This is a genomic window from Sulfurivermis sp. (assembly GCF_059410345.1).
Genome location: NZ_JBLJDO010000003.1, coordinates 163,482 through 220,398, shown reverse-complemented (window position 1 = coordinate 220,398; position 56,917 = coordinate 163,482). Strand labels below are relative to the sequence as shown.

The window sequence follows — 56,917 nt, the reverse complement described above, 5'->3', positions numbered from 1 at the left end:
CCTGCCGCTTCCGGCGCCCGGCCCAGGCACATGGACATCACCGCCATGCGCACGGCGATGCCGTTGCTCACCTGCTCCAGGATCACCGACTGTTCGCCGTCTGCCACTGCCGAATCGATCTCGATGCCGCGGTTGATGGGGCCGGGGTGCATGACGATGGCATCGGGTTTGGCGTGGGCCAGCATGTCGGCGTCGAGGCCGTAGAGCTGGAAGAACTCGCTGCCGCTCGGGATCAGCGCGCCCTGCATGCGTTCGCGCTGCAGGCGCAGCATGATCACCACGTCCACGTCCTTGAGGCCGCGCGCCATGTCGTGAAAGACATGCACGCCGAGCGCGCCGGCCTCGGGCGGCACCAGGGTCTTGGGGGCGATGACGCGCAGTTCGCCGACGCCGAGGATGTTGAGGGCGTGGATCTGTGAGCGCGCCACGCGCGAGTGCATGATGTCGCCGACGATGGCCACGCGCAGCTTGCCGAAATCCGCCCCCTTGTGGCGGCGGATGGTGAACATGTCCAGCATGCCTTGGGTGGGGTGGGCGTGGCGGCCGTCGCCGGCGTTGACCACCGACACGTGCGGCGCCACATGGCGCGCAATGAAGTGGGCGGCACCGGAGTCGGCGTGGCGCACCACGAACATGTCGCAGTGCATCGCCTCCAGGTTGTGCAGCATGTCGAGCAGGCTCTCGCCCTTGGTGGTGGCCGAGGTCTGGATATTTATGTTGAGCACGTCGGCGGACAGGCGTTTGGCCGCCAGTTCGAAGGTGGTGCGGGTGCGCGTGCTCGACTCGAAGAACAGGTTGGCGATGGTCTTGCCGCGCAGCAGCGGCACCTTCTTCACGCTCTGTGCGTCCACCGTGGCGAAGGATTCGGCCAGGTCGAGGATATCGGTCAGCGTCTGGCGCTTCAGTCCTTCGACGGTGAGGAAGTGGCGCAGGTTGCCGTTGGCGTCGAGCTGAATGTTATTCGGCATGGCTTTGTATCGTCAGGGCGAGGTGGTCCGGTCCGCTCAGCTTTACCTGCTGGTCGGCTTCCAAATCCATTTGCAGACCGGTCACGTCGGCCTGGATCGGCAGTTCGCGGCCACCGCGTTCCACCAGCACGGCCAGCATCACCGAGGCGGGGCGGCCGTAGTCGAAGATTTCGTTCAGCGCGGCGCGGATGGTGCGGCCGGTGTAGAGCACGTCGTCCACCAGGATGATATGGCGGCCTTCAATGTCGAAGGGCAGATTGGACGGCTTCACCTGCGGATGCACGCCGATACGCGAGAAGTCGTCGCGGTAGAAGCTGATGTCCAGGGTGCCGAGCGGTTCGCCGAGACCGAGCAGCGTGTGCAGTCGTTTGGCCACCCAGACACCGCCGGTGTGAATGCCGACCATGCAGGGATCGCCGATGCCGCGGGTGGCCAGGGTGTCGCGCAGGCGCGCGGCCATCGCCTGCAGGGTTTGTTCGATATCGGGTTGCGTAATCATGTGCGACTCTCTTCGGCCTGGGCGTCCAGCCAGCTTTGCAGGATCAGTTGTGCGGCGACGGCGTCCAGTGCCTCGCCGCCCTTGCCCTGCGCGCGCAGCTCCAGTTCCGCCGCGTAGGAAGTGAGGCGTTCGTCGACGCGATGGACGGGGAGATTGTACCTGCCCGCCAGCTGATTCCCAAAGCGTCGCGCACGGGCAGTGCGCTCATGCTCGGTGCCGTCCATGTGTACCGGCAGGCCCACCACCAGCGCCGTCGGCTGCCACTCGGCAATCAGCCGGCTGATTGCCTCCCAGTCGGGCTTGCCGTCGCGGGCGCGGACGATGGTGAGGGGGCGGGCGGCGCCGGTGAGAGTTTGACCGACGGCGACGCCGATGCGCCTGGTGCCGTAGTCGAAACCGAGCAGGACCGTGTCAGTCATGGGGTGACCGGCGGGAAAAGAAACAGTCGGCAACTGAGCGCGAATAAACGCGAATGTCCTGGTTGATTACATCCATGTCCGCAGACCGTGGGCGCATGAATAAGACTTTTGCATTATTTGCGTCTATTTGCGTTCATTCGCGGATTGCTGCGTTGTTTTTCAAGCATGCCCGGCCTCGCTGGACAGTAGGGTGAGGTCGACGCCGATCAGCGCGGCGGCGGCGCCCCAGCGCTCCTCCACCGGCAGGTCGAACAGGATCGCCGGGTCGGCTGGGCCGGACAGCCAGGCGTTTTGCGCGATCTCCTGTTCCAGTTGGCCGGCGCCCCAGCCGGCGTAGCCCAGGGCGAGCAGGTAATCCTGCGGGCCTTCGCCATGACCGATGGCGGTCATGATGTCGCGCGAGGTGGTGAGGGCGATGTCGTCGGTCACCGGCAGGCTGGAGGTCCAGGCGCCCACCGGACGGTGCAGCACGAAGCCGCGCTCCGGCTGTACCGGGCCGCCGCTGTAGATAAAGGCATCGGTATCGACATGCTCGCCGGGTTGGATCTGCATGTGCTCCAGCACGTTGCCCAGGGTGATCTCCATCGGCCGGTTGATGACGATGCCCAGCGCCCCTTCCGCGTTGTGCTCGCAGATATAGGTCACCGTATGGCTGAAGTTGGGATCGGCCAGTTGCGGCATGGCGATGAGGAAGTGGTTGCGCAGGGAGGTGGTGTCGGTCATGGCGCTAGTATCGGGAAGGCGCGCCCCACCCGCAAGGGTGGATCAGCGCATCTCCAGCCGGCTGTCGCCCTGGAATTGCCAGGTGCGGATGATGTGCAGCACGTCGATGTCCTTGCGCAGCGCCTCGGGCAGCGGGGCGTAGGGTGCGGCCATTTGCACGATGCGCACGGCACCTTCGTCCAGCACACGGTGGCCAGAGGAGCGCACTACCTTGACGCTGTGCAGGCTGCCGTCGTGATTGATGGCCACATCCAGCAGCAGGTCACCGGACAGGTTGGCGCGGCGCGCCTCGTCGGGATAGTTGAGATTGCCGATGCGCTCCACCTTCATGCGCCAGGCGCTTTCATAGGCGGCGGGCAGGTATTCGCGCGTGCTGGCGGTGATGTACTTGTGGCGCGGTTCGGCGGCGTAGGTCTGCACCCGCTGGTTGATCTCGGCCGCCAGGCGGGCGATCTCCTGGCTGGGCGGGATCAGTTCGGCGGCGGTGAGCGCGTCGGGTACATCGGGGCGTTTTTCCCCGGGCGTGACCTGGGTCTTGAGGCGGGCGCGGTCGGCGGTCATCACGTTGCGCGGGTCCGGCGTCAGTTGCGGCGGCGGGGCCGTCATCGGACTGGTCTGCGGCGCGTTGCCCTGCTCGCTGCGCGCGGCGGTGTTGGTGAACGGGCTGCTCGGGCGCACCTTCTCCTTCACGTTGCCGCCGCCCTGCTGCGTCACCTGGGCCAGGTAATCGGCCTGGTCCGGCTTTTCGTCGCTCTTGCTGTGCACCAGGATCACTTCCAGGCTGCGCGGCAGCTCGCTGGATTTTTTGTCGTTGGGCACGAAGCTGATGCCGAGGATGACGATGGCGTGAAAGGCGACGGCGAGAAACAGCGTCAGGCCAAGGCGGTCGGCGGAGCCGATGCGCGGGATGGGCGGAGTGGACGCGAGGGTGCTCATGCGCGGGCGATTATAACGGATCGACGATGGCCTGCAGCGGGCCGTCGTTCATGGCGACGCGCGGTGCCAGCGCCGGGGTGACGCGCACCCCATCTTCCGCATCCACCAGCAGGGCCCGTGAGATACCGAGGCTGCGGGCGGTGGCGGTCCAGCGCGCCGGTCCGGCGACAAACAGGGCATGGGCGGCGGCCGCCGCCTCGGCCAGGTTGCTGTGAAACACGGTGACGGCAAAGGTCGCGCGTGCCGGCTCGCCGGTGGCCGGATCGAGCAGCGGGTGATACAGGCGGCCGTCGTGGAGGTAGCTGTGCCGCAGCGGCGTGACGGTATAGGCCACCTCGTCGGCCTGCAGGGCAACGCGGGCCAGGGGCGTGCGGCCGTCGCTGCCGGTGAGCACCAGCACCAGCTCGGTGCCGGCGCCGATACGCGCCGCGGCGCCCGGCGTGGTCAGGCTGCCGGCCTGCGCGCCGGCCTCGCGCAGGCGCGCCAGCGCCGTATCCAGGGCATAGCCGCGGCCGAAGTCGCCCAGATCGAGGCGCACGGCGGGATTGCCGCTGCGCATGCTGATGCCGTCGATGATGATGTCGCTCATGGCCGGTTGCTGCGCCAGCAGGGCGGTGACGGCCTCGGTTGCGGGCGGCGGCCCCTTCGGGTCGTTATAGAAGCCCCACAACTCGAGCAGCCCGCCCAGGGCTGGATTGAACAGCCCGCCGCTGCGCGCCGACAGCGCCTGCGCCTGCCGGATCTGCGGCAACAGCGAAGGCACGGCGGAGAACGCTGCCGTCGTCGCCAGCAGTTGATTGGTGCGCGCCATCGGCCCCGGCACCGCCGGGTCGTTGCCCTCCTCCACATACAGCAGATCGGTGGCCGCCTCGTCTAGGGCGCGCTGGGCCGCCTCGGCGGCCATGCCCTGGACGCTGAGCGTCACCGGGCTGCCATAGGCGGTGAAGGTCTTGCGCTGCATGGGCGGTTCGCCCTGACAGGCCATGAGGAGCACAACGAGTGGCAGCAAAAAGACGAATCTAGGCTTGAACATGGTTTGAAGGCGCTTACTCCCGTACGACCAGTTTGACCGCAATGGCGTCCATCAGTTGCCCGGCGATATCCAGGCCGAACTGGGCGTCCAGCTCGCGGATGCAGGTGGGACTGGTGACGTTGATCTCGGTGAGGTAATCGCCGATGACATCGAGGCCGACGAACAGCAGACCCTTCTCGCGCAGCCGCGGCGCTACCTGGGCGCAGATCCAGCGGTCGCGCTCCGACAGCGGCACGCCTACGCCGCTGCCGCCGGCGGCCAGGTTGCCGCGCAGCTCGCCCGCGGCCGGGATGCGCGCCAGGGCGTAGGGTACCGGCTCGCCGTCGATGAGCAGGATGCGTTTGTCGCCCTGGGCGATCTCGGGCAGGTAGCGCTGCGCCATGGTGTAGCGCTGACCGTGATCGGTGAGGGTCTCGATGATCACCGAGGCATTGGGATCGCCCTGGCGGGTGACGAAGATCGACGCGCCGCCCATGCCGCCCAGCGGCTTCAGCACCACCTCGCCCTGCTCGGCCAGAAAGGCGCGCAGCCGTGCCATGTCGCGCGTCACCAGGGTCGGCGGCGTGCACTGCGGGAACCAGGCGGCGAACAGCTTCTCATTGGCGTCGCGCAGGCTCTGCGCCTTGTTCACCACCAGCGCCCCCGCCGTCTCCGCCAGTTCCAGCAGATAGGTGGCGTAGATGTACTCCATGTCGAAGGGCGGATCCTTGCGCATCAGGATCACATCCAGCTCGCCTAGCGGAATGTCGGCGGCATCGCCCAGCTCGAACCAGCCTTGCGGATCGGCCAACACCCGCAGCGGCCGGCTGCGGCCGTAGGCGGTGCCGTCGCGCAGGAACAGATCCGCCGGCTCGAAGTAGCGCAGCTGCCAGCCACGCGCCTGCGCCGCCAGCAGCATCGCCAGGGTGGAGTCCTTCTTGTACTGGATGGACCCGATGGGGTCCATTACCACGCCGAGTGTGGTCATGCGCCGCGCGTATTGAGATGGGTATGCGGGGGATTATACGTAAATTGGCTGCGGCGCAGCTTTTCTAGGGAAGGTCTGAATAAGTCCATCCTGGACTTCTCAGTCCGCGCGCATCGAACAGTGTGATTTTCGATTCGCTTCATTTTCCAACGAGTTATGGACGTTGGAAGATGGCGGCACAGCGCTCCCTAACGACCGAAGATCACGCCGATGCCGAACTGAAATTGCGGTGAACTGGGTGCTGCGCTGTCGCGCGGCCAGAGGTACACGTCCTTGGCCTGAAGCAGCGGGAAGGTATAGGCGGCGTCGCCCACCTTGCCGGGGAGGGTGGTTTCCACTGCGCCGTTGATGGTGACGCTGCGGCCGGGCGCGTAGTCGACGCCTTCGAGGTAGCCGGCGTAGCGGGCGAGAAAACGGCCCTGTTCGGCGCGACGGGGATCCGGGCGCTGCGCACCGTCGAGCGGATAGGAGAGGATTTCCAGCTCCGTGTAGTCGGGCTGGTTGCGGGTGGCGACGATGACGCCGCCCCACACCACCGGGACGCCGGTATGTGTGCCGGGCACCGCCGCGACCTTGGCGGCGGTAAGGCTGGTATCGACGGCGCGGGTGTCGTAACGCGGGCCACTGGCGCAAGCGTTGAGGAGCGCAAGAGCGGCTAGGAGCGGGGCAAGGCGGAGCAGGGGCATGTTCTAGGGCCAGTAGGGATAGGGGCCGTAGGGGTACCACGGCCGATGATAGGGATAGGGCGGATAGTAGAACGGCTCGGGTGCCGGCGGCGGGCGCAGCGCCCACAGATGATGGCTGCTGGCGTGGAGCACGGGGTAACTGTAGGGATAGGCGCCGATATTGCGTTGCTCTACCCCGGTGATGTGGCCGACGGCGGTGAGTTCGCGTCCGTTGGCATACACCACAGGATCGACGAAGCCGTCGATACGCAGCAGAAAACGCCCCGCCGAGGCATCGGTTTCCAGGGGGCGGCCGGATCTCGACAGCGGCCGGGCCACGATCTGAATCACGCTCTCGGTCGGGCCGTTGTCCACGGCGGCGATGATGCCGCCCCAGCGCACGGTGGCGCCGATATGGCGCCCCGGCGCCGCACGCACCTGCGCCGGGTCTGGTTCCTGCTGCGCGGTGCCGCGCAGCACCTCCGGCGTGGTGCTGCAGCCGGCCAGCAGGAGCAGTCCTGTCAGCAGCAGGAGGGGGCACAGGCGGAAAAGGTAGTGGAAGGAAATCATGGCGACACGTTCCAGCGCTGCCTCGGGCATAGAAGGAAGTGTAGATGAGGTTGGCGGCGGGGCAGTGTGCCCCGCCGTCGAGGACAAGTCAGTGCAGCTTGGCCAGTTGCTTGGCGATGATGTCGTGGTTGAGCCACAGTACCGGGCCATGCGGGGCGGAGGCCTCGTGGAACATGAGCGGGCCGGTGCCTTCCAGCACCAGGGCGCTGAGATGATCGCTGATCAGTGCCTTGCGGTCCTTGTGCAGCTCGACGATTTCTTCCGAGGTGCCCACCATCACTTCGGCGAGGTCGGCGCTGTTGTCCATCGGCCAGGCCGCGAAGTTGCGGAAGCGGGCAATGGCGGGGTCGTTGTTGTAGCGTTCGATCTTGTCGAGGATTTGTTGCAGCTGCACGCCGTCCTGCAACAGGGCCTGGCATGCGGACCACTGCTGTTCCGCCCAAGCACCGCAACCTTCCTTCTTCAGCGCGTTGAGCAACGGGAACAGGGACAGCTCCACGCCGACGAAGATATCGCTGGAGTTGGTACGGATCTCCGGGCAGTTGAATACCGTGGCCTTGACGCCCTGCGCCCAGGCTGCCTCGGCGTGGCGCTCCAGGCGCATCTTGGCGTAGCCCTGGGTGTAGTTGGTGTAGGTCTGCCACTGGTACTGGCCGTTGATGAGGATTTCGGTGCCGTGGTAGCCGTAGGCCGTGTAGCGCGCCTCGCCGCCGCTCTTGGCGAGACGGGCGCGAATAGCGCTGCTGCCCTCGATGAGGTACTGGAAGGTGTTGGCGGTGACCTCGTCGAAGTTCATCAGGATCATCTTGCCGAGATCGGAATCGAGCAGCGCACGCGAGGACATGAAACGCTCGCCACGGCCCTTGTAGATGCGGTTGGCGATGGCCAGGAACACCTTGGTCTTGGGGATGCCGCCAGCCATGGTGTGGGCGAAGAACACGTTGGCGCCGTCGGGGATGGCGCGGTCCAGTTCGGCCATCACCTGGGCCAGCGAGGATTTGAAGCGGGTCACGCCCACCTCGCGGCAGCGCTCGATTTGCGCCCAGTCCAGTTTGGACTCCTGCCAGTTGGTGAGTTTCAGATCGGCCACCAGGGCGGTGGGCGTGGGCGTGCCTTCCGGCGCGTCCATGTCGAAACCGGCCATCAGCGGGATGTTGATGATGCGGCCGCCCAGACGGCCCTCGGCCTCCTGCAATTCCTCGGCGTTAAGCGGGCGCAGGCGGTCGTTTTCGTCGCGGCGGCCGACGGTGATGCCGAGGATGGTCATGCCCGCGCGGCGGGCCTCGTCGATGAGGCCGTTGGCGTAGCCGCGGCCGAACAATTCGCCGAACAGGACGAAGACGTCGCCGCGGCGGAAGATGTTCGCGCTGGGCAGGTCACGTAGTGGCGTAAGTGCAGACATTGGAACCCCCGATTTATTGTTGGGCGCGATTATATCAACAAGGCGGGGCTTTGACGCCGGAGAATCCGGCGACCACCGCGTAAAGCGGCGGTTTTGTGAACCGGTGGGGTGTTTCAGCCCGGCAGGGCCAGGCGGAAGCGGCCGCCGCCCAGGCTGCCGTCGTTGGACAGTTCGATGTAACCATGCTCCGCGCCATTGCCGTGCATCTGGGCGATGAGGGCGCAGAAATAGAGGCCGAGGCCGGTGCGGCCGGCGTTGGGGTCCAGCGGCGCATCCTCGTCGATGGTGCGGCGGCCGAGCATGGCGGCGGGAAACCCCGGGCCGTTGTCCTCGATGTCCAGCAGCAGCCAGCCGCCGGTGTTCTGCGCCGTCATGCGCAGGCGATTGCGGGTGTAGCGCACGGTGTTGGTGATGACGTTTTCCAGCACCGCCGCCACCATGGCCTGATCCAGCGTCCAGGCCAGGTCTTCCGCGCAGTCGATGTCACAGCTGACGCCGTGGTGGTCCATCATCGGCTTGTTGGACAGGTAGTAGTCCTCCAGCAGCTCATATACCAGGCAAGCGCTAAAGCGCGGCTGGTACAGACCCTTGTCGGTGCGGTAGAGGGTGAGCAGCTGCACCAGGTTGTCGTTGACCCGGCGCGCCTCGTATTGCAGGCGGGCCACCTGGCCGGCGTCGCAGCGGCATTCGCCGGTGTCCGGGTCGAGCAGGCCGTCCAGCGAGTTGAGCACCATGCCGAGGGCATTTTTGGTGTCGTGGATGCTGATGGCGATGATGGTGCTGAAATCGATGTTGCTCAAGCGGCTCTCCGTGCGTCGAGTATCAGGCGAATCTGGCCGCGCGCTGTTCTTCGCCCAGGGCGTGCAGGGCGGCGGCGAGAGGTGCTGTGGCGGCCGCGGGCGCCGGCCCACCCTGCAGCAGAGTGTCCAGTTCCTGCATGGCGGTGCTGCGCTCGGCGGCGGGGGCGAGCAGATGCAGCTTGGCCAGCAGTGTCCACCACGCCACCTCCGGATGGAGACGGAATTCCTGCGTCAGCTTTTTCAACGCCGCCTGGGCGTCGCGCGTCTCGCTCTTGGCCACCAGGGTGGCGATGAGGGCGGCATGATAGGACGGATGGTCCCGCTCCATCTGCCGCGCCAGGGCGATGGCACGGCGCCAGGCGCGTTCCGCGATGTCGTGGCGCTTGAGCACCTGGGCCAGACGGGCCAGATGCAGCTGGCGCGGCAGCGACTTGGCCGAGCGCTCCACCGCCGCCACCAGCACGTCGAGGGCCGCCTGGGTGTCGCCGCCGGACTCCAGTACGGCGGCCAGGCCGTCGTGGGCTGCCATATAGGCGGGAGTGAGGGCGATGGCCGCGCGGAACTGCTGCTCCGCCTCGGCCAGCCGGCCCTGCCGGGCGGCGATGTGGCCGAGCAGGGTATGGGTCCAGGCCAGCGGCTTGGTGGCAAGCGTCTGCTGGCACAGTGCCGCCGCGCCGGCGTCGTCGCCGGCCTTGAGCAGCAACTCGGCCTTGAGGCGCAGCAGTTCGGTGGCATGGGCCGGTCTATCGGCCAGCAGCGCGTCGAGCACGGCGATGGCCTTGGCCGTGTCGCCCTTGCGCAGGGCCTCGTCCACCGCTTGCAGCGGGGTCTTGCGCGGCAGCACACGGGCCAGGCGGGCGCGCAGCAGGTCCTTGGTAAAGGGCTTGGTCAGGTAGGCGTCGGGCAGGGTTTCCAGGGCGCCCATCACCATCTCGCTGGAGTTTTCCGCGGTGACCATGATGAAGGTGGTGCCGTGGCCGACCAGGCCCTCGGCACGCGCCACCTCCAGCAACTGTTGGCCGTCCATGCCGGCGCCCAGGTTGTAGTCGCACAGCACGATGTCATAGCGCTTGGCGCGCATGCGCTCCAGCGCCTCCTCGGCCTTGAGCGCCGAGTCCACCTCCTGCACGCCGATGGTGATCAGCATCTGGCGCAGGGTGGCGCGCATGTTCTGGAAGTCGTCGATGACGAGGACGGTCTTTTTCGCCAGGTCGAGGGTCATGAAAGAGGGCTATGGGGTGCGCGCATAAAGCGTGATGTTACAGGTGATCCGCACTCCATGGCACCTCCCTGTGCCGCGCTTGGGCCTCAATCCAGCGCCTGGATCTCCCGCGCCGCCGCCAGCAGGGCGAGGCGGGCGATGACGCCGTAGGCGTAGAAGCGGTTGACGCCGGCATCGGGAAACTCGGCGCAATCGGGCATGTTGCAGGGTTCGGCGAAGGCCAGCGGTTCGAAGTGCATGCCGGGGGCGTTGAGGTTTTCATTGGGGCCGCGGCCGGTGTGGACGCGGTAGAAACCGCCCACCACGAAGTGGTCGATCATGTACACCACCGGCTCGGCCACGGCATTGACCTCGCCCCAGGTCTCGAAGGTGTAGACCCCTTCCTGGATGATCACCTTGCTCACTGCCTGCCCTTCCTTGGTCTTGGACATGTGGGTGCGCTGCTTGCGATTCAGCTCGCGCACCTCGTCCACGCTGTGGGCGGTCATCACCGCCATGCCATAGGTGCCGGACTCGGACTTGATCACCACGAAGGGCGGCTTGTCGATGCCGTACTGGGCGTATTTCTGGCGGATGGCAGACAGCACGGCGTCCACGTTGCGCGCCAGGCAGTCCTCGCCCTCGCGCTTCATGAAGTCGATTTCGCCGCAGTTGCGGAACAGCGGGTCGATGAGCCAGGGGTCGATCTCGGCCATGGCGGCGAATTCCTCGGCCACCTTGCGGTAGTGGCCGAAGTGGCCGGACTTGATGCGGGACGACCAGCCGATGCCCAACGGCGGCACCACCGCCTGGTCGAGGTCCTCGAGGATTTCCGGGCGGCCGCCGGAGAGGTCATTGTTCAGCACCACCACACAGGGGTAGAAATCGTCGCTCAGCCCCACCTTGTCGCCAAGGCGGCGTACCGGCTCCAATGTTACCTTGCGCCCCGAGGGCAGCTCGATGACGCGCGGCCCGTCCAGGTCCGGCAGCAGGGAGCCGATGCGGGTCTCGTAGCCGGCGCGGGCGATGAGTTCGCGCAGGGTGGCCAGGCTTTCCAGGTAGAACAGGTTGCGGGTGTGGCTTTCCGGCACCAGCAGGACACGGCGGGCGGTAGGATAGAGCCGCTCCAGGGCCGACTGGATGGCCTGGATGCAGAGGGCCTCGAAGGCCGGGTTGAGGTTGTTGAAGCCGGCGGGGAACAGATTGGTATCCACCGGCGCCAGCTTGAAGCCGGCGTTGCGCAGGTCCACCGAGGTGTAGAAGGGGGCCGGGGTCAGCCGCCACTGGTCACGGAACCAGGCCTCGATCTCGGCCTGGTGATCGAGCAGGTGGGATTCCAGCTGCAGCAGGGGGCCGGTAAGCGCGGTGGTGAGATGGGGGACGGCGTGCAGGGAAGTAGTCATAATGGCCAACTGTTGAGGGATCAGCTAGGAGAAGTGTACCAGTCGGGATGCAACAGGAAACGTTCGGGTTAATAAGGGCTTGTGGATTGCTTTTAAAGAATATGATAAAAATCTCGCGAGCCTGTCAGGGACTATAGAGAAACATAACTCAAGGCAGATGGGGGCGCAGTGGCCAGCGACGCAGCAGAAGAAGGCTTCCAGGGACTCAAGGTCCTGGTGATCGACGATAGCAAGACCATCCGGCGTACCGCAGAGACCCTGCTCAAGAAAGAGGGCTGCGACGTTATTACCGCCAATGACGGTTTTGAAGCCCTTTCCAAGATCGCCGATTACAATCCCGACATCATCTTCGTCGACATCATGATGCCGCGTCTGGACGGCTACCAGACCTGCGCGCTCATCAAGCACAACCAGAAATTCCGCAACACCCCGGTGATCATGCTGTCCAGCAAGGACGGGTTGTTCGACCGTGCCCGCGGGCGTATCGTGGGCTCCGAAGAATATTTGACCAAGCCGTTCACCCGGGAAGAACTGCTCGGTGCCATCAAGCGCCATGTGCTTGATACGGCAAAATAAATCCAATGCCTAGGCGCGACGGCGGGAAGCACGGCGCGCAGGTGAAATGCATAGTTAGTCGAGGGGAACAAACATGGCGCGCATTCTGATAGTCGATGACTCTCCCACCGAGATTCACGTCCTCAGCGGCATCCTGCAAAAGAACGGCCACGAGGTCACCACCGCTGCGGACGGCGAGAAAGGTGTGGCGGCCGCCCGTGCTGGCAAGCCGGATCTGGTGTTGATGGACGTGGTGATGCCCGGCATGAACGGTTTCCAGGCCACGCGCCAGCTCACCAAGGATCCGGAAACGGCACATATCCCGGTGATCATCGTTACCACCAAGGATCAGGAAACGGACCGTGTGTGGGGCCTGCGCCAGGGCGCCAAGGACTATGTCACCAAGCCGGTGGCGGAGGCCGACCTGCTGGCCAAGATCAAGGCGGTGCTGGGCGCCTGAGCCGGATCATGACCGCCCCTTCCCAACATCCCCTGTTGTTGCTGCGGGAGATAGAGCAGCGCAGCAAGGCCCATGCCTTCGAGCTTCCCCAGCAGCTGGACGTGCGGACCACATGGGACGGTCTGGGATTCCGCCTGGGCAACATGCAGGTGGTGGCCGCAGTGGATGAAGTGAAGGAAATCCTGCCCTTGCCGCGCATCACCGCGGTGTTCGGCGCGCAGCGCTGGGTGAAGGGCGTGGCGAATATCCGCGGCACCTTGCTGCCGGTGATGGATTTGCAGGACTTTGCGCGCGGGGTGGCCGCCGTGCCCGGTCGGCGCACCCGCATCCTGGTGGTGCGCTACAAGGGCATCTCCGCCGGCTTGATGGTGGATGAGGTGTTGGGTCTGAAGCATTTCTATGAGGAAGAGTTCGGCACAGAGCTGGGCGAGGTGGACCCTGCCTATGTTCGCTATCTGCGTGGTGCCTATCGTCAGGAAGGTGAAACCTGGCCGGTGTTCAGCATGGCTGCACTGGTCGACAGTCCGGAATTCATGCAGGTGGCGGCGGCATAGCCATCTGTCGCGTGGGTTGCAGTAACTTCGATTTTCCGCAAGCGTTCGTGGTGTAGGAGCGAGAACAATGAAAGCACGATCCAAAGGGGCTGCCGGTGCAGCAGGGGGCGATAAGTCCGTCTTCATACTTATCTTCTTTCTGCTGTTCTTCGTGCTCGCCATGGCGGCAATCTATATCTATGTTGCCGTACAGGACGGCTACGACAAGCAATACATCACCCTGCTGGGTGAGCAGCGCGTATTGTCGCAGCAGATAACCAAGTATGCCGGCCAGACTTCGCAGGGTACCAGTGCGGTATTCAGCCAGCTGAAGAAGAGCCACGAATCCTTCCGCCATTCGTTCAGCCTGCTGAAGGAAGGTGATCCGGAAACCGGCATGCCGCCGACACCGGTTGAGGTGCTGGAGGCATTGCAGGCGGTGGAAACCGAGTGGCGCCGCTTCGATCGCAATGTCACCACCATCCTCGGCCGTGAACAGGCCGTACGCGCCATGCGCGAAACGGTGCAGGCCATCAACGAGCGCGCCTCCCAGCTGCTTGCCCTGTCCGACGAAGTGGCTACCCTGATGGCGCAGCGCGGTTCCGAATCCGGCCAGGTTTATATCGCCAGCCGTCAGCTCATGTTGTCGCAGCGTATCGTCAACAACGTCAACCGCGTGTTGGAAGGCGGTGAGGGCGCGGTAACCGCCGCCGACCGTTTCGGTCGTGACGCCGCCCTGTTCGGCCGTGTCATCAAGGGCATGCTGGACGGCAACCGTGGTCTCGGCATCGAGCGCGTGACCAACAACGAGATCCGTGCCAAGCTCACCGAAGTGAATGCCCTGTTCGAGGAGATCGGCACCCAGGTCAGCGCCATCCTGGAGCGCAGCCCGGAAATGTTCGAGGTGTCCGAGGCGGTGCAGGAAGTACTGACGCACTCCGATCGTCTGCTGAACGCCATTTCACGTCTGGAAACCAGTTACCAGGCCTACGCTGCGGGCCGCAAGGTCAACACCGTGATGGGCAGCCTGTTTGGTGTGGTCGCCCTGTTGCTGCTGCTGTACCTCGGTTATTCCCTGCGTAAGGAAGGTGTGGTGCGTCTGGAAGAGGCCGATGCACAGCGCGCGGAAAGTGAGGAGCAGAACCGTCGTAACCAGCAGGCCATCATGCGTCTGCTCGACGAAATGGGCGACCTCGCCGACGGTGACCTCACGGTGAACGCCACCGTGACCGAGGACATCACCGGCGCCATCGCCGACTCCATGAACTACGCCATCGACGCCCTGCGTACCCTGGTTACCGCCATCAACGAAACGGCCAGTCAGGTATCCGCGGCGGCCCAGCAGACGCAGGCCACCGCCATGCATCTGGCCGAGGCCTCGGAGCATCAGGCGCAGCAGATCGCGTCGGCCTCCAGCGCCGTTAATGAAATGGCCATCTCCATCGAAGGTGTGTCGCGCAATGCCGACCAGCTGGCGGAGGAAGCGCAGCGCTCCGTGGATATCGCCTCCAAGGGTACGGCGGCGGTACAGAAGACCATCGAAGGCATGGACAGCATTCGTGAACAGATTCAGGAGACCTCCAAGCGTATCAAGCGTCTGGGCGAATCCTCGCAGGAAATCGGTGACATCGTGGAGCTGATCAACGACATCGCCGAGCAGACCAACATTCTGGCCTTGAATGCCGCCATCCAGGCCGCCATGGCCGGTGAAGCGGGCCGTGGCTTCGCCGTGGTTGCCGACGAAGTGCAGCGCCTCGCAGAACGTTCCGCCGACGCCACCAAGCAGATCGAGGCCCTGGTGAAGACCATTCAGGCCGATACCAACGAGGCGGTCATCTCCATGGAACAAAGTACGGCGGGCGTGGTGAATGGTGCCCGTCTGGCCGAGGATGCGGGCACCGCACTGGGTGAGATCGAAAACGTATCCATGCACCTCGCTGAACTGGTACAGAGCATTTCCGGCGCTACCCGCCAGCAGGCGGCGGCGGCGGCCAATGTATCCGACACCATGAACGTCATTCAGGAGATCACCACCCAGACCTCGGCCGGTACCACCCATACCGCGGCGGCCATCGGTAATCTGGCCGAGCTGGCGGACGATCTGAAGAAATCCGTATCCGGCTTCAAGCTGCCCGGCTAAGAGCCTTGCCGGCCTTGATACGTAGCGCGCTATGGGTGCCATGCCGATGACCGCGAAGTTCGACGTCAGCACCCTCAACTGGGTCAAGGGGGAGATCGACGCCTCCCTCAACCAGGCCAGGTTGGCGCTGGAGGCGTTCGTTGCCACGCCGGACGATGAAACCCAGATGGGTTTCTGTGTCATGCACCTGCATCAGGTGCGTGGCACGCTGCAAATGGTCGAGCTGTACGGCGCGGCCCGTGCCGCCGACGAAATGGAGCTGCTGGCCGTCGCCCTGCAGGAGAAGCGCATCACTGAGGTGGAGCGCGCCTGTGAGGTGTTGATGCGTGCCGTGCTGCAGCTGCCGGATTATCTGGAAGGGCTGCAGGGCGGTCAGGCTGACAATGCCCTGGTGCTGTTGCCGCTGATCAATGAAATGCGTCGTCTGCGCGGCGAGCCGCCGTTGCCGGAAAGTGATTTCTTCCAGCCCGATCTGACGGTCATGCCGCCGTCGTCCGCGGCATCCGGTGTCGACCTCCGTGCGCTGGCGCAGAAGGCCCGTCCTTACTATCAATCCAGTCTGCTGCACCTGTTGCGCGGCGAGGAAATCCCGCACAGCCTGAAGACCCTGCGCGCGCTGAGTGACAAACTGCTGGCCGCCGCAACCGAGCCGGCCGTGCGTCAATGGTTCTGGGTGTTTGGCGGTTTTGTCGAATCCCTGGCCGAGGGCGGACAGGTGATCCGTACCGCGGCCAAGCGCCTGCTCAGCAATGGTGAGCAGGTGATCCGCCAGATCGGTGAGGGTGGTGAGAATACCGTCAAGGCCGAAGGTCTGGCGCCGGCGCTCACCAGCCTGCTGTTCCAGGTGGCGCAGGCACATGGCAGCGGTGCCCGTCTGGTCGAACTGAAAACGGCCTTTGGTCTCGGTCAGCTAATGGCCGGAGGGTCGACGCCCGCCAGCATTGGTGGCTTCAATGCCGAACTGAAAAAGACGCTGGCCGGTGACGTGCTGGAAGAGCTGGCCACCATCCAGGATGCCCTCGATATTTTTGTGCGCAGCGAGCAGCGCGAGGCGGCCAATCTGTTGCCACTGGTCGACACCCTGGCGCGTCTCGCCAGCACCCTGGCGATGATGGGCCAGACATCATTGCAGCAGTCGTTGGAGCGACAGGCGGCAATCATCCGCGAATTGCAGGGCGCGGAAACAGCGCCCGGCGACGATGTGCTGATGGGCATCGCCAGTGCCGTGCTGGCGGTGGATTCCGCTCTGCGCGACTGGGGTACCGTACGTCCGCTGGAGCAGGCCGACGATCTGGCCGGTCAGGTGGGTGCCGGCGAATTGTCGCCGGAGGCCGAGGCCGAACACCAGCGTGTCATCCGTCAGGTCATGAAGGAGGCACGCAGCAATCTGCTGCGGGTCAAGGACGCGGTGGACGCCTTCGTTGCCACCCCGAGCGAATCAGCGCTGCTGGCGCCGTTGCCAGGTCTGTTGTACGAGATCGTCGGCAGTCTGAGCCTGCTGTCTTATACCCGCGCGGCACAGGTGCTGCGCGCCACCTCTCTCTATATCAGCAACGACCTGGCCAAGGCGGAATCCCTGCCCAGCGCCGACATGCTCGATGCCCTGGCCGATGCGCTGACCTCCATCGAGTACTACATGGACGCCTTCGTGGAGAGCCGCGTGCATCCGGCGATGGTGTTGGAGGTGGCCGAGCGCGCAGTGGCCAAGCTGGGCTATCCGGTCGATACCCTGGCGAGCGTTGAGGCGGCGCAGGCGCCTGCCGAAGAAGAGTCGGCCGCCGAGGAGCTGGTCGAGATCGAGGCGATCCCTGCTCCCGCAGAAGAAGAGATTACCCTGGCCGCTGCGCCTGAAGAGATCGAGCCTGTCACCGCGACCGCGCCCAGTGCGGCGCCGGCAGCGGTTGCACCGGCGGTCAGCGCCGGCCTCGACCCGGAGATCGTCGAGATCTTCATCGAGGAGGCGACGGAAGAGATCGCCAAGATCGGCGAGCTCTTGCCGCGCTGGCAGGCCAATCGTGGCGACAGCGAAACCCTGCGCGACCTGCGCCGCTCCTTCCATACCCTGAAGGGCAGCGGTCGTCTGGTGGGCGCGATGCGCATCGGTGAGTTTGCCTGGGCCTTCGAGAATATGTTGAACCGGGTCATCGACAATACCGTCGAGCCTGGCAATGCGATGTTCGACCTGCTGGATCAGGCGGCCGAGGCCTTGCCCGAACTGGTGGCGGAATTCCGTGAAGGCACCCCGGTCCGGACCGATGTGGAATGGCTGCAGGAGGCCGCGGGCGCCATGAGCGCGCCGGGTGGTCTGGAGGCGATGTTGCCTCCGCCCGCACCCGTACCCGTGCCGGCACCGGCGGTGGCCGAGGTGGTACCCGAGGTCAGTGTCGAGGTGCCTGCGCTGCCTGAGTTGGACCCGGCCTTGCTGGAGATCTACGGCCACGAAACCGAGACCCACCTGGCCACCATCGAACACTTCATCGCCGATTGCCGCAACCATGCCGGTTGTCGCGTCACCGAGGCATTGACCCGTGCCCTGCACACGCTGGCCGGCAGCTCGCGTATGGCCGGCATCTTCGCAGTGGCCGATATCGCCAGCCCGCTGGAGAAATACGCCAAGGCGCTGGTTACCGCCCATGCCCCGGTGAGCGAGGAAGGCCAGGCGGCGCTGGAGAGCTGTGTGGCGTTGACCCGCGACATGCTGGCCTTCCTGCAGGGCGAGCGCGCTATGCCCCCGGAACATCAGGCCTTGCAGGCCCAGGCGGAGGCGCTGCACCATGCGGGCCTGCGCCTGGCCGAAGGTCTGGAGGACATCCCCGAGGCGGGGTTGGCGCAGGCACCGGAGGAGCCATCTACCGAGGTGGTGGCGGCGCCGGTGGAGGAGGCCATTACCTTCGAAGTGCCGGTGTTCGAGCCCGTGGAGGAAGAGAGCATCACGCTCGAGGCCGAACCGGAATTCGCGCTGCCGGAGGAGGAAGGCATCACTCTGGAGGCCCTGCCGGAACCCGCCGAGGAGGAAGAGGCGCCACCGCTGGAAGAGATTCTGTCCGCCATCGCGGTGGAGGAGCTGCCGCCGGAACCGGCGTTCGAAATGCCGTCTTTCGAGCCGGCAGCGCCGATGCATGCCGCGCCCGCCACCGTGTTGCCGGAGTACGATCAAGATTTGCTCGACATCTTCCTGGAGGAAGGTGCCGAGATCATCGATGCCAGCGAGGAGTCCCTGCAGGCCTGGCGCGATCATCCCGACGATCGCTCCCTGGTGGAGGCGTTGCAACGCCAGTTGCACACCCTCAAGGGTGGTGCACGCATGGCCGGCGTCACCCCTATCGGCGATCTGAGTCATACGCTGGAATCGATCTTTGAAGATATCGTCGAGGGTCGCCTGACCCGTTCCAGCGAGATGTTCGACCTGTTGCAGTTGGCCCATGACCGGCTGGTCACCATGCTGGAACAGGTGCGCAACAATACGGCCGTGACATCGGCCGACGATCTCATCTCCCGCATTCTGGCCCTGACCGGCGCCAAGGCGCCGGTGGCGGAAGCGCCGGTGGTGGCTGCTGCACCGTTGCATGCCTTCCTGGAACAGGCGGAAAGCAGCCTGGAGGTGTATGGACAGCAGCTCCAGGCCTGGGATGGCGCACCGAACAAGCAGCCGCTGTTGCAGGAAATGGAATTGCAGCTACGCCGCCTGAAGGGTGCAGCACGCGATGCCGGCATCGCCAGTATGGGGGATGTGGCCCATAGCGCCGAATTGATGCTGGGTGCGGTGGCCGACGGTCACGTGCCGCTGTCCGAGCGCATGCTTGCATTGTTGCAGCGTACGCACGATCGCCTGGCCACCATGGCCGATCAGTTGCGCGCCGGCACTGCACCGATCCCCGATGCGGTACTCATCGAGGCGCTGGACGACCTCGTCGCCGAGAGCCGACTGACGCAAATCGCCTTGCCTCAGGTGTTGGAAACAGCACGGCAACCGGTGGCAGAGATCGATCAGGCGGAAGAGGAAAGCGAGGCCTCCCGTGAGCGGGATCGCCGCCGCGGTCAGCGCCTGCAGCAGGATTTGGTGCGTGTCCGCGCCGATCTGCTCGACAACCTGGTCAACTTTGCCGGTGAAGTGAGCATTTACCGCTCCCGCGTCGAACAACAGGTCGGTGGCGTCAACTACAGCCTGCGCGATTTCGGCGAAATCCTCGAACGCATGCGCGAACAGCTGCGTCAGTTCACCATCGAGACCGAGGCGCAGATGCAGTCGCGCTATGAAGAGGTGGACAGCAGCGAATACGAGGATTTCGACCCGCTGGAGTTCGATCGTTTCACCCACATGCAACAGCTGTCCCGTTCCGCCATGGAAAGTCTCAATGACTTGGTGGAAGTACAGCAGGGCCTGCAGGGGATCACCCGTGAAACGGAAACTCTGTTGCTGCAACAGGCACGCGTCAGCACGGAACTGCAGGAAGGTCTGATGCACACGCGCATGATGCCGCTGGTGGAGCATGCGCCGCGCCTGCGCCGTATCGTGCGTCAGACCAGTGCCGAGTTGGGCAAGGAAGTGGAGCTCAATTTCCGCGGCGCCGAAGTGGAAATGGATCGTCACATGGTCGAGCGTATGCTGGCGCCCATCGAGCACCTGCTGCGTAACGCCATCGCCCATGGAATCGAGATGCCGGAGCAACGCCGCCGCGCCGGCAAGCCACCGCGCGGCCAGATCACCCTGGCGCAGGTGCGTGAGGGCTCCGAGGTGGTACTGCGTATCATCGACGACGGCGCCGGCATCAACCTGGATAAGGTGCGCCAGAAGGCCATCGAACGCGGTCTGATGAAGGCCGATGCCGGCCTGTCCGACAAGGAGGTGGTGCATTTCATTCTGGAGTCCGGTTTCTCCACTGCCGAGACCCTGACCCAGGTGGCGGGCCGCGGTGTCGGCATGGACGTGGTCAACAGCGAGATCAAACAGCTCGGCGGCCTGCTGGAGATCGACACCCGCCCGGGCGCGGGGACTACTTTCACCGTGCGTCTGCCGCTCACCCTGTCGGTGAGCCGTTCCCTGCTGGTGCAGGCCGGCGACGAAACCTACGCCGTGCCCATGACCAGTATCAAGGGCATCGAACGCCTGGATCGCGCCAAGCTCGATGAGCTGCTGGCGGTCGAACACCCGACCTACACCTGGCTGGGCCAGGAATACGAGTTGCTGCCCCTGGCCGAAACGCTGGGTCTGCCCCCGGCGGCTGCAGTGGCGGCGGAAGGTGAGGTGGCCAAGCGCCCGTTGCTGTTCGCGCACAGTGGCGATCACTATGTGGCGTGGGCCGCGGACAATCTGTTGGGCAGCCGTGAAATCGTGGTCAAGTCTCTGGGGCCGCAGCTATCCAAGCTGCGCGGCCTGTCTGGTGCCACCATACTTGGTGACGGCAGCGTGGCGCTGATCCTCGACCTGCCGCTGCTCGCCCGTCTCGGTCTCGCGCAGCGTAGTACCGCCGTGGCCGAGGCGGCGCCGGTCAGCGCCCAGCCGCTGGTGATGGTGGTGGACGACTCCATTACCGTGCGCAAGGTCACCTCGCGTCTGCTGGAGCGTAACGACATGCGCCCGGTCACGGCGAAGGATGGTGTAGACGCCATCGCGCAGCTGGAAGATGTCATGCCCGATGTGATGCTGCTCGACATCGAAATGCCACGCATGGATGGTTACGAGCTGGCCACCCACATCCGCAACACCGAGCGTCTCAGGCACATCCCGATCATCATGATCACCTCGCGCAGTGGCGAAAAGCACCGCCAGCGCGCCATGGAGATCGGTGTCGATTTCTATATGAGCAAGCCGTATCAGGAAACCGAGTTGCTGGAGAACATCCATAAACTGATCGCCCAGCGGCGCGGTGCGTGAGGCAGGAAACCGGAGCATGAGCGAGAGCAACAGCACTTCTGCCACCGCCGCCGAGACCACGGCCGGTCTGACCGTACGCAGTCTCATTGTTCCCCTGAATGGGGCCACCGTGGTGTTGCCCAATACCGCCGTGGCGGAGGTGGCCGATTACAAGGCGCCGCAAGCCATCGCGGATGCGCCGGCCTGGCTGCTGGGCATGATGCTGTGGCGCGGCCGCTCGATTCCCCTGCTGGCCCTGGAGCCGATGCTCGGTCGGTCCGCCGGCGTCGGTGGTGTGCATGCGCGTGCCGTGGTGTGCAATACGCTGAATGGCAACATCACGCTGCCCTTTCTGGCGATTTTGTCTCAGGGCCTGCCGCGGTTGCAGGAACTGAAGCCCGATATGGTCGAGCCGATGGAGCGGGCGGAGCAGGATGGCGCGGTGGTGGCCGCGCGATTGCAGGTGGCGGGACGCGAGCTCCTGATCCCCGACCTGGATGCTCTGGAAAAGCAATTGTTACAGCTGGGTGTCCGGGTGGGTTAGAATCTCCCGGCATTGATATATCGCAATCGAGCGGACACCGAACATGAAAATGTGCATGAAATCTGTGACGGCATGGTGCGTGTTGTGGGCCGTGGGGCTGGGCGTGAGCACGGCCTTGGCCGCCACTCCCGATGAGGCCCTGGCGCACCAGCTCGGTCAGCAACTGAAACAGGAAGATGTGGCACGCGAGGAGGCGATTCTTGCCGAGCGTGTACGTCTGTTGCAGATCATCAAGGATGTGGAGAGTGATCCTGCGCGCCGTGCCGCCGCCATTGCCGAGGGCGCCGATCGCTCCCTGCTGTGCAGCAGCTGTCATGGCCGCGATGGCAATAGCAAGCAACCGGAAACCCCCAACCTGGCCAGCCAGCATCCGGCCTATCTGCTGGAGCAACTGCAGCTGTTTGCCACCGGTCAGCGCATCAACTTCGTCATGCAGTCGCTGGCGTCCAATTTCAGTGCCGCTGACAAGGTCAACCTGGCCATCTACTACTCCAGCATGCCGGTGCAGCCGGTGGAGTATGACGCCAATTTGGCGAGCCGCGGCCAGCGCATCTATGACAGCGTGTGCTTTATGTGTCACGCCAAGGACGGTAAGAGCGCGGAGGGTTTTGCGCGTATCGCGGGCCAAAAGCCGGAATATGTCGCCAAGACGCTGCACCGTTATCGCGCCAATGCCTTGGGTAAGGCCGATCCGCTGGAAGTGAAGCGCACCAATCCGCGCATGGAGCAGGTGACGCAGAATCTCAGTGATGAGGATATCCGCGCCTTGGCGAATTACGTCGCGTCAATGCGCTAGCCGCGCGCGAATATATATCAGGCTGGAAGCGCTCCGCATATCCATACGGCGCGTTTGCAAGTCAGAAGTCCCCCCACCGCGCCTGCAACACCGCCAGTGCCGCAACGCCAGCGGTTTCCGTGCGCAACACACGCGGACCCAGTTGGATGCCGCGGTAGCCGGCGCGCTGCGCCGCTGACAACTCCCCCTCGCTCAGACCACCTTCGGGTCCTACCAGCAGACTCACCTGACGTGGTGTTTCGCCGATGGCGCGGATGCCGCCGCTGGCCTGCGGGTCCAGGGTCAGACGCAGTTCTTTGTTGTCCTGCGCCAGCCAGGCGGCCAGCGTGACGGGCTCTGCAATGGCGGGAACGCGGTTGCGGCCGCACTGTTCGCAGGCACTGACAGCTACCGCCTGCCAATGCTGCAATTTCTTTTCCCAGCGTTCGTCGGACAGGCGCACATTGCAGCGTTCAGTGATGAGGGGGGCGATGCGCACCACGCCCAACTCGGTGGCCTTCTGGATGACGTAATCCATGCGCTCGCCCTTGGCGATCCCCTGTGCCAGGGTGATGGCCAGCGGCGACTCCACTTCGTGATCGACGAAGCTCTCGACGCGGGCGGTGACGATGCGTTTGCCCACCTCGAGCAGTGTCGCGGTGTATGTGCCGCCCTCGCCGTTGAACAGCGTCAGTGCTGCCCCCACCGGCAGGCGTAGCACGCGCGCTACGTGATTGGCGGCGCTGTCGCTCAGTTCGACGATGGTGCCGGGGCCGAGCGGCCCCGGATGATGGATGCGTGGGATGCGCATGCCGGCGGGGGGCGGTGTCAGCGCGGTAGCCCCAGCGCCTGCCAGATGGCGTGGGTGGGCTCGAACTGGTTCATGGTGTAGAAATGCAGACCCGGCGCACCCGCGTCGAGCAGGCGGCGGCACAGCTCCACCGTCACCTCCAGGCCGTAGGCGCGGATCGATTCCAAATCCTCGCCCATGCCTTCCAGCCGCTTGGCCAGCCAGCGGGGGATCTCCGCGCCGCAGGCGTCGGAGAAGCGCGCCAGTTGCTTGTAGTTGGTGATCGGCATGATGCCGGGGACGATGGGCAGCTGCAGGCCCATCTTTTCGCACTCGTCGACGAAACGCAGGTAAGCATCCAGATTGTAGAAATACTGGGTGATGGCAGCGTTGGCACCGGCCTCCACCTTGCGCTTGAAGTTGAGCAAATCCTTTTGCGCGCTCGGCGCCTGCGGATGAAACTCCGGATAGGCAGCCACTTCGATGTGGAAGTGATTGCCGGTTTCGCGGCGGATGAATTCCACCAGCTCGTTGGCATAGGAGAACTCACCGGCCTCGCGCATGCCGGAAGGCATGTCGCCGCGCAAGGCGACGATGCGCTTCACCCCCAGTGCTTTGTAGCCGAGCAGGATCTCGCGCAGCATCTCGCTGGACGAACCGATGCAGGAAAGGTGTGGTGCCGCGTCGAGACCGGCAGCCAGCAGGTCGCTGATGGTCTCCAGGGTGCCCTGCTGGGTACTGCCGCCGGCACCGTAGGTGACGGACGTATACACCGGCTTTAGCGCGGCAAACCTGTCGCGCGCCACCAGCAGCTTCTGCCGCCCCTCCGGCGTCTTGGGCGGAAAGAACTCGAAACTGAACCCCTGCGGGTACTTCTTTTGCGATTCCATATAACGCCCTCCACAAAACACAATTGCCGCAGAGACGCGGAGGCGCAGAGTTTAAATGAGTCAATCAAAAGCTCTGCGCCTCCGCGTCTCTGCGGCGGGTGTGAAGTGATCAATAGCGGTAGTGGTTCGGTTTGTAGGGACCATCCACCGGGACGCCGATGTAGTCGGCCTGTTCCTGGCTCAGGGTGGTGAGCTGCACGCCGATCTTCTTCAGGTGCAGGCGGGCTACCTTTTCATCAAGGATCTTCGGCAGCACATAGACCTTGCTTTGGTACTGATCGCCGCGGGTGAAGAATTCCATCTGCGCCATCACCTGGTTGGTGAAGGAGGCGGACATGACGAAGCTGGGGTGGCCGGTGGCGCAGCCCAGATTCACCAGGCGGCCCTTGGCCAGCACGATGATCTTCTTGCCATCGGGGAAGATGACGTGATCGACCTGCGGCTTGATCTCCTCCCACTGGTACTTCTCGATGGAGGCAATGTCGATTTCGCTGTCGAAGTGGCCGATGTTGCAGACGATGGCCTCGTTCTTCATGGCAAGCATGTGGTCGTGGTTGATCACATTCACGTTGCCGGTGGTGGTGACGAAGATGTCGCCCAGTTTGCAGGCCTCGTCCATGGTGACCACGCGATAGCCTTCCATCGCCGCCTGCAGGGCGCAGATGGGATCGATCTCGGTGACCCAGGTGGTGGCGCCCATGCCGCGGAAGGCCTGTGCGCAGCCCTTGCCTACATCGCCATAGCCCAGCACCACGCAGATCTTGCCGGCGATCATCACGTCGGTGGCACGCTTGATGCCGTCGATGAGCGATTCGCGGCAGCCGTACAGATTGTCGAACTTGCTTTTGGTGACCGAGTCGTTGACGTTCATGGCCGGGAACAGCAGCTCGCCACGCTTTTCCATCTCGTACAGACGATGCACGCCGGTGGTGGTCTCTTCGGTGACGCCCTTGATGCCCTTGGCCATCCTGGTCCACTTGCCCGGATTGTTTTTCAGGCTGGCGCGCAGCAGGTTCAGAAACACCTTCCACTCGTGGTTGGCATGGGCGGCAGCCTCGGGCACCTTGCCGGCAGCCTCGAACTCCACGCCCTTGTGCACCAGCATTGTGGCGTCGCCGCCGTCGTCGAGGATCATGTTGGGACCGTCATGGCCGGCCCAGGTCATGGCTTGCTCGGTGCACCACCAATACTCCTCCAGCGTCTCGCCCTTCCAGGCGAACACCGGAATGCCGGCGGCGGCGATGGCGGCGGCGGCGTGATCCTGGGTAGAGAAGATATTGCACGAGGCCCAGCGCACTTCAGCGCCCAGCTCCACCAGCGTCTCGATGAGCACGGCGGTCTGGATGGTCATGTGCAGGGAGCCGGAGATGCGCGCGCCCTTGAGCGGCTTCTGTGCGCCGAATTCCTCGCGCAGGGCCATCAGACCCGGCATCTCGGTTTCGGCGATCTGGATTTCCTTGCGGCCCCAGGCCGCGAGGGACATGTCGGCGACTTTATAGTCGGTGAAGTTGGCTACAGCGTTCATGAGTGTACTCCGTCAGGAACGAGCGCCGTTGTTACAGAACCGCCCCCCTGAGCCTGACGGGGCTTCAACCCGCTGCAGCGCTCCTCAGGGACGCGGTGGAAAACTAGTAATCACAGAGAGGAAACATTCTGACACTGATGTTAAGCGTGTTTTCTCTGTGTTCTCTGTGGTTACATTTTTTACAGCCCGGCTGCCGCGCGCAGGGCCTCGGCCTTGTCGGTGCGCTCCCAGGTGAAGTCCGGATCGGTGCGGCCGAAGTGGCCGTGGGCGGCGGTCTTGCGGTAGATAGGACGGCGCAGGTCGAGCATGGCGATCAGGCCGCGCGGGCGCAGGTCGAAGTGCTCGCGCACCAGTTCCACCAGGCGCTCGGTGGATATCTTGCCGGTGCCGAAGGTGTCCACGCTGATGGAGGTGGGTTCGGCGACACCGATGGCGTAGGACACCTGCACCTCGCAGCGCTCGGCGAGGCCGGCGGCGACGATGTTCTTGGCAACGTAGCGGCCGGCATAGGCAGCCGAACGGTCCACCTTGGAGGGGTCCTTGCCGGAGAAGGCGCCGCCGCCGTGGCGCGCCATGCCGCCGTAGCTGTCGACGATGATCTTGCGGCCAGTGAGGCCGCAGTCGCCCATCGGGCCGCCGATGACGAAGCGGCCGGTGGGGTTGATGAAGAAACGGGTGTCTTTGGTGATCCACTCCGCCGGCAGCACCGGCAGGATGATTTCGTCCATCACCGCCTCGTGCAGGGTCTTCTGGCTGATTTCCGGGCTGTGCTGGGTGGATAACACCACCGCGTCGATGGCGACGGGCTTGTGACCCTTGTAGCGGAAGGTGACCTGGCTCTTGGCGTCGGGGCGCAGCCACGGCAGCATGCCGTTCTTGCGCACCTCGGCCTGGCGCGCCACCAAGCTGTGGGCATAGCAGATGGGGGCGGGCATCAGCACGTCGGTTTCGTTGCTGGCATAGCCGAACATCAGGCCCTGGTCGCCGGCGCCCTGCTCGTGATTTTCAGTCTCGTCCACACCCATGGCGATGTCCGGCGACTGTTTGCCGATGGCATTCAGCACGGCACAGGTTTCCCAGTCGAAACCCATCTCCGAGCTGGAGTAGCCGATGTCCTTGATGACGCCGCGCACGATGGCCTCATAGTCCAGCACGGCGTGGGTGGTGATCTCGCCGGCGACCAGGGCCAGACCGGTCTTGACCAGGGTTTCGCAGGCGACGCGCGCCATCGGATCCTGTGCCAGGATGGCGTCGAGGACGGCATCGGAGATCTGATCGGCGACCTTGTCCGGATGGCCTTCGGAAACGGATTCAGAAGTGAACAAATAGCTGTTGGACATGCTGATTCCCTAGTAACCGGCCGCGCCCCTGCGCCGACCCATGAAAGTTGGACCGGGCATTATAAAGAAGACGGCTACGAGATACGAGGGGATGGGACCAGGCGCCGCGGTGTCGAGTACGGGCGTTGTCGGATGCGTCTGCGCGATATCCGGCCTGCTAGTAACCCCAGATGCCTTCCAGCAGGCGCTCCATGCCCTGGAAGCTTTTGTTGTCGGCCGGTTCCAGGGCGGTGGCATTGAGGGCCTCCAGCGCCTTGCGGCCGTCGGGGGTGTTGGGGGCGTCGAGCAGGGCGCGACGCAGGGCTTGCTGCAGTTCGGTGCTGACCTTGGGGCTGGCGGAGATGCCCGGTGACGGGAGCTGGTCAGTGGTGGCCACGGTGGTCAGGCTGGGATAGCGGCCAACCAGCGGTGCCGGGATCATGGCCGCGGCGACCTTGCCCTGTACCGCCATTTCGGCGGCCTCTTCCGAGTCGGGGGTTTCGACGATGGTGGGTTGGCGCAGGGGATTGGGGTAGAGCTCGACCAGGCGTAGTGCACCCACGGCCGGCGAAGCGGTGGTGGCAATGGTCTTGCCCACCAGTTCCGCCGGTTCCAGGATCATCTGGTTTTCGTTGGCCACCAGGGTATAGCTGACCACGTCGGGCAGCTTGGCCAGCACCGTATAGCCCATTTTCTTCACCCGGTAATCGGTGAAATGCGGGCCGTCGAGGATCAGGTCGTACTGGCCGCGCTTCATGGCCTGCCAGTGCGTGAGGAAGTTGCTGTTGGTGACCAGCTTGATGTTCTGGCCGGTGGCCTTGCTCAGATAGGTGGCCAGGGGCTGGTAGACCTCGATGGTGCGCGCCTGCGGCAGCACCGGATGAACGGCAAAGGTCAGGTCGGCTGCCGCAGCGCCGGTCGCGGCAATGAGCAAGGCAAGTATGGCAATGAAGCGGCGGCGCACGAACGCGCCCGGCCCGGCAAGATGGGGCGTGCTGGTCATCAACCCGACTCCTCCGTTATGTCCCTTATATACATCAGGGAATTATTATGTGTAATTACCGCTCCCGCAGTGTAAAGTTGACCCCCCTGCACGGCAAGCCCGCAGTGTGTCCCGGGGGTGGCGGGGCTCCGAATTTCCCCCGCCTAAAGCCGAAGTTATAGGCATAAAACAGAAAGTTATGGATAACGGGGATATTGCCGCAGGGGCCGCGATTGGGTAAAAATCGGCAGTTCCTAATACAGATGCAGGATTAACAAGGCGGAAAAGGCCCCTCCTGCATGCCGGCGATGCGCGCGACGCATCGCCGAGATAACAACAGAATTTTGATGTCTTGCTGGGAGTATCGCGGTGTGCGCAACAGCGCCGCACCGGATGAATGTTCAATGACAAGAAACACGAGGCGTGTCGTGGTGAACGGCGCGGAGCGTGCGCGTCCCTGTCTCATTCTCCCCTGACGTCAAAGCGTGACCGGTTGCAAAACACGCGCAGCAGTGCGCGTGCAGTCAAGGTTTTGAGTATTCACACTATCCAGGAGAAGCACATGTCGAATCGTAGAGAACTAGCCAACGCCATCCGCGCCCTGAGCATGGACGGCGTGCAGAAAGCCAACTCGGGACATCCCGGCGCGCCCATGGGCATGGCCGACATCGCCGAGGTGCTGTGGAACAGCCACATGAAGCACAACCCGGCCAATCCCAAGTGGGCCGATCGTGACCGCTTCATCCTCTCCAACGGCCATGGCTCAATGTTGATCTACTCTCTGCTGCATCTCACCGGCTATAACCTCTCCATCGACGATCTGAAGAGCTTCCGTCAGCTGCATTCCAAGACTCCCGGTCATCCCGAGTACGGTTACACCGATGGCGTCGAGACCACCACCGGCCCGCTGGGCCAGGGCATCACCAACGGCGTCGGCATGGCGTTGGCCGAGAAGGTGCTGGCCGGCCAGTTCAACCGTCCCGGTCACCACATCGTCGATCACTACACCTATGTGTTCATGGGCGACGGCTGCATGATGGAAGGTATCTCCCACGAAGCCTGCTCCCTGGCCGGCACCTTAGGGCTAGGCAAGCTGATCGCCTTCTGGGATGACAACGGCATCTCCATCGACGGTCACGTCGAGAACTGGTTCTCCGACGATACCCCGAAGCGTTTCGAGGCGTACGGCTGGCACGTGGTGCGCGGCGTGGATGGTCACGATGCGGCGGCCATCGACAAGGCCATCCATGAGGCCAAGAGCGTCAACGACAAGCCCTCGCTCATCTGCTGCAAGACCGTGATCGGTTACGGCGCGCCCAACCTGTGCGGCAGCCACGATTGCCACGGTGCCCCGCTGGGCGCCGATGAAATCGCCGCCACCCGTGAAAACCTGGGCTGGAAGCACGAGCCGTTCGTGATCCCCGCCGAGATCTACAAGGGCTGGGATGCCAAGGCCAAGGGTGCCAAGGCCCAGGCCCACTGGGAAGAGAAGTTCGCCGCCTACAAGAAGGCGTTCCCGGAGCTGGCCGCCGAGTTCGAGCGTCGCGTGATCAAGGGCGAGCTGCCGTCCAACTGGAAGCAGGTGGCCGACGACTTCATCAAGGCCGTGGCCGAGAAGGGCGAAACCATTGCCTCACGCAAGGCCTCGCAGAACTCCATCCAGGGTTACTCCAAGGCCCTGCCCGAGTTCCTCGGCGGTTCCGCCGACCTGACCCCCTCCAACCTGACCTCCTGGAAGGAAGCCAAGGCCATCACCAACACCGTGTCCGACGGCAACTACCTGTCTTACGGTGTGCGTGAGTTCGGCATGTCCGCCATCATGAACGGTGTGGCACTGCACGGCGGTTTCATCCCGTTCGGTGGCACCTTCCTGATGTTCTCCGAGTACGCGCGCAACGCCCTGCGCATGGCTGCGCTGATGAAGGTGCGTTCGATCTTCGTTTACACCCACGACTCCATCGGTCTGGGCGAAGACGGCCCGACCCACCAGCCGGTGGAGCAGATCGCCACCCTGCGCCTGATCCCCAACATGAGCGTGTGGCGTCCGTGCGATGCGGTGGAGTCAGCCGTGGCCTGGCGTGCCGCCATCGAGAAGAAGACCGGCCCGAGCTGCCTGATCTTCTCCCGTCAGAATCTGGCCCACATGCCGCGCAGCGCCGAGCAGATCGCCAATATCACCCGCGGTGCCTACGTGCTGCGTGATGGCGCCGCCAAGCCCGATGCGATCATCATCGCCACCGGTTCCGAAGTGGAGCTGGCGATGAAGGCCGCCGAGGCGCTGGCCGGCAAGGGCAAGAACGTGCGCGTGGTGTCCATGCCCAGCGTCGAGACCTTCGATGCACAGGATGCGGCCTACCGCGAAGCCGTGCTGCCCGCCGCCTGCACCAAGCGCGTCGCAGTCGAGGCCGGTGTGACCGCCGGCTGGTACAAGTATGTTGGCCTCAATGGCAAGGTGGTTGGTCTCGACCGTTTCGGTGAGTCCGCTCCGGCCGGTCAGCTGTTCAAGGAATTCGGCTTCACCGTGGAGAATGTGGTGAAGGCTGTCGAGTCCGTCCTCTAAACCATTCAACAGGAGAACTATCACATGGCTATCAAAGTCGGTATTAATGGGTTCGGTCGCATCGGCCGTATGGTGTTCCGTGCCGTTGCCAAGGACTTCCCCGGTATCGAGATCGTTGCCATCAACGATCTGCTCGACGCCGACTACCTGGCTTACATGCTGAAGTACGACTCCGTGCATGGCCGCTTCAACGGCGACATCAAGGTCGAAGGTAGCAACATGGTGGTGAACGGCAAGAAGATCCGCCTGACCGCCGAGCGCGACCCCGCCAACCTGAAGTGGAACGAAGTGGGCGCCGACGTCGTCATCGACTGCACCGGTTTCTTCCTGACCACCGAGTCCTGCCAGGCCCACCTCAAGGCCGGTGCCAAGAAGGTCGTGCAGTCCGCTCCGTCCAAGGACGACACCCCGATGTTCGTGTACGGCGTGAACCACGCCACCTACGCCGGCCAGACCATCGTCTCTGCCGCGTCCTGCACCACCAACTGCCTGGCCCCCGTGGCCAAGGTGCTGCACGACAACTTCGGCATCAAGCGCGGCCTGATGTCCACCGTGCACGCCGCCACCGCCACCCAGAAGACCGTTGATGGCCCGTCCTCCAAGGACTGGCGCGGCGGCCGTGGCATCCTGGAAAACATCATCCCGTCCTCCACCGGTGCGGCCAAGGCTGTAGGCAAGGTCATCCCCGAGCTGAACAAGAAGCTGACCGGCATGGCCTTCCGTGTGCCGACCTCCGACGTTTCCGTGGTCGACCTGACCGTCGAGCTGAACAAGGAAGCCTCCTACGAGGACATCTGCAAGGCCATGAAGGCAGCCTCCGAAGGTGCCCTGAAGGGCGTGCTGGGCTACACCGACGAGAAGGTGGTCTCCACCGACTTCGTGGGCAACAGCGCCCCATCCACCTTCGACGCCGAAGCCGGCATCGCCCTGGACAGCACCTTCGTCAAGGTGGTGTCCTGGTACGACAACGAGTACGGCTACACCTGCAACATGCTGCGTCTGGTTGAGCACGTAGCGAAGTAAGAGAAGAAGAAAGATACAAGGGTTCTTGGCGGGCTAGTCCCGCCTCCCCTTGTATCTGGTCTCTTTGCTCTAGCATCTGTCGTCGAGAGAGCCATTGGCCAAGCCTGCGTTTGGCCAATGACTTTCAAACTTTACGAGGGAGTTGAACCATGTCTGTAATCAAGATGACCGATCTGGATTTGAAGGGTAAGCGCGTCTTCATCCGTGCCGATCTGAACGTGCCGGTGAAGGACGGCAAGGTCACCTCCGATGCGCGCATCACCGCCTCCATGCCCACCATCGAGTTCGCGCTGAAGGCCGGCGCCAAGGTGATGGTAACCTCCCACCTGGGCCGTCCCACCGAGGGGGAGTGGAGCGAGGAGAACTCCCTCAAGCCGGTGGCCGATGTGCTGTCCGCCAAGCTGGGCAAGCCGGTGCGCCTGATCAAGGATTGGGTCGACGGCGGTTTCGATGTTGCTGCCGGTGAGCTGGTGCTGCTGGAGAACTGCCGCATCAACAAGGGCGAGAAGAAGAACGTCGAAGAGACCGCCAAGAAGTACGCGGCCCTGTGTGACGTGTTCGTGATGGATGCCTTCGGCACCGCCCACCGCGCCGAGGCCTCCACCCACGGCATCGCCCAGTTCGCGCCGACCGCCTGCGCCGGCATCCTGCTGACTGAAGAACTGGACGCCCTGGGCAAGGCCCTGGCCAATCCGGCCCGTCCTATGGTCGCCATCGTGGGTGGCTCCAAGGTTTCCACCAAGCTGACCGTGCTGGAGTCCCTGGCCGAGAAGTGCGACCAGTTGGTGGTCGGCGGTGGCATCGCCAACACCTTCCTCAAGGCCACCGGCAAGAACGTCGGCAAGTCCCTGTGCGAGGATGATCTGGTTCCGACCGCCAAGATGCTGATGGAAAAGATGGCCAAGCGCGGCGCCAAGATTCCGGTTGCTGTGGACGTGGTGTGTGGCAAGAAGTTCGATGCCAACGAGCCCGCCGTGCTGAAGGATGCTGATAAGGTGGCCGACGACGACATGATTTTCGATATCGGCCCCAAGAGCACCCAGGAACTGGTGGACATCATCATGAAGGCCGGCACCGTGGTATGGAACGGCCCGGTTGGCGTGTTCGAGTTCGATCAGTTCGGCGAAGGCACCAAGGCTATCTCCATGGCCATTGCCAAGACCAAGGCATTTACCCTGGCCGGCGGCGGCGACACCATTGCCGCGATCCAAAAGTATGACATCTACGATCAGGTGTCCTACATCTCCACGGCCGGTGGTGCGTTCCTCGAATACCTGGAAGGCAAGGTGCTGCCCGCCGTGGCGATCCTGGAACAGCGGGCCAAGGGCTGAATCTGATGTCTGGCCGACAACGCGCACGGTGCGGTAAGAGCGCACCGTGCGCGTTGTCCATTTACATAAAAGGACCGGCGTCGTACGCGGCGTCGGCCATACGGGCGGCCACGAGCCGCCCCGATTCGCTTAGGGCGAATCATTAAGAGGCGAGCAAACGAGAGCATATGTCGAGACGAACGAAGATAGTGGCAACCATGGGGCCGGCAACCGACGACCCCAAGATGCTGGACAAGATCATCGAGGCCGGTGTCGATGTGGTCCGCATCAATTTTTCCCACGGCACGGCGCAGGAACACATCGACCGTGTCGAGCGCGTGCGTAACCGCGCCCGCGCCCATGGCCGTCAGGTCGGCGTGCTGGCCGATCTGCAGGGCCCCAAGATCCGTGTCGAGCGCTTCAAGAACGGTAAGGTGGTTCTGGAAGAGGGCAAGCCCTTCATCCTCGATGCCAAGCTCCCTGTCGATGATGGCGATGAAACCCGCGTCGGCCTCAGCTACAAGACCCTGCCCGAGGATGTGAAGCGCGGCGACACCCTGCTGCTCGACGATGGCCGCATCGTGCTGTGGGTGGATCAGGTGCACGGCCCCGAGATCCACTGCCGCGTGGTGGTGGGTGGCATCCTGTCCAACCGCAAGGGCATCAACCGTCAGGGTGGTGGCCTCACCGCGCCGGCGCTGACCGACAAGGATCGCGAAGACATCAAGACCGCAGCAGCGATGCAGGCCGACTACGTGGCGCTGTCCTTCCCGCGCAGTGCCGCCGACGTCAACGAGACCCGTGACCTGCTGCGCGCCGCTGGCGGTTATGGCGCCATCGTCGCCAAGATCGAGCGCGCCGAAGCGTTGCCGGTGATCGAGGAGATCATCGCCGCCTCCGACGCCATCATGATCGCCCGTGGCGATCTGGGTGTGGAGATCGGCGATGCCGCGTTGCCGCCGGTGCAGAAGCATCTGATCCAACTGGCACGCAAGATGAACCGTGTGGTGATCACCGCGACGCAGATGATGGAGTCGATGATCGAAAACCCGATCCCGACCCGCGCCGAGGTGTTCGACGTGGCCAACGCGGTACTCGACGGCACCGATGCCGTGATGCTGTCGGCGGAAACCGCCAGCGGCAAATATCCTGACAAGGCGATCCAGGCCATGGACCGCGTGTGCGTCGAGGCAGAGAAGCAGCGTATCGCCACCCAGTCCGATCACCGTATCCACACCCAGTTCACCTACATCGACGAGGCCATCGCCATGGCCACGATGTATACCGCCAACCATCTCAACGTGAAGGCCATCGCCGCGCTGACCGAATCCGGTTCCACACCGCTGTGGATGTCGCGCATCAGCTCCGGCATTCCCATCTACGCGATGACCCGCCATGTGGAGACACGGCGCAAGGTGACGCTGTACCGCGGCGTGTATCCGGTCAGCTTCGATGTGCAAACCACCGATCATGCCGAGGTCAACCGCGAGGCCATCGATGAATTGCTGCGCCGTGGCGCAGTCCGCGACGGCGATCTGGTGATCATCACCAAGGGCGACCTGATGGGCATGCACGGCGGCACCAACGCCATGAAGATCGTCAAGGTTGGCGAACTGGTTTAACGCAGTCGATGCTCTTTCCCGCGGGGAGAGGGCAGGAATTCTTGAACGGAAAAAGGATTAACCACGGAGGGTACGAAGCACACGGAGATGTCCTCTGGCAACCGGATTCGGTAGCGGCCATGCGCCGCTACCGATCGATGCGGTGCCAAAAGACATTGCATCAACTCCGTGTTCTCCGCGCCCGCCGTGGTTTACAGTAGACCCATTTAACTTAAAGAGAGCACAAGGAGATTTACTATGGCCCTGGTTTCCATGCGTCAACTTCTCGATCACGCGGCTGAACACGGCTACGGCCTGCCGGCGTTCAACGTCAACAATATGGAGCAGGTGAAGGCCATCATGGAGGCCGCCTCCGCCACCGACAGCCCGGTGATCCTGCAGGGCTCCGCCGGTGCCCGCAAGTACGCCGGTGAGGCCTTTCTGCGCCACCTGATCCTGGCCGCCGTCGAAGCCTACCCGCACATCCCGGTGGTCATGCACCAGGACCACGGCGCCTCCCCGGCCGTGTGCGTCAACGCCATCCAATCCGGCTTCTCCTCCGTGATGATGGACGGCTCCCTGATGGAAGACGGCAAGACCCCGTCCTCCTACGAGTACAACGTCGACGTCACCCGTCGCGTGGTGGAAATGTCCCATGCCTGCGGCGTGTCCGTCGAAGGCGAGCTGGGCTGCCTGGGTTCCCTGGAAACCGGCAAGATGGGTGAGGAAGACGGCCACGGCGCCGACGGCGTGTTGGACCACTCCGCCCTGCTGACCGACCCCAACGAAGCCGCCGACTTCGTCAAGAAGACCAAGGTCGATGCCCTGGCCATCGCCATCGGCACCAGCCACGGCGCCTACAAGTTCACCTCCAAGCCCACCGGCAAGGTGCTGCGCATCGACCGCGTGAAGGAAATTCATGCCCGCATCCCCAGCGTACACCTGGTCATGCACGGCTCCTCCTCCGTGCCGGAAGACTGGTTGGAAATCATCAACAACTACGGCGGCGACATGGGCAAGACCTACGGCGTGCCGGTTGAAGAGATCGTCGAAGGCATCAAGAACGGCGTACGCAAGGTCAACATCGACACCGACCTGCGCATGGCCTCCACCGGTGCCATCCGCAAGCACCTGTTCGACAACAAGTCCAACTTCGACCCGCGCAAGTACTACAAGGCGGCCGAAGATGCGATGCGCGACATCTGCAAGGCCCGCTACGAAGCCTTCGGCGCCGCCGGCATGGCCTCCAAGATCAAGCCGATCTCCCTGGAGAAGATGGCCGGTCTGTACGCCAAGGGCGCGCTGGACCCGAAGGTCAACTAAGCGCTTCGGATCACCACCCGTCTCTCAAAGGATGGAGTGGTGTGATGGAAAACACGAAGGGGGCCGCAAGGCCCCCTTCTCGTTTCCGTCCCTGCCCCGATGCGGGGGAGGTCAGGAGGGGGCAACGAAGCCACCGCCGCATAACCCCTTGCACCAACAGGATAATCAGCCGCTATAATCGACCCATTCAGCAATACCATCGCTCGCAGCAAAGGACGCTCGAGAACCGGGGACAGACCACGGTTAACCAGACAGCAAAACAAAGAAGGGGGCCATCGGCCCCCTTCGTGTTTCTATGCCTGCCACATCTCAGCGATAGCTGCTGAATACCTTCTCGCCCTCTTTATCGAAGGCAACCACGTCATAGGGCTGTTTCGTGTCGCCCTGTTCCATGCCGGGCGAGCCGATGGGCATGCCGGGAACCGACAGGCCGATGATCTGCGGGCGCTGCTCAAGCAGGGCTTTCACATCGGCGGCGGGGACGTGGCCTTCGAGGACGTAGCCGTCGACGAGGGCGGTGTGGCAGGAGGCGAGTTCGGGGGTGACGCCGTGTTGCATCTTGATGGCGGCGACGTCGTTGGTGTCGCGGGCGACAACCTTGAAGCCGTTGTCTTGCAGGTGGTCGATCCAGGCGTTGCAGCAGCCGCAGGTGGGGCTTTTGTAGACGGTCACTTCGGGCAGGGCCGAGGTGGCGGTGCGCAGCGACAGCAGCGCAGCGCCGATGGCCAGGACGGCGCCGATGCCGAGCAACCAGTAGTGTTTTTTGTATGGGGTCATGGTGGTTACCTCTTCACGTATCGACCGGCGTGGCGGCGGGTGGTTCCTTCATGGCATCTTGGGGCGCCGCGACTTGATGTTGATCCGGTGTTTGTCGGCGATGGCGTCCCTGCGGTTCGTTCGTCCTGGCCGACTGAAGTCTGCCTGCTATGTTTACTGTTATGGTCAACAATGCGGGAGGTGGCGATCATGAAATCCCTGCGCTTGCGTGTTTTATCACTGTTTCTGGGGTTGTTTGTGGCTGGCGCCGCATGGGCCTCGGATGGTTCGGTCACCATACTATCGCCCACGGACGGCGCCACGCTGGATGCCATGGGCGAGAACCGCATCAGCTATACGGTGGAGCCGGGTCCGCGTGGCGACCACACCCATCTCTATGTGGATGGCAGGGAGGTGGCGGTGCTGCGCCGGCTCAAGGGCGATTACGCCTTGCCCACCCTCGCCGCCGGCAATCGCGAGATCTGCATCAAGGTGGTGAACAAGGCCCATACGCCCATCGGCATCGAGCAGTGCGTCAAGGTGGTGGTGGAGTAGCATGGACCTGCAAAACCTGGCCTATGCGCTGACCCAGGTGGCGCACAATTTCGGCGCTGTGGCGGTGGTCGGTGTACCGCTGTTTGTGCGCTGGCCCTTGCGCATGCAGGAGCCGGTGCGGCGGACGCTGGCCTGGCTGGTGTTGGCTGGCTGGATGGTGCAGGGGATGAGCGGGGCGGGCTTTGGCGCCATCAGCTTCGCCTACTACGGCGCGTTTCCCGATATCCACGGCATCGCGGTGGTGGCGCTACTGCTGAAGATGGCCTGTGCGGCCGGTGGTGTGGTGCTGGCGGCGGTGATGCTGCGCTGGGGTCCGCGCTGGTCGGACACGGCGCACCACTGCGCCTGGGGCGGGTTGTTGCTGCTGGGCGTGACGGCGCTGACGGCGGCGGCCTTCTTGCGCTGGTTTTCCTGAATACCCGCTGTCTTCCCGCACATGGGGGGCGGGGGATCAGGCGCCGGCGCCGCGCGTCTTCTTATCTGCCTGCGGCAGCTTCTGCGCGCCCTTGCCGAGCAGGGCTGGGCTTTCCTTGATCAGGTAGTCCTTGAACGCCTGGGCCACGACGGACAGGCGCTTGCCGTGGCGGTGCACCACGTACCAGTAGCGCATGATGGGGAACTCGGCGACGTGGAGGATCACCAGGCGGCCGAGGGCCAGTTCCATCTCCACCGTGTCGCGTGACAGCAGGCCGAGACCGAGGCCGGCCTGTACCGACTGTTTGATGGCCTCGTTGCTGCCCACTTCCATGCCGGTGGTGATGTGCACGTCGTGCTGGGCGAAGAAGCGTTCCATGGCGATGCGGGTGCCGGAGCCCGGCTCACGTACCAGGAACACCTCCTGTTCCAGTCGTTTCAGCGCAACCTTCTTTTCCTTCGCCAACGGATGCTCCGGCGGGGCGACGATGACCAGCGGGTTTTCCAGAAAGGCCTCGTAGCCGAGGTCCATGTCCTCCGGCGGCTGGCCCATCACCACCAGATCCACCTCGTTCTCCGCTAGCTGGGTGAGCAGGGTTTCGCGGTTGGTGACATCGAGGCTGACGGTGACGCCGGGATAGCGCTGACAGAAGCCGGCGAGCAGCACTGGGATGAAGTAGTTGGCGGTGGAGGCAACCGAGATCTTGAGCCGGCCCTTGCCTAGCCCCTTCAGGCTGTTGAGCACGCCCTGCAATTCGTCGATCTGCTGCAGTATGCTGCGGCTGTAGTGATAGACTTCCTTGCCCATTTCGGTGAGGAAGATCTTCTTGCCCAGGTGTTCGAACAGCGGCACGTCGAGCTGGTTTTCCAGTTGCTTGACCTGCATGGACACCGCGGGCTGCGTCAGGCACAGTTCCTCGGCGGCGCGGGTGAAGCTCAAATGGCGGGCGACGGCGGAGAAGACCCGCAGTTGACGTAGAGTAATATTCATAAGTGTTTTCTTATGTAATCCATTACAACAATTTAATTTACATTATGTCCCCGCAGTCTACACTACTTTTGCTGCACGATTCAAAGCGAGAAGTGTAGACCGCGGTGGCCGAATCAAAAAATACATGGCCCCGGCGATGAACGAATATCAGCGAGGGAGCCCGGGGCGGCGCATCGGCAACGATGCGCCGCTTTTTTTCACCCCGCGTTATCGACAGGGCGGCGGCAAATCCTCATCATTAGCCCCTTTCCGGCCGGGTCATTACGACACGGTTCTTCAACCCGAGAACAAAGCCATGTCCGAAGTCGTTTTCAACTCCGAACTGAAGAGCCTCAGACTTGTCCAGCGCGGCAAGGTGCGCGATATCTACGCCCTCGACGACAGCAAGATGCTGTTTCTGGCCTCCGATCGTCTGTCCGCCTTCGACGTGGTGCTACCCACACCGATCCCCGGCAAGGGCAAGGTGCTCACCGGCATGTCCAATTTCTGGTTTGAGCGCACCGGCCATATCGTCGCCAACCACCTCACCGGCATCGATCCCGCCAGCGTGGTGTCTACCGCCGAGGCGTGTCTGGTGGCGGGCCGTGCGGTGGTGGTACGCAAGCTGAAGCCGCTGCCGGTGGAGGCCATCGTGCGCGGCTACATCGTCGGCTCCGGCTGGAAGGAATACAAAACCAGCGGTACTGTCTGCTCCATGCCGTTGCCTGCCGGTCTGCGTGAGGCCGACAAGCTGCCGCAGCCGATCTTCACACCGTCCACCAAGGCAGCGGTGGGCGATCACGACGAGAACATTTCCTTCGAGCGCATGGTGGAATTGGTGGGGCGTCCGCTGGCCGAGCAGGTGCGCGATGTCGCCATCAAGCTGTACGTCTTCGCCGCCGAGTATGCCCTCACCAAGGGCATCATCATCGCCGATACCAAATTCGAATTCGGTCAGGACGAGGCCGGCAATCTGGTGCTGATGGACGAAGTGCTGACCCCCGATTCCTCGCGCTTCTGGCCGGTGGAGTCCTATGTCCCGGGCGCCAACCCGCCCAGCTTCGACAAGCAGTACGTGCGTGACTATCTGGAGAGTCTGGGCTGGAATAAGAGGCCGCCCGCACCGGCTCTGCCGGACGAGGTGGTGCAGAAGACCGTGGAGCGTTACCGCAAGGCACTGCGCCAGCTCACCGGCAGCGACATCGAGTAAATCCTGTCGGGCATTGACGGTGGCGTTGCGCCCTCCCCTGTTTTCGCAAGAGGGACTGATGGCACAGGCCGGTAACGGCATTACCCCTCACCCTATCCCTCTCCCCCAGGGAGAGGGACCCAGGGCATGCCGCGAGCATTACCTCAATATCCTGCCGTCGTCTGAAAGATGCAGCGCATTTGCGCACTCTGCGATCAGCGACTATGTATATGCATTACATGGTCGTGTTGTGCAGGGAAATTTCAGGCATGAAACCAGGACTGCCCGATCTGCCGATACTCAAGGCGTTGCCGCTGCGCATGGAGGCGGTGCATTACAACAACGTCTTTCTCGCCTTGCGTCGTCTGGGTGATCCCCTGCGCTTGATGTTGCCCGGCATGCGCGGTTTCGAGGTGTGCCTGGATCGTGAATCCTGGGTCTGCTTCGACCGCACCAGCGACAACCATCCCCTGCTGGCCTGGACCGGCTTTCGCGCCAATGCGCGCAACGGCCTGTATGAGCCGGTGCCGTGCCGGCTGTTGCTGTATCACCCCTATGCCTCCCTGCTGATGCGCAATCTGCCGGATGAAATCAGCCGCCTGCTGATCCGGCGCCTGAGTCATCGCGCCGAGCCGGCAACGGCGCAAGTCATTTCTCTGTAGTCTCATACCGCCCCTGCCCGATCTGGTGGCTAGCCATAGCTCATCAGGCGACGATTATAGTTGCATAAGTCAATAAACAATAGCTTATTCAATTTGAAATTATTATTGAATTTACTTTATGTGTTGGCGGCCTAAACTTGGCTTCAACAAGGTTGACGCCTTGCTGAGTGGCCCCCCGGCCGCTGCCTCGTGGAAGGTGCGGCCGGAGGGCGTCAAAACCACCTGAACAACCGCCGACCGAGTGTGGAGGGCATGCAAAATGGCAGGAAAGACTTACAACGCGGGCGTAAAAGAGTACCGCGAAACGTACTGGGATCCCAATTACACCCCGAAGGACAGCGACATTCTGGCGTGCTTCAAGGTTGTGCCGCAGGCCGGCGTGCCGCGTGAAGAGGCCGCAGCTGCGGTTTGCGCCGAGTCTTCCACTGCCACCTGGACCACGGTGTGGACTGACCTGTTGACCGATCTGGATTACTACAAGGGCCGTGCCTACGCCATCGAGGACGTGCCGGGTGATGACGACGCATTCTACGCCTTTATCGCCTACCCCATGGGCCTGTTCGAAGAAGGTTCTGTGGTCAATGTTTTCACCTCCTTGGTCGGTAACGTGTTCGGCTTCAAGGCCGTGCGTTCCCTGCGCCTGGAAGACGTGCGTTTCCCCTTGTGGTTCGTGACCACCTGCGATGGTCCCCCGCACGGTATCCAGGTTGAGCGCGACAAACTGGATAAGTACGGCCGCCCGTTGCTGGGTTGCACCATCAAGCCGAAGCTGGGTCTGTCCGCCAAGAACTACGGCCGCGCCGTCTACGAGTGCCTGCGTGGCGGTCTGGACTTCACCAAGGACGACGAGAACGTCAACTCGCAGCCGTTCATGCGCTGGCGCGATCGCTTCGAATTCTGCCAGGAGGCCATTGAAAAGGCCGAGCGCGAGACCGGCGAGCGCAAGGGTCACTACTTGAACGTGACCGGCCCGAACATGGAAGAGATCTACAAGCGTGCCGAGTTTGCCAAGGAGATCGGCACGCCGATCATCATGTCCGACTACCTGACCATCGGTTGGGCCGCCCAGGCCAGCCTGGCGCGCTGGTGCCGCGACAACGGCATGCTGTTGCACGTGCATCGTGCCATGCATGGCGTCATCGATCGCAACCCCAAGCACGGCATCAACTTCCGCGTACTGGCCAAGATGGCCCGCCTGTTGGGCGCCGACCACCTGCACTCCGGCACCGTCGTCGGCAAGCTGGAAGGTGATCGTGAAGCGACCCTCGGCTGGATCGATCAGATGCGTGAGCGTTATGTGAAGGAAGATCGCTCGCGCGGCATCTTCTTCGATCAAAACTGGGGCCACATGCCCGGCGTGATGCCTGTCGCCTCCGGTGGTATCCACGTGTGGCACATGCCCGCCCTGGTATCCATCTTTGGCGACGATTCTGTCCTGCAGTTCGGTGGTGGCACCATCGGCCATCCGTGGGGCAATGCCGCCGGCGCTGCTGCCAACCGCGTCGCGCTGGAAGCCTGTGTGCAGGCCCGCAACGAAGGCCGCGTGATCGAGAAGGAGGGCAAGGACATCCTGACCAACGCCGCCAAGCATAGCCCCGAGCTGAAGATGGCGATGGAGACCTGGAAAGAGATCAAGTTCGAGTTCGATACTGTCGACAAACTGGACGTGGCGCACAAGTAGCAGACTGCGGCACGGAGCAGGGACCCCGTTGCATCGCAACGGGGATGCGGCCGCCGGCAGCCTGCCGGTCCAGATGTCCCTGCACATGCCAACTGACGAGTGCAACTATCCAAACGAACACGATTACATACAGAGGAATTGACCATGAGTGCAATGCAAGACTACAAGTCCCGTCTGTCGGATCCGAACAGCCGCAAGTTGGGCACCTTCTCCTATCTGCCACAGATGGATGCTGATCAGATCCGCAAGCAGATCCAGTACATCGTTGACAAGGGCTGGAATCCGGCTATTGAGCACACCGAGCCGGAAGAGGCCGGCAGCAACTACTGGTACATGTGGAAGTTGCCGATGTTCGGTGAAACCGATGTCAATCGTATCCTTGAGGAGATCGAAGCCTGCAAGAAGGCCAACCCCGGTCATCATGTTCGGTTGATCGGTTACGACAATATCAAGCAGTCCCAGGGCGCGAACATGCTGGTGCACCGCGCCCCGATCAAGGTCTGAGACCTGATCTGACCAGTTAGGGCCGCCCGCAGGGGCGGCCCACTTAAAAGCCGAATTCTTGTTCTCACGAAACGAGGAGAGCAGTGCCATGAGCGAGGTCAATCGCGAACAGTATCTGGTGAAGAGCGAGCCCTACTACTACCCGGTCGCAGACGAAGTGGAACTCTATGAGGCGGCCTATAGTGTGCGCATGCCGGTCATGCTCAAGGGGCCCACCGGCTGCGGCAAGTCCCGCTTCGTGGAATACATGGCGTGGAAACTGGGTAAACCCCTGATCACCGTGGCTTGCAATGAAGACATGACCGCATCCGATCTGGTGGGCCGGTTCCTGCTCGATATCAACGGCACCAAGTGGCAAGACGGGCCGCTAGCCACTGCCGCCCGCCTTGGTGCCATCTGCTATCTGGATGAGGTGGTCGAGGCGCGCCAAGACACCACCGTGGTGATCCATCCTCTGACTGATCATCGTCGTCAATTGCCGCTGGAAAAGAAAGGTGAGCTGATCAATGCACACCCTGATTTCCAGATCGTCATCTCTTATAACCCCGGCTATCAGAGCCTGATGAAGGACCTGAAGCAGTCGACCAAGCAACGTTTCGGCGCCATGGACTTCGATTACCCAGCGGCCGAGATCGAGACCAAGATCGTTGCCCATGAGTCGGGCGTCGACGCCAACACTGCTGAAAAACTGGTGCAGGTGGCGCAGCGCAGCCGCAACCTCAAGGGTCATGGTTTGGATGAAGGCATGTCGACCCGCCTGCTGGTCTATGCCGGCCAGCTCATTGCCAAAGGGATCAACCCCAAGGCGGCCTGCCGCATGGCGCTGGCGCGTCCCCTCACCGATGACCCTGATATGCGCGACACTCTGGACGCCGCGGTGGATACCTTCTTCGGCTGAATGGTGCGGGTGCAGACGGTGAGGTGATACGTCGACGCAAGTGAAGATGAGGGGACGGCAATGACCATTTCTCTGGACGATTACCGCGAGGAATTGATTCGGGCGGCGCCAAGTTTGGCCGACACCCTGGAGGGGACCTTCCACGAGGCGGCGCGCACCATGTCGCCCAACGGCCTCAAGGACTACCTGGATGGAGCGCGCGGCATCATCAATCTGGGCAAGGGATCGGCTCTACTCACCGCCTATCTGGAAGAGATGCCACTGGTGGCCAAGGAGTGCGGCGACGATGTGATTCGTGATGCGGTCCACTCGGTGATGAAGCTTGCTTCGATGGTGTCGGGCGAGGTGCTCACCTTGGTACTTGCCACGTTGCCTACCGCGGCGCGCCGTCTTGGTGATCCCGAACTGTTGCGCGCCTATCTGCAACTGTTGCACCGGCTGGTCGCCAAGGCGCCGCGCGGCCTACGGCCGATGCTCGGCGTACTTGACGAACTGCTTGGCAAGCTTACCCTTTCCGGACTGCGGCGTTGGGTAGATTTCGGCGCCGAGGCCTATCGGCGCGACCTACCCAAGCAGGCCGCCTATTTCGGTCTGCAGAGCGAGGACAGCAAGGCCGTGTTGCAGCAAGAGCGGCGCGGCACCTTGTTCATCGATACCCAGCGTAAGCTAAATTTTTATCTGCGTGCGTTTTGGGCACGCGACTTCTTCATGCGTCCAAGCGCTGCCGACTATCTCGGCTTTCGTCCCTTCATCGAGGCGCGCGCCATGCACTTGCCCGATGCGGCAGATGATGTCGGCGGACTCCATGGGATCGATCTCTATCGTGCCATGGCCGCCCACATGGCGGCCCATCTGGTCTATACCACCCAGCCGCAGTCGGCTGAGGCCCTCGCCCCGGCACAGATGTTTTTCGTCGGCTTCTTCGAGGATGCGCGCGTCGAGTACTGCGCCACCAGAAATTTCCCTGGGATGCGTCGCCTGTGGCGCTCGTTCATGGAACTGCCCAAGGAGGGCAAAACCGAACATGAGTCGGTGGAACTGCTGGAGCGCACGGCGCTGGCACTGCTCGATCCCGAAATGCGTGTCGGCGATGACGCCATCGATGTCATCGTGACGCAGTTCCACACCAACATTGCGGCCAATGCCGACAATGGCATGTTCTCTTGGAATCTGGGTCTCGACCTGTTCAACCTGTTGTCGCAACGTAAGGCCGTTCCGAGCCTGCGTATCCTGGAGAGCCTGCGAATTCCATACCGCGACGATAACCGTTTCATCTGGTCACTGGATCAGCATGACTGGAACGAGTCGACCGCCTACCTGCCTGCGAGTCAGCGTCAGGTACGCCGCAAGGTCGGTCTTATGGAGTTTATCAACGAGATCGACGTAGAGACCGCCGGCGATGATGCCCAGGAAATCTGGACGCTGGAGAGCGAACTATTCCCCTATGAGGATGAAGGTGTTTCCTTTAACCAGATGGAGGGCAAGGAGCCGATCTCAGACCCTTTTCACTACCAGGAATGGGACTACCAAGTGCAGTTGCACCGTCCTAACTGGGCGACGGTTTATGAGAGGCGTCAGCTGCGTGGTGATCCGGAAGCCATCAATGCGGTGCTCACCACCCACAAGGGGGTGTCTCACCGCATCAAGCAGATCATCGATCGGTTGCGGCCGCAGGGCGTGTCCCGTATGCGCAAGCTGGAGGATGGTGACGAACTCGATATCAACGCTGCCGTAGAGGCAATGGTTGCGGCGCGCATGGGACGCAATCCTGATCCGCGCATCACCATGCGCAACGTGATCAACCGGCGCGATCTGGCGGTAGTGATCCTGCTCGATCTATCAGCGTCGACCAACGAAAAGGTACGTGGTTCCGACAAGACAGTGATCGAGTTGACGCGCGAGGCCTGTGCGCTGGTGGCCACGGCCATCCACGGTATCGGTGATCCCTTTGCCATCCATGGTTTCGCATCGGATGGTCGCCATGACGTACAGTACTACCGCTTCAAGGATTTCGAGCAACGTTTCGATGATGACGCCAAGAGCCGTCTAGCGGGAATGAAGGGCGGGCTGTCCACCCGCATGGGAGCGGCCATGCGTCACGCGGCACGGCATCTGATGCAACGTAGTGAGAAACACAAATTGTTGCTCATTGTTACCGATGGTGAGCCGGCGGATATAGACGAGCGCGATCCACAATATCTACGCATCGATGCAAAAAAAGCAGCGGAAGAGCTCCGTAGCAAGGGTGTTCTGAGCTACTGCCTTACGCTTGATCCCGAGGCTGATCGGTATGTTGAGCGCATTTTTGGCGCCAACAACTATACAATCATTGACCATGTGCAACGGTTGCCGGAAAAACTTCCAACGCTGTTTGCCAATCTGACACGCTGATGGCGACGCGTCTCGACGAGGTTCCTGTTTATGCCAGTCGGGCAGATGAAATCGATGCGCGCCATTACAATCTATGGCGGCGCGCGCGACAGCGCTTTGGCCGTCCGCTGCGCCTCGAGCTGCCGGGCGTGTCGGGAATGGAGCTGATTCTTGATGATGATTCCTGGGTAGTGGTTGATGTGCGTCAGTTCGAACTGCCGATTTTGGCCTGGGTCGACATTTTGGGAGACAACCGCAGCGCCTTGCATGAGCCAGTGCCATGCAAACTGAACTATTACCACTTTGCTGCCACACGCATTCGCGCCAAGGTGCTGGACATTCTGCAGCATGCCTTGGAGGATAGACTGCATCCTCCCTCTCACAGAACGTCCAGGTAAAGGAGTAAAATCGAATGAGCAGCAGACCGCACATGCCACCGGGCAGGGCAACCTACATCGGAGTTCATGATGATGATGATGGTGGTATGACCGCGCTCGGTCTGATTGTGCGCGATGGATGGGTATTCGGCATCATCCCGGAAAACGAGACTTGCAAGGGGTGGTCGGCACAGCAGATGCAGGCGTTATACGAAAAGGTGAGTGCAGCCTGGGAGCCCTATGCTCATCTGCCCAGTCGCCTGCCGGAGGAGCTGCGCGTACGCCATGCCCTGATTCATGCGGCCGCGGTCGAACGTGCGCGGGCTCAGGGGTGGGATGCAGAACTGGACGATGAGGATGACTGATTGGTCGGGTCGACAGTGGAGCATGCTGTACTTACTTACAACCGAGATAATATTGCATGATTCGTAAAAACCCCACCGGCGACCTCCCGGTCATTCACGAAAGTGCCTTTGTCGATCCGACAGCGATAATCTGCGGCAAGGTGATCATTCAGGAGAATGTATTCATCGGTCCCTATGCAGTGATCCGTGCTGATGAGGTAACCGTCGACGGCAGCATGGAGCCGATCATCATCGGCGCCAACTCCAACATCCAGGATGGGGTGGTGATCCACTCCAAGTCCGGCGCCGCGGTGACCATCGGCGAACACACCTCCATTGCCCACCGCTCCATCGTCCATGGCCCCTGCACGGTGGGTGACCGGGTGTTCATCGGTTTCAATTCCGTGCTGTTCAATTGCGAGATCGGCGCCGGTTCGGTGGTGCGGCATAACTCCGTGGTGGAGGGCTGCCATGTGCCGGAGGGATTCCATATTCCCTCTACTACCAATATCCACAGTGATGCCGATCTGGCCCAGATCAAACCGGTGCCGGTGGATATGGCTGCCTTTTCGGAGGATGTGGCACGCACCAACGTTGACTTGGTGCGCGGTTATAAACGGTTGGCTAACGAGTTTTGACCACCACTGGTCCGGACGGTCTATGGGCGAAGCAACGGCAATGAGGTGATACGATGCCATTGGTGGATATGGGGGACATGCTGCGTCACGCCTATACCCATCGGTATGCGGTGGGGGCCTTCGATCTGGTCAGCCTGGATTTTCTCCAAGGCATCATCGAAGGTGCCGAAGCCTGCGACGCGCCGGTGATTCTCAGTCTTGCCGAATCCCATTTTGCGTATTTCGATCTGGAGTTGCTGATGCCGGCGGTGGAGGCTGCCGCACGACGCAGCCGTGTGCCGGTGGCCATCCACCTGGACCACGGTGCCAGTATGGAATCGGCCAGACGGGCGATTGCGCTTGGTTGCAACGGCGTGATGGTCGATACCTCCAGCCAGCCGTTTGCGATGAATGTGGCGCGTAGCGCGGAGATCGTGCGCATGGCACACGATTGCGGCGTCACCGTGGAGGGGGAGCTGGGTTATGTCCCCGGTGTCGAGGGTGAGGACGCCGAGCGTCATCCCGGGATGCTGGTCTACACCACGGTGGCGGAGGCGCGTGACTATGTGGCGCAGACCGGTATCGATTGTCTGGCGGTGTCGATCGGTACGGTGCACGGCCACATGCGCGGCACGCCGGAACTGGACTTCGAGCGCCTCGCCGCCATCAATGAGGCGCTGCGCCTGCCGCTGGTGATCCATGGCGGCAGCGGCCTGAGCGATGCCCAGTTTCGCCGCCTCATCGAACATGGCGTGGCCAAGATCAATTACTACACCGCTTTGTCCGAGGCGGCGGCCGCCGTTATCCGCGCCAATCTCACGCAGGGAGGCCGTGGTTACTCCGGCCTGGTGAGCGGGGTGCAGGCCGCGATTCGGGCCGAGGTGGAGCGCTGCATCCATCTGTGGGGCAGCGCAGGGCGCGCGCCGGAGGTATTGGCGCAGTGCCGTCGTTGGCACAATGTGGAACATGTGGTCCTCTACAATGCCGCCGGTCTGGACGATGCTGCGGTTCGAGACATGATGGCCACGGGCCAGCGCAGCCTGGCGACGATCCCCGGGGTGCGCGAGGTGGGGGTAGGCGAGGCGGTGGACGGCCAGGCGCGTTACCGTCACTGCTGGCTGATCCGCTTCGCCGCCCCGGCGGTGATCGCCAGCTACAAGCACCATCCCGTGCACGTGGATTTCGCCGATCGCCTGTTCCGTCCGGTAGCGGGCGACCGCATCACGGTGGATTTCGAGCTGACGGCGACCAGCCCTGTCCGGTGCCGTGATGTTGCCATGGAGGAGGAACGCAACTAAACAGAGTCGACGGCGTGTTCCTGGTCCCCTATGATAGATAAGTTAAAACTTATCTATTCCATCAGTATTTCAGACTTTCTTTATGAAAGTCGATCGAGTATCTTTTGCCCCGCGTTTTATACAGATACGGTTTCTGTGTGTATGATGGCTGGCCTGCATGAGCCTGCCGTTTCTTACTCAAACAATGTCCAGGGGTAATTGAAAGATGGATCAGTCCGCACGTTATGCTGACCTCTCGCTGAAAGAAGAGGATCTGATCAAGGGTGGCAAGCACATTCTGTGCGCCTACAAGATGAAGCCCGCCAAGGGCTACGGTTTCCTGGAAGTGGCTGCCCACTTCGCCGCCGAGTCCTCCACCGGCACCAACGTTGAAGTCTGCACCACCGACGAATTCACCAAGGGCGTCGACGCCCTGGTCTACATGATCGACGAAGCCACCGAAGAGATGCGCATCGCGTATCCGTTGGAGCTGTTCGATCGCAACATCATCGACGGTCGCATGATGATGGTTTCCTTCCTGACCCTGACCATCGGCAACAACCAGGGCATGGGCGACTGCGAATACGCCAAGATGTACGACTTCTACATGCCGCGCCGCGCCATCGAGCTGTTCGATGGTCCGTCTGTGGACATCAGTAACCTGTGGCGTGTGCTGGGCCGTCCGGTGGTCGATGGTGGTTACATCTCCGGCACCATCATCAAGCCGAAGCTGGGCCTGCGTCCGGAGCCGTTCGCCAAGGCGGCCTACCAGTTCTGGCTGGGTGGCGACTTCATCAAGAACGACGAGCCGCAGGGCAACCAGGTATTCTGCCCGGCCAAGAAGGTCTACCCGCTGGTATATGACGCCATGAAGCGCGCCATGGACGAGACCGGCGAAGCCAAGATCTTCTCCGCCAACATCACCGCTGACGACCACGCTGAAATGATCGCCCGTGGCGAGTTCATCCTCGAGACCTTCGGCCCCGACGCGGACAAGGTGGCGTTCCTGGTCGACGGTTACGTCGGCGGCCCGGGCATGGTGACCACCGCCCGCCGTTACTTCTCCCGTCAGTACCTGCACTACCACCGTGCCGGCCACGGCGCCGTGACCTCCCCCAGCTCCAAGCGCGGCTACACCGCCTATGTGCTGGCCAAGATGAGCCGTCTGCAGGGTGCCTCCGGTATCCATGTCGGCACCATGGGCTACGGCAAGATGGAAGGCAGCAAGGACGACCGCGCCATCGCCTACATCTGCGAGCGCGACAGCTACACCGGCCCGGCCTACCACCAGGAGTGGTACGGCATGCGTCCGACCACCCCGATCATCTCCGGTGGCATGAACGCGCTGCGTCTGCCGGGCTTCTTCGAGAATCTGGGTCACGGCAACGTCATCAATACCGCCGGTGGTGGTTCCTACGGCCATATCGATTCCCCGGCTGCTGGTGCCAAGTCCCTGCGCCAGGCCTATGAGTGCTGGAAGGCCAAGGCCGACCCGATCGAGTGGGCCAAGGAGCACAAGGAATTCGCCCGCGCCTTCGAGTCGTTCCCGCACGACGCCGACAAGATTTACCCGGGCTGGCGTGAAAAGCTGGGCGTGCACAAGTAAGACTGCGGAGGGCGGAGCAGGGGGCCCGCGTGCGGGGATGCGACCCCGGAGCAGGCTTCTGTCCGCCGCCCCCCAAAGTTGATACAGGAGAACGCCCCCTTCATGGGGGCGTTTTTCTTCCTGTAGCACAAACACGCGATTACTATGGGAATTGCAGGACGCATGCCGGCGTGCATCGCAAGCGGTGCACGCCGGCATGCGGATTTGCACAGGAGAATGCCATGAGCGACAAAGAACAGTACAAGGTTCGCAAGGAACCCTTCTATCAGCAGCAGGGCAACGAAGTCGCCCTGTATGAGGCGGCCTATCGCAACCGCTTGCCGGTGATGGTGAAAGGCCCGACCGGCTGCGGCAAGTCGCGTTTCATCGAATACATGGCATGGCGGCTGGGCAAGCCGCTGATCACCGTGGCCTGCAACGAGGACATGACCGCCTCCGATCTGGTTGGCCGTTATCTGCTCGAGTCCGGGGGCACGCGCTGGCTGGATGGCCCGCTCACCACCGCTGCGCGCATCGGCGCCATCTGTTATCTCGATGAAGTGGTGGAGGCGCGCCAGGACACCACTGTAGTGATCCATCCGCTTACTGATCATCGCCGCACCCTGCCGCTGGACAAGAAGGGTGAGCTGATTGAGGCCCATCCGGATTTTCAGCTGGTGATCTCCTACAACCCCGGCTACCAGTCGCTGATGAAGGACTTGAAGCAGTCCACCAAGCAGCGTTTCACCGCCTTCGAATTCGATTACCCGGCCGCCGAGCTGGAGACTTCAATACTGGCCAAAGAAACCGGGCTGGACACCGCCGTCGCCGGCAAGCTGGTGAAGATCGGTCAGACCGCGCGCAACCTGAAGGGCCACGGCCTCGACGAGGGCATCTCCACCCGCCTCTTGGTCTACGCCGCCACCCTGATCAAGGACGGTGTGGAGCCGCGTGATGCCTGTCGTATGGCGCTGGTGCGTCCCATCACCGACGACACAGATATTCGCGAGACGCTCGATCACGCCATCGACGCGACCTTCGCCTGATGGTGTGCAGGTTGGGCTGAGATACGCAGCCCAATACTGTGCCGCGCCATGTTGGGCCTCCTCCGTCGGCCCAACCTACCAAGGCTTGTGGAGTCATGACCGAAACTGCATACGAACATCCCTTGATGAAGGCCTACTGGAAGCAGCTCAACAGCGGCTTCCCGCAGGTGCGCGAGGTGTTCGAGGACTGCATGGTGGAGGCGCTGGCGATGCTGTCGCGCGATGGCCTGTCCGCCTATCTCGATGCGGCCGGCTTCATCGGCCGTCTCGGCCGCGGCGTCGAGCCGATCCTGGTGTTTCTGGAGGAGTGGCCATCGGTGGTGCAGGCGCTGGGCGAAGAGGCGCTGCTGCCGGTGATGGACGCGGTCAAGGCCATGCACAAGTCGCCCAACGGCAAGGCCATCGCACCGTTCCTGCAGACGCTGGCGCCGGTGGCGCGGCGTCAGCATTCGCTGGAGCAGCTGCGCCATTATCTCGATATCGCGCTGGATCTGATGCAGCGCACCACCGGCTCCATTCACGGTCATCACACCACCTTCCCCAGTCCCGGTCTGCCGCATTTCTTCGAGCAGGCGCCGTTCCTGTTTGCCCAGTTGTCCATGGAAGGCGTGCGCAACTGGGTGGACTACGGTGTCCGCAATTACAGCCGCCATCCCGAACGCCAGCAGGAATACTTCGCCCTGAAGTCCGCCGACAGTCGTGCGGTGATGCAGCGCGAACGCCATGGCGTGCTGTTCGCCGACGTGGAACGCAAGTTGGATTTGTATCTGCGCGGCCTGTGGCAGGACGCCGAGCAGCTAGTGCCCTATTCCACGGCCTTTGATGAACTGCGCAAGCCGATCCCCTATTACGACAGGTTGGGTATGCGCGTGCCGGATGTGTTCGACAGCCGCGACGGGATCAAGGGCATCGACCGTTACCGTGCGGTGCTGGCGCACATGGTCGGTCACCGCCGCTGGAGCGGCCAGATCGTGGCCGACAATTACAGTCCATTGCAGCGCATGGGGGTGGAGTTCTTCGAAGACTGCCGCATCGAGACGCTGCTGATGCGCGAATACCCCGGCCTGAAGAAGATTTTCCTCGCCCTGCACCCCCACCCCGGTGAGGACGACTGCGATCAGGAAACCATGTCCTGCCTGCGTCATCGCCTGACCATGCTGTCGCGCGCCCTGCTGGACGAGAACCATGGTTACAAAAATCCGGCCATTCTGGAATTCGTCGATCGTTTTCATGCCCTGCTGGCACAGGGGCCGTCCAGCACGCGCGAGATCGCCGATTTGGCACTGGCCTTCGCTGCACGTACCCGCCGCCAGAGCGACCAGTACGCCAAGGTCTATTTCGACAACACCGTCATCGATTATCGCGACGACAATCGCCACATGTGGCAGTTCATCGAGGACAGCGACGACGAGGATTACTTCGACGACCCGGACAAGAAGCAGAAGAAAGAGGCGGAGGTGCAGACACTGCCGCCGCGCCACTATCCGGAGTGGGACTACAACAGCCAGACCTACCGTCCCGACTGGGTCAGCCTGTACGAGGCGCTGCACCCCAAGGGCAATGCCGCCGATATCGATCGCCTGTTGCAGAAGCACGCCGCTCTGGCCAAACGCCTGAAGCGCATGCTCGATCTGCTCAAGCCGCAGGACAAGGTGCGCATCCGCTATCAGGAAGAGGGCAGCGAGCTGGATTTGGATGTGGCGATCCGCTCGCTCATCGACTTCATGGGCGGTGCCAATCCGGATTCGCGCATCAACATGAGTCATCGCACCAGCGGCCGCAATATCGCCGTGTCCCTGTTGCTCGACCTGTCCGAGTCGCTCAACGAGAAGGTGGCCGGTTCCGATCAGACTGTGCTGGAGCTGTCACAGGAGGCAGTGTCGCTGCTGGCCTGGTCCATCGAGCGGCTGGGCGACCCCTTCGCCATCGGCGGCTTCCATTCCAACACCCGCCATGACGTGCGCTACATGCACATCAAGGGCTACCGCGAGCACTGGAGCGACGAGGTGAAGGCGCGCCTCGCTGCCATGCAGGCCGGCTGGTCCACGCGCATGGGCGCGGCGATGCGTCATGCCGCGCACTATCTGGAAGGGCAGAAGTCGGACAAGAAGCTGCTGCTGATCCTCACCGACGGCGAGCCGGCCGACGTGGATGTGCAGGACGGCAAGCTGCTCATCGAGGATGCACGCCGCGCGGTCAAGGAGTTGGATCAGAAAGGCATCTTCACCTTTTGCATCAACCTCGATCCCAAGGCCGACGAATATGTCAGCGACATCTTCGGCCACCGCTACACGGTGATCGACAACATCCAGCGCCTGCCGGAGAAATTGCCGCAGCTGTTCATGGCGCTGACGAAGTAGAACTGAACTGCACTTGCCGCGGAGGCACAGAGACGCAGAGGTTTGTAAGAAGTAGCACGGGGCATACTCATGCTGCCCGGTCTCATGTGCTGCACGGATTGCATCAACCTCATCGCCATGTCTCTGCGTCTCTGCGGCAATCGTGTATTAGGGTTTGAGGTAGACGTAACCACGCAATTGCAGTTCGCCCACGGTGGCGACGCCCGACGGCACGATCACCGCGTTCATGTTTACCTGGCCTTCATCGATCTTGCGTCCGGTCAGTGTGTTGCGGCAGACATTGAATACCACGCCCTGGTTGGCCAGATCCTGCACCATATCGTCCTGGCTTTTGCCGGCACTGTCCTTCCAGTCTTCCAGCAGGAAGTCGATGCCCTTGCCGTGGGTGACCACCACGATCTCGACGTTGCCGGCGCCGAGGGCGTTGATGTGATTCTGCACATTGCGCAGCGCCACAGGGGCCACGGCGCTGTCGTTTATGTGATAAACCACTTTTTGCTTGTGGTAACCGTTTTCCGCGACTGCCATCCTGTTGCCGGATGCGGCGCAGCCGGTCAGTAGCAGGCTGACGCCGAGCAGGAGCAGTGACGTTGTGGTGCGTAGATTCATGGTGACTCCTCCGTAATTTTTCTGTGGTTTTTCCGGCATGCCTGCGCCGGTAACATAAGGATTCGCCAATAGGCATGGTTATTCCAGAGTGAAAAGCTATATTTTTAACGTTACCCCGGGTATTGCCGTTCTGACTACGCTCCCTTTATTCGCCATGGCCGTGCCCAGAACATTGCTCGCGGGTGGGCTCGCGTTGCTGCTCGCTGCCTGCGGTGATCCGGTCACTCCGCGCAGTGAGCCGGTGCGTAATCTGGATGCGGAGCGCATCGCCCGCGGTGCCGCCCTGTTCCGCCAGCATTGCGCGGTGTGCCACGGGCCGGCGGCGGAGGGGGCGGACAACTGGCGCGTGCGCAACCCCGACGGCACCTTTCTGCCGCCGCCGCTGAACGGCACCGGCCATGCCTGGCATCACCCGTGGGAGGATTTGAAGCACACCATCCACCACGGCACGGCGGCGTTGGGTGGCAATATGCCGCCATGGCAGGGTGTGCTGACCGAGCAACAGATGGAGGATGTGATCCTCTGGTTCCAGTCGCTGTGGAGCGACGAGGTCTACGCCGCGTGGTGGGAGATCGAACAGCGCCAGCGCCGCGGTCATCACTGAATCCACGGGGCAAGAATTTCTTTTCTATCGACAGGAGAGCAATGCATGTATGGCTTTACCGTAAACACGGCAGGAGATTTCAACGCCGCTCTGGTCCGCGTCACCGAGGCGCTGAAGCAGGAAGGTTTTGGCGTGCTGACCGAGATCGATGTGGCGGCAACCTTGAAGGCCAAGCTGGGCATCGACAAGCGTCCCTACCGCATCCTCGGCGCCTGCAATCCGAAGCTGGCCAATCAGGCGCTGGATACCGAAGCGGATGTCGGCTTGCTACTGCCGTGCAATGTGGTGGTGCGTGAAGACGACGACGGCAAGATCGTGGTGGGCTTCATGGACCCGGTGACCGTACTGGGTTTGGCGCAACGCAAGGAACTGGATGTGCTGGGCAGCGAGGTACGCGCGAAATTGCAGCGCGTGGCGGAGTCCCTGCGCGCCTGATGCCATGGGGTTCGGACCAGCGCCGGATACACATAGCATCGAGTCTGTGTTGGTAAGGACTTTCTTGCGTTGATTACAAGGTGCCGCGCTTACGCTGCGGCGTGTTGGTGTCTGCAGGAGGTGATGACCATGCAAATACGAACTGGATGGCGCAGAAGTCTGCCCTGGTTGATGGCCGGTTTGCTGGGCCTCGGGGCGGCGCAGGCAGTGGAGCCGCCACGCTACGGCCCCGGCATGATGGGCGGCTATGGTATGGGGCCGGGCATGATGGGTGGTTACGGCATGGGCCCCGGCATGATGTATGACGGTGACGGTGCCTATGGTCCCGGCATGATGGGTGGCTATGGCATGGGGCCGGGCATGATGGGTGGTTATGGCATGGGGCCGGGCATGATGGGTGGTTATGGCATGGGCCCCGGCATGATGGGTGGATACGGTATGGGGGGCATGGGACTCGGTCCCATCTGGGCGCTGGAACTCAGCGAAAACCAGCGCCGCGCCATCGACAACATCATGGCCGAACAGCACAAGCAGCACTGGGCCGCCATGTCGGCGATGATCGCTGCCCAGGGTCGTCTGCGCGAGTTGCAGATGGCGGAACAGTGGGACCAGAAGGCCATTGCCGGCGTCTATGACGACATCTTCAAGCAGCAACGGGCGATGATCGAGGCGAATGTCCGCACCCGCAACCGTATCCAGGATCAGCTCACCGTGGAGCAGAAGGAACAACTGCGGCGCTGGTCGTGGGGCGGTCGTTGGGGCCGTTGAAATGACCAACAGGGGCGGGCCTGCCCCGCTCCTGTTTCCTGATCCAGGTCAATGCCGCGGCGGCGGTGGCCCCTGCTAAACTACAGCCCGGTTCATTTTTCTGAGGCAAGGCATGACTTCCGCCGTCCCCCCCGGTTCGCCCTTTGACCTGAACGATAACGACACCTACCGTCGCTGGCGCGACGCCAAGCTGGCGGACTATCCCCAGCAGGCAGGAGACCTCATCGTCGAGGTGCGCGACCCGCGCGCGCTGACCGACAGCGAATTTGCCGCCTTGCAGCAGCGCCTGCAGAAAACCAACATGGCCATCTACGTCGCTGCCACCGGCGATGACCCGGACAAGGCCATTCCGCGCGAACTGGGCCGTCGCTTCGGCCTGGTGCGACTGGACAGCAACTATCTGGCCGATGACGACGGCATCACCTCGCTCACCGTCAATCCGGAAGGGGACCACCCCAACTATATCCCCTACACCAACAAACCCATCAAGTGGCATACCGACGGCTACTACAACACGCCGGAGAACCAGATCCGCGGCCTCATCCTGCACTGCGTGCACTCGGCCGGCGCAGGCGGTGACAACGGTCTCATCGATCCGGAGATCGCCTATATCCAGCTGCGCGATGAAAACCCCGATTTCATCCGCGTGCTGATGCGGCCGGACGTGATGACCATCCCGCCGGGCAAGGACGGCGAAGGCGGCGAGCGCGAGGCCGCCAGCGGGCCGGTGTTTTCCTGGCATGCGGCTACGGACAGCCTGCACATGCGCTACACCGCGCGCAAACGCAACATCGAGTGGAGCCAGGACTCCATGACCCAGGACACCATCACTTTCCTCGAACATCTGCTCGACAGCACCCATATGCCCTACCGATTCCGTGCCCGCCTTGAACCCGGCATGGGGCTGATCTGCAACAACGTGCTGCATGACCGTACCGGGTTCACCGACCCCGCCGGCAGTGCGCCCCGACTGCTGTACCGTGCGCGCTATTTCGATCGCGTGGCCGCAACCGGCTTGCATACGGTTTATCCGCAGTTATAGCGTTCCCACCTCCCGCGCCCCATCTTTGATATTTCTTCCTGCCGCACCATTTTGGGGCGCGGGAAATTTTTCCGTTGCCGTCCG

52 protein-coding genes and 1 riboswitch (1 of these 53 running past the window's edge) are annotated in these 56,917 nt (G+C 62.8%); of the genes, 31 read left to right on the top strand and 21 right to left on the bottom strand.

What is annotated here, in order from left to right:
* The 13 genes from ACMV8A_RS04430 to gshA form a co-directional block, all read right to left on the bottom strand.
* Window positions 1-968 carry the 5' portion of an aspartate carbamoyltransferase catalytic subunit gene (locus ACMV8A_RS04430; protein ID WP_495324538.1) on the bottom strand. 13 nt of this gene lie to the left of the window's left edge, so 968 of the gene's 981 nt are visible here — the first part of the coding sequence; it begins with the start codon at window positions 966-968; its stop codon lies off the left edge, out of view.
* Entirely contained in the window at window positions 958-1,467 is a 510-nt protein-coding gene (gene pyrR, locus ACMV8A_RS04425; protein WP_495324537.1) for a bifunctional pyr operon transcriptional regulator/uracil phosphoribosyltransferase PyrR, read from the bottom strand. Before pyrR ends, ACMV8A_RS04430 begins: the two co-directional genes overlap by 11 nt.
* Window positions 1,464-1,886, bottom strand: coding sequence for a Holliday junction resolvase RuvX (gene ruvX / locus ACMV8A_RS04420; RefSeq protein ID WP_495324536.1), 423 nt, complete (start codon window positions 1,884-1,886; stop codon window positions 1,464-1,466). Before ruvX ends, pyrR begins: the two co-directional genes overlap by 4 nt.
* A 159-nt stretch (window positions 1,887-2,045) precedes the next feature.
* Window positions 2,046-2,609: a YqgE/AlgH family protein gene (locus ACMV8A_RS04415; protein WP_495324535.1), complete on the bottom strand. Its 564-nt coding sequence runs from the start codon at window positions 2,607-2,609 to the stop codon at window positions 2,046-2,048.
* A 42-nt stretch (window positions 2,610-2,651) separates the two neighbouring features.
* Window positions 2,652-3,545 (bottom strand): energy transducer TonB, encoded by an 894-nt coding sequence (locus ACMV8A_RS04410; RefSeq protein ID WP_495324534.1) that lies wholly within the window; start codon window positions 3,543-3,545, stop codon window positions 2,652-2,654.
* Window positions 3,546-3,555: 10 nt separating this feature from the next.
* Window positions 3,556-4,506 (bottom strand): FAD:protein FMN transferase, encoded by a 951-nt coding sequence (locus ACMV8A_RS04405; protein ID WP_495324533.1) that lies wholly within the window; start codon window positions 4,504-4,506, stop codon window positions 3,556-3,558.
* Between the two features lie 85 nt (window positions 4,507-4,591).
* Entirely contained in the window at window positions 4,592-5,545 is a 954-nt protein-coding gene (gshB, locus tag ACMV8A_RS04400; protein WP_495324532.1) for a glutathione synthase, read from the bottom strand.
* Between the two features lie 188 nt (window positions 5,546-5,733).
* Complete coding sequence (locus tag ACMV8A_RS04395; protein ID WP_495324531.1) at window positions 5,734-6,231, bottom strand: Slp family lipoprotein; 498 nt, start codon at window positions 6,229-6,231, stop codon at window positions 5,734-5,736.
* A 3-nt stretch (window positions 6,232-6,234) separates the two neighbouring features.
* Window positions 6,235-6,780: a Slp family lipoprotein gene (locus tag ACMV8A_RS04390; RefSeq protein ID WP_495324530.1), complete on the bottom strand. Its 546-nt coding sequence runs from the start codon at window positions 6,778-6,780 to the stop codon at window positions 6,235-6,237.
* A gap of 88 nt (window positions 6,781-6,868) precedes the next feature.
* On the bottom strand, window positions 6,869-8,182 hold the full coding sequence (locus ACMV8A_RS04385; protein WP_495324529.1) for an enoyl ACP reductase FabMG family protein: 1,314 nt from the start codon (window positions 8,180-8,182) through the stop codon (window positions 6,869-6,871).
* A gap of 113 nt (window positions 8,183-8,295) precedes the next feature.
* Window positions 8,296-8,982, bottom strand: a complete 687-nt coding sequence (locus ACMV8A_RS04380; RefSeq protein WP_495324528.1) for a sensor histidine kinase — start codon at window positions 8,980-8,982, stop codon at window positions 8,296-8,298.
* A gap of 22 nt (window positions 8,983-9,004) precedes the next feature.
* The gene (locus tag ACMV8A_RS04375) at window positions 9,005-10,204 is read right to left on the bottom strand and encodes a response regulator (RefSeq protein ID WP_495324527.1); all 1,200 of its coding nucleotides are present in this window, start codon (window positions 10,202-10,204) and stop codon (window positions 9,005-9,007) included.
* An 86-nt stretch (window positions 10,205-10,290) separates the two neighbouring features.
* Window positions 10,291-11,586, bottom strand: coding sequence for a glutamate--cysteine ligase (gshA, locus tag ACMV8A_RS04370; RefSeq protein ID WP_495324526.1), 1,296 nt, complete (start codon window positions 11,584-11,586; stop codon window positions 10,291-10,293).
* A gap of 168 nt (window positions 11,587-11,754) precedes the next feature.
* Between gshA and ACMV8A_RS04365 the strand changes: the two genes are divergently transcribed.
* The 7 genes from ACMV8A_RS04365 (at window position 11,755) to ACMV8A_RS04335 (ending at window position 22,468) form a co-directional block, all read left to right on the top strand.
* Window positions 11,755-12,162, top strand: coding sequence for a response regulator (locus ACMV8A_RS04365; RefSeq protein WP_495324525.1), 408 nt, complete (start codon window positions 11,755-11,757; stop codon window positions 12,160-12,162).
* 73 nt (window positions 12,163-12,235) lie between these two features.
* The gene (gene pilH, locus ACMV8A_RS04360) at window positions 12,236-12,601 is read left to right on the top strand and encodes a twitching motility response regulator PilH (protein WP_495324524.1); all 366 of its coding nucleotides are present in this window, start codon (window positions 12,236-12,238) and stop codon (window positions 12,599-12,601) included.
* Between the two features lie 8 nt (window positions 12,602-12,609).
* Window positions 12,610-13,155 (top strand): chemotaxis protein CheW, encoded by a 546-nt coding sequence (locus tag ACMV8A_RS04355; protein WP_495324523.1) that lies wholly within the window; start codon window positions 12,610-12,612, stop codon window positions 13,153-13,155.
* 67 nt (window positions 13,156-13,222) lie between these two features.
* Window positions 13,223-15,274 carry a methyl-accepting chemotaxis protein gene (locus ACMV8A_RS04350; RefSeq protein WP_495324522.1) on the top strand — a complete coding sequence of 684 codons (2,052 nt, stop codon included), beginning with the start codon at window positions 13,223-13,225 and terminating at the stop codon, window positions 15,272-15,274.
* A 46-nt stretch (window positions 15,275-15,320) separates the two neighbouring features.
* On the top strand, window positions 15,321-21,149 hold the full coding sequence (locus tag ACMV8A_RS04345; RefSeq protein ID WP_495324521.1) for an Hpt domain-containing protein: 5,829 nt from the start codon (window positions 15,321-15,323) through the stop codon (window positions 21,147-21,149).
* Window positions 21,150-21,165: 16 nt separating this feature from the next.
* Window positions 21,166-21,672, top strand: coding sequence for a chemotaxis protein CheW (locus ACMV8A_RS04340; RefSeq protein WP_495324520.1), 507 nt, complete (start codon window positions 21,166-21,168; stop codon window positions 21,670-21,672).
* A 55-nt stretch (window positions 21,673-21,727) separates the two neighbouring features.
* Window positions 21,728-22,468 (top strand): c-type cytochrome, encoded by a 741-nt coding sequence (locus ACMV8A_RS04335; RefSeq protein ID WP_495324519.1) that lies wholly within the window; start codon window positions 21,728-21,730, stop codon window positions 22,466-22,468.
* 61 nt (window positions 22,469-22,529) lie between these two features.
* On the opposite strand, the gene ACMV8A_RS04330 is transcribed toward ACMV8A_RS04335, so the two are convergent.
* From ACMV8A_RS04330 to ACMV8A_RS04310, 5 genes are all read right to left on the bottom strand, one after another.
* Window positions 22,530-23,258, bottom strand: a complete 729-nt coding sequence (locus tag ACMV8A_RS04330) for a 16S rRNA (uracil(1498)-N(3))-methyltransferase (protein WP_495324518.1) — start codon at window positions 23,256-23,258, stop codon at window positions 22,530-22,532.
* A gap of 17 nt (window positions 23,259-23,275) precedes the next feature.
* Window positions 23,276-24,127, bottom strand: a complete 852-nt coding sequence (gene metF / locus ACMV8A_RS04325) for a methylenetetrahydrofolate reductase [NAD(P)H] (protein ID WP_495324517.1) — start codon at window positions 24,125-24,127, stop codon at window positions 23,276-23,278.
* Window positions 24,128-24,236: 109 nt separating this feature from the next.
* The gene (ahcY, locus tag ACMV8A_RS04320) at window positions 24,237-25,652 is read right to left on the bottom strand and encodes an adenosylhomocysteinase (protein ID WP_495324516.1); all 1,416 of its coding nucleotides are present in this window, start codon (window positions 25,650-25,652) and stop codon (window positions 24,237-24,239) included.
* Window positions 25,653-25,665: 13 nt separating this feature from the next.
* Window positions 25,666-25,744, bottom strand: a riboswitch (S-adenosyl-L-homocysteine riboswitch).
* 87 nt (window positions 25,745-25,831) lie between these two features.
* Entirely contained in the window at window positions 25,832-26,992 is a 1,161-nt protein-coding gene (gene metK, locus ACMV8A_RS04315) for a methionine adenosyltransferase (protein ID WP_495324515.1), read from the bottom strand.
* 157 nt (window positions 26,993-27,149) lie between these two features.
* Complete coding sequence (locus ACMV8A_RS04310; RefSeq protein WP_495324514.1) at window positions 27,150-27,974, bottom strand: phosphate/phosphite/phosphonate ABC transporter substrate-binding protein; 825 nt, start codon at window positions 27,972-27,974, stop codon at window positions 27,150-27,152.
* A gap of 541 nt (window positions 27,975-28,515) precedes the next feature.
* On the opposite strand from ACMV8A_RS04310, the gene tkt reads away from it, so the two are divergent.
* From tkt to fba, 5 genes are all read left to right on the top strand, one after another.
* The gene (gene tkt / locus ACMV8A_RS04305; RefSeq protein ID WP_495324513.1) at window positions 28,516-30,513 is read left to right on the top strand and encodes a transketolase; all 1,998 of its coding nucleotides are present in this window, start codon (window positions 28,516-28,518) and stop codon (window positions 30,511-30,513) included.
* Window positions 30,514-30,537: 24 nt separating this feature from the next.
* Window positions 30,538-31,536 (top strand): type I glyceraldehyde-3-phosphate dehydrogenase, encoded by a 999-nt coding sequence (gene gap, locus ACMV8A_RS04300; RefSeq protein ID WP_495324512.1) that lies wholly within the window; start codon window positions 30,538-30,540, stop codon window positions 31,534-31,536.
* Between the two features lie 149 nt (window positions 31,537-31,685).
* Window positions 31,686-32,867 carry a phosphoglycerate kinase gene (locus tag ACMV8A_RS04295; RefSeq protein WP_495324511.1) on the top strand — a complete coding sequence of 394 codons (1,182 nt, stop codon included), beginning with the start codon at window positions 31,686-31,688 and terminating at the stop codon, window positions 32,865-32,867.
* Window positions 32,868-33,034: 167 nt separating this feature from the next.
* Window positions 33,035-34,468, top strand: coding sequence for a pyruvate kinase (pyk, locus tag ACMV8A_RS04290; RefSeq protein WP_495324510.1), 1,434 nt, complete (start codon window positions 33,035-33,037; stop codon window positions 34,466-34,468).
* 237 nt (window positions 34,469-34,705) lie between these two features.
* Window positions 34,706-35,770, top strand: coding sequence for a class II fructose-bisphosphate aldolase (gene fba, locus ACMV8A_RS04285; RefSeq protein ID WP_495324509.1), 1,065 nt, complete (start codon window positions 34,706-34,708; stop codon window positions 35,768-35,770).
* 309 nt (window positions 35,771-36,079) lie between these two features.
* Here fba and ACMV8A_RS04280 read toward each other — a convergent pair whose 3' ends face one another.
* Window positions 36,080-36,547, bottom strand: a complete 468-nt coding sequence (locus ACMV8A_RS04280; RefSeq protein WP_495324508.1) for a DUF411 domain-containing protein — start codon at window positions 36,545-36,547, stop codon at window positions 36,080-36,082.
* Window positions 36,548-36,736: 189 nt separating this feature from the next.
* On the opposite strand from ACMV8A_RS04280, the gene ACMV8A_RS04275 reads away from it, so the two are divergent.
* Window positions 36,737-37,081 (top strand): hypothetical protein, encoded by a 345-nt coding sequence (locus ACMV8A_RS04275; protein WP_495324507.1) that lies wholly within the window; start codon window positions 36,737-36,739, stop codon window positions 37,079-37,081.
* A gap of 1 nt (window position 37,082) precedes the next feature.
* Window positions 37,083-37,496, top strand: coding sequence for a hypothetical protein (locus tag ACMV8A_RS04270; protein ID WP_495324506.1), 414 nt, complete (start codon window positions 37,083-37,085; stop codon window positions 37,494-37,496).
* Window positions 37,497-37,532: 36 nt separating this feature from the next.
* Here the strand turns inward: ACMV8A_RS04270 and ACMV8A_RS04265 are convergent, their stop codons facing one another.
* Window positions 37,533-38,486 carry a LysR family transcriptional regulator gene (locus ACMV8A_RS04265; RefSeq protein WP_495324505.1) on the bottom strand — a complete coding sequence of 318 codons (954 nt, stop codon included), beginning with the start codon at window positions 38,484-38,486 and terminating at the stop codon, window positions 37,533-37,535.
* 295 nt (window positions 38,487-38,781) lie between these two features.
* On the opposite strand from ACMV8A_RS04265, the gene ACMV8A_RS04260 reads away from it, so the two are divergent.
* From ACMV8A_RS04260 to ACMV8A_RS04200, 13 genes are all read left to right on the top strand, one after another.
* Window positions 38,782-39,675: a phosphoribosylaminoimidazolesuccinocarboxamide synthase gene (locus tag ACMV8A_RS04260; protein WP_495324504.1), complete on the top strand. Its 894-nt coding sequence runs from the start codon at window positions 38,782-38,784 to the stop codon at window positions 39,673-39,675.
* A gap of 248 nt (window positions 39,676-39,923) precedes the next feature.
* Window positions 39,924-40,316 carry a hypothetical protein gene (locus tag ACMV8A_RS04255; RefSeq protein WP_495324503.1) on the top strand — a complete coding sequence of 131 codons (393 nt, stop codon included), beginning with the start codon at window positions 39,924-39,926 and terminating at the stop codon, window positions 40,314-40,316.
* Window positions 40,317-40,575: 259 nt separating this feature from the next.
* On the top strand, window positions 40,576-41,997 hold the full coding sequence (locus tag ACMV8A_RS04250; RefSeq protein WP_495324502.1) for a form I ribulose bisphosphate carboxylase large subunit: 1,422 nt from the start codon (window positions 40,576-40,578) through the stop codon (window positions 41,995-41,997).
* A gap of 144 nt (window positions 41,998-42,141) precedes the next feature.
* Entirely contained in the window at window positions 42,142-42,501 is a 360-nt protein-coding gene (locus tag ACMV8A_RS04245) for a ribulose bisphosphate carboxylase small subunit (RefSeq protein WP_495324501.1), read from the top strand.
* 88 nt (window positions 42,502-42,589) lie between these two features.
* Window positions 42,590-43,399 (top strand): CbbQ/NirQ/NorQ/GpvN family protein, encoded by an 810-nt coding sequence (locus ACMV8A_RS04240; protein ID WP_495324500.1) that lies wholly within the window; start codon window positions 42,590-42,592, stop codon window positions 43,397-43,399.
* Between the two features lie 60 nt (window positions 43,400-43,459).
* Complete coding sequence (locus ACMV8A_RS04235) at window positions 43,460-45,790, top strand: nitric oxide reductase activation protein NorD (protein WP_495324499.1); 2,331 nt, start codon at window positions 43,460-43,462, stop codon at window positions 45,788-45,790.
* Window positions 45,790-46,167 (top strand): hypothetical protein, encoded by a 378-nt coding sequence (locus ACMV8A_RS04230; protein ID WP_495324498.1) that lies wholly within the window; start codon window positions 45,790-45,792, stop codon window positions 46,165-46,167. The genes ACMV8A_RS04235 and ACMV8A_RS04230 overlap by 1 nt, the downstream gene beginning before the upstream one ends.
* A gap of 14 nt (window positions 46,168-46,181) precedes the next feature.
* Window positions 46,182-46,511: a hypothetical protein gene (locus ACMV8A_RS04225; protein ID WP_495324497.1), complete on the top strand. Its 330-nt coding sequence runs from the start codon at window positions 46,182-46,184 to the stop codon at window positions 46,509-46,511.
* 56 nt (window positions 46,512-46,567) lie between these two features.
* Complete coding sequence (locus ACMV8A_RS04220) at window positions 46,568-47,128, top strand: LbetaH domain-containing protein (RefSeq protein ID WP_495324496.1); 561 nt, start codon at window positions 46,568-46,570, stop codon at window positions 47,126-47,128.
* Window positions 47,129-47,181: 53 nt separating this feature from the next.
* Window positions 47,182-48,405, top strand: coding sequence for a ketose-bisphosphate aldolase (locus ACMV8A_RS04215; protein ID WP_495324495.1), 1,224 nt, complete (start codon window positions 47,182-47,184; stop codon window positions 48,403-48,405).
* A gap of 205 nt (window positions 48,406-48,610) precedes the next feature.
* Window positions 48,611-49,990 carry a ribulose-bisphosphate carboxylase gene (locus ACMV8A_RS04210; protein ID WP_495324494.1) on the top strand — a complete coding sequence of 460 codons (1,380 nt, stop codon included), beginning with the start codon at window positions 48,611-48,613 and terminating at the stop codon, window positions 49,988-49,990.
* Window positions 49,991-50,211: 221 nt separating this feature from the next.
* Window positions 50,212-51,015 (top strand): CbbQ/NirQ/NorQ/GpvN family protein, encoded by an 804-nt coding sequence (locus ACMV8A_RS04205; protein WP_495324493.1) that lies wholly within the window; start codon window positions 50,212-50,214, stop codon window positions 51,013-51,015.
* Window positions 51,016-51,110: 95 nt separating this feature from the next.
* Complete coding sequence (locus ACMV8A_RS04200) at window positions 51,111-53,375, top strand: nitric oxide reductase activation protein NorD (RefSeq protein ID WP_495324492.1); 2,265 nt, start codon at window positions 51,111-51,113, stop codon at window positions 53,373-53,375.
* A 147-nt stretch (window positions 53,376-53,522) separates the two neighbouring features.
* Here the strand turns inward: ACMV8A_RS04200 and ACMV8A_RS04195 are convergent, their stop codons facing one another.
* Entirely contained in the window at window positions 53,523-53,984 is a 462-nt protein-coding gene (locus ACMV8A_RS04195; RefSeq protein ID WP_495324491.1) for a DsrE family protein, read from the bottom strand.
* A 193-nt stretch (window positions 53,985-54,177) separates the two neighbouring features.
* Here ACMV8A_RS04195 and ACMV8A_RS04190 point away from each other — a divergent pair, with 193 nt between their 5' ends.
* The 4 genes from ACMV8A_RS04190 to ACMV8A_RS04175 all read left to right on the top strand — a co-directional run bounded on the left by ACMV8A_RS04190 (window position 54,178) and on the right by ACMV8A_RS04175 (window position 56,833).
* Window positions 54,178-54,588, top strand: coding sequence for a c-type cytochrome (locus ACMV8A_RS04190; protein WP_495324490.1), 411 nt, complete (start codon window positions 54,178-54,180; stop codon window positions 54,586-54,588).
* Between the two features lie 45 nt (window positions 54,589-54,633).
* On the top strand, window positions 54,634-55,023 hold the full coding sequence (locus ACMV8A_RS04185) for a DUF302 domain-containing protein (RefSeq protein WP_495324489.1): 390 nt from the start codon (window positions 54,634-54,636) through the stop codon (window positions 55,021-55,023).
* A gap of 129 nt (window positions 55,024-55,152) precedes the next feature.
* Entirely contained in the window at window positions 55,153-55,791 is a 639-nt protein-coding gene (locus tag ACMV8A_RS04180; RefSeq protein WP_495324488.1) for a Spy/CpxP family protein refolding chaperone, read from the top strand.
* Window positions 55,792-55,903: 112 nt separating this feature from the next.
* Window positions 55,904-56,833, top strand: a complete 930-nt coding sequence (locus tag ACMV8A_RS04175; RefSeq protein WP_495324487.1) for a TauD/TfdA family dioxygenase — start codon at window positions 55,904-55,906, stop codon at window positions 56,831-56,833.
* Window positions 56,834-56,917: the final 84 nt, after the last annotated feature.

What these genes read in the sequence shown, in the direction of transcription:
- pyrR (WP_495324537.1), bottom strand. Translation starts at nt 1,467, where the DNA reads ATGATTACGCAACCCGATATCGAACAAACCCTGCAGGCGATGGCCGCG.
- ruvX (WP_495324536.1), bottom strand. Translation starts at nt 1,886, where the DNA reads ATGACTGACACGGTCCTGCTCGGTTTCGACTACGGCACCAGGCGCATC.
- ACMV8A_RS04415 (WP_495324535.1), bottom strand. Translation starts at nt 2,609, where the DNA reads ATGACCGACACCACCTCCCTGCGCAACCACTTCCTCATCGCCATGCCG.
- ACMV8A_RS04410 (WP_495324534.1), bottom strand. Translation starts at nt 3,545, where the DNA reads ATGAGCACCCTCGCGTCCACTCCGCCCATCCCGCGCATCGGCTCCGCC.
- ACMV8A_RS04405 (WP_495324533.1), bottom strand. Translation starts at nt 4,506, where the DNA reads ATGCAGCGCAAGACCTTCACCGCCTATGGCAGCCCGGTGACGCTCAGC.
- gshB (WP_495324532.1), bottom strand. Translation starts at nt 5,545, where the DNA reads ATGACCACACTCGGCGTGGTAATGGACCCCATCGGGTCCATCCAGTAC.
- ACMV8A_RS04395 (WP_495324531.1), bottom strand. Translation starts at nt 6,231, where the DNA reads ATGCCCCTGCTCCGCCTTGCCCCGCTCCTAGCCGCTCTTGCGCTCCTC.
- ACMV8A_RS04390 (WP_495324530.1), bottom strand. Translation starts at nt 6,780, where the DNA reads ATGATTTCCTTCCACTACCTTTTCCGCCTGTGCCCCCTCCTGCTGCTG.
- ACMV8A_RS04385 (WP_495324529.1), bottom strand. Translation starts at nt 8,182, where the DNA reads ATGTCTGCACTTACGCCACTACGTGACCTGCCCAGCGCGAACATCTTC.
- ACMV8A_RS04375 (WP_495324527.1), bottom strand. Translation starts at nt 10,204, where the DNA reads ATGACCCTCGACCTGGCGAAAAAGACCGTCCTCGTCATCGACGACTTC.
- gshA (WP_495324526.1), bottom strand. Translation starts at nt 11,586, where the DNA reads ATGACTACTTCCCTGCACGCCGTCCCCCATCTCACCACCGCGCTTACC.
- pilH (WP_495324524.1), top strand. Translation starts at nt 12,236, where the DNA reads ATGGCGCGCATTCTGATAGTCGATGACTCTCCCACCGAGATTCACGTC.
- ACMV8A_RS04355 (WP_495324523.1), top strand. Translation starts at nt 12,610, where the DNA reads ATGACCGCCCCTTCCCAACATCCCCTGTTGTTGCTGCGGGAGATAGAG.
- ACMV8A_RS04350 (WP_495324522.1), top strand. Translation starts at nt 13,223, where the DNA reads ATGAAAGCACGATCCAAAGGGGCTGCCGGTGCAGCAGGGGGCGATAAG.
- ACMV8A_RS04345 (WP_495324521.1), top strand. Translation starts at nt 15,321, where the DNA reads ATGACCGCGAAGTTCGACGTCAGCACCCTCAACTGGGTCAAGGGGGAG.
- ACMV8A_RS04340 (WP_495324520.1), top strand. Translation starts at nt 21,166, where the DNA reads ATGAGCGAGAGCAACAGCACTTCTGCCACCGCCGCCGAGACCACGGCC.
- ACMV8A_RS04335 (WP_495324519.1), top strand. Translation starts at nt 21,728, where the DNA reads ATGAAATCTGTGACGGCATGGTGCGTGTTGTGGGCCGTGGGGCTGGGC.
- ACMV8A_RS04330 (WP_495324518.1), bottom strand. Translation starts at nt 23,258, where the DNA reads ATGCGCATCCCACGCATCCATCATCCGGGGCCGCTCGGCCCCGGCACC.
- metF (WP_495324517.1), bottom strand. Translation starts at nt 24,127, where the DNA reads ATGGAATCGCAAAAGAAGTACCCGCAGGGGTTCAGTTTCGAGTTCTTT.
- ahcY (WP_495324516.1), bottom strand. Translation starts at nt 25,652, where the DNA reads ATGAACGCTGTAGCCAACTTCACCGACTATAAAGTCGCCGACATGTCC.
- metK (WP_495324515.1), bottom strand. Translation starts at nt 26,992, where the DNA reads ATGTCCAACAGCTATTTGTTCACTTCTGAATCCGTTTCCGAAGGCCAT.
- ACMV8A_RS04310 (WP_495324514.1), bottom strand. Translation starts at nt 27,974, where the DNA reads ATGACCAGCACGCCCCATCTTGCCGGGCCGGGCGCGTTCGTGCGCCGC.
- tkt (WP_495324513.1), top strand. Translation starts at nt 28,516, where the DNA reads ATGTCGAATCGTAGAGAACTAGCCAACGCCATCCGCGCCCTGAGCATG.
- gap (WP_495324512.1), top strand. Translation starts at nt 30,538, where the DNA reads ATGGCTATCAAAGTCGGTATTAATGGGTTCGGTCGCATCGGCCGTATG.
- ACMV8A_RS04295 (WP_495324511.1), top strand. Translation starts at nt 31,686, where the DNA reads ATGTCTGTAATCAAGATGACCGATCTGGATTTGAAGGGTAAGCGCGTC.
- pyk (WP_495324510.1), top strand. Translation starts at nt 33,035, where the DNA reads ATGTCGAGACGAACGAAGATAGTGGCAACCATGGGGCCGGCAACCGAC.
- fba (WP_495324509.1), top strand. Translation starts at nt 34,706, where the DNA reads ATGGCCCTGGTTTCCATGCGTCAACTTCTCGATCACGCGGCTGAACAC.
- ACMV8A_RS04280 (WP_495324508.1), bottom strand. Translation starts at nt 36,547, where the DNA reads ATGACCCCATACAAAAAACACTACTGGTTGCTCGGCATCGGCGCCGTC.
- ACMV8A_RS04275 (WP_495324507.1), top strand. Translation starts at nt 36,737, where the DNA reads ATGAAATCCCTGCGCTTGCGTGTTTTATCACTGTTTCTGGGGTTGTTT.
- ACMV8A_RS04270 (WP_495324506.1), top strand. Translation starts at nt 37,083, where the DNA reads ATGGACCTGCAAAACCTGGCCTATGCGCTGACCCAGGTGGCGCACAAT.
- ACMV8A_RS04265 (WP_495324505.1), bottom strand. Translation starts at nt 38,486, where the DNA reads ATGAATATTACTCTACGTCAACTGCGGGTCTTCTCCGCCGTCGCCCGC.
- ACMV8A_RS04260 (WP_495324504.1), top strand. Translation starts at nt 38,782, where the DNA reads ATGTCCGAAGTCGTTTTCAACTCCGAACTGAAGAGCCTCAGACTTGTC.
- ACMV8A_RS04255 (WP_495324503.1), top strand. Translation starts at nt 39,924, where the DNA reads ATGAAACCAGGACTGCCCGATCTGCCGATACTCAAGGCGTTGCCGCTG.
- ACMV8A_RS04250 (WP_495324502.1), top strand. Translation starts at nt 40,576, where the DNA reads ATGGCAGGAAAGACTTACAACGCGGGCGTAAAAGAGTACCGCGAAACG.
- ACMV8A_RS04245 (WP_495324501.1), top strand. Translation starts at nt 42,142, where the DNA reads ATGAGTGCAATGCAAGACTACAAGTCCCGTCTGTCGGATCCGAACAGC.
- ACMV8A_RS04240 (WP_495324500.1), top strand. Translation starts at nt 42,590, where the DNA reads ATGAGCGAGGTCAATCGCGAACAGTATCTGGTGAAGAGCGAGCCCTAC.
- ACMV8A_RS04235 (WP_495324499.1), top strand. Translation starts at nt 43,460, where the DNA reads ATGACCATTTCTCTGGACGATTACCGCGAGGAATTGATTCGGGCGGCG.
- ACMV8A_RS04230 (WP_495324498.1), top strand. Translation starts at nt 45,790, where the DNA reads ATGGCGACGCGTCTCGACGAGGTTCCTGTTTATGCCAGTCGGGCAGAT.
- ACMV8A_RS04225 (WP_495324497.1), top strand. Translation starts at nt 46,182, where the DNA reads ATGAGCAGCAGACCGCACATGCCACCGGGCAGGGCAACCTACATCGGA.
- ACMV8A_RS04220 (WP_495324496.1), top strand. Translation starts at nt 46,568, where the DNA reads ATGATTCGTAAAAACCCCACCGGCGACCTCCCGGTCATTCACGAAAGT.
- ACMV8A_RS04215 (WP_495324495.1), top strand. Translation starts at nt 47,182, where the DNA reads ATGCCATTGGTGGATATGGGGGACATGCTGCGTCACGCCTATACCCAT.
- ACMV8A_RS04210 (WP_495324494.1), top strand. Translation starts at nt 48,611, where the DNA reads ATGGATCAGTCCGCACGTTATGCTGACCTCTCGCTGAAAGAAGAGGAT.
- ACMV8A_RS04205 (WP_495324493.1), top strand. Translation starts at nt 50,212, where the DNA reads ATGAGCGACAAAGAACAGTACAAGGTTCGCAAGGAACCCTTCTATCAG.
- ACMV8A_RS04200 (WP_495324492.1), top strand. Translation starts at nt 51,111, where the DNA reads ATGACCGAAACTGCATACGAACATCCCTTGATGAAGGCCTACTGGAAG.
- ACMV8A_RS04195 (WP_495324491.1), bottom strand. Translation starts at nt 53,984, where the DNA reads ATGAATCTACGCACCACAACGTCACTGCTCCTGCTCGGCGTCAGCCTG.
- ACMV8A_RS04185 (WP_495324489.1), top strand. Translation starts at nt 54,634, where the DNA reads ATGTATGGCTTTACCGTAAACACGGCAGGAGATTTCAACGCCGCTCTG.
- ACMV8A_RS04180 (WP_495324488.1), top strand. Translation starts at nt 55,153, where the DNA reads ATGCAAATACGAACTGGATGGCGCAGAAGTCTGCCCTGGTTGATGGCC.
- ACMV8A_RS04175 (WP_495324487.1), top strand. Translation starts at nt 55,904, where the DNA reads ATGACTTCCGCCGTCCCCCCCGGTTCGCCCTTTGACCTGAACGATAAC.